48 protein-coding genes, 1 tRNA gene and 1 pseudogene (2 of these 50 only partly in view) are annotated in these 57,671 nt (G+C 40.5%); 34 read left to right on the top strand and 16 right to left on the bottom strand.

Features of this window, described 5'->3' with window-relative positions; genetic code table 11:
- The 3 genes from rsfS to BQ8014_RS08255 all read left to right on the top strand — a co-directional run.
- On the top strand, positions 1 to 311 hold the 3' portion of the coding sequence (gene rsfS / locus BQ8014_RS08265; protein ID WP_080903959.1) for a ribosome silencing factor. It extends 49 nt beyond the left edge of the window; 311 of the gene's 360 nt are visible here — the last part of the coding sequence; the start codon falls outside the window, past its left edge; the stop codon is at positions 309 to 311.
- 32 nt (positions 312 to 343) lie between these two features.
- Positions 344 to 2,368 carry an ATP-dependent zinc metalloprotease FtsH gene (gene ftsH / locus BQ8014_RS08260; protein WP_080903958.1) on the top strand — a complete coding sequence of 675 codons (2,025 nt, stop codon included), beginning with the start codon at positions 344 to 346 and terminating at the stop codon, positions 2,366 to 2,368.
- A gap of 133 nt (positions 2,369 to 2,501) precedes the next feature.
- On the top strand, positions 2,502 to 3,314 hold the full coding sequence (locus BQ8014_RS08255) for a phosphatidate cytidylyltransferase (protein WP_234998014.1): 813 nt from the start codon (positions 2,502 to 2,504) through the stop codon (positions 3,312 to 3,314).
- Here BQ8014_RS08255 and BQ8014_RS08250 read toward each other — a convergent pair.
- Complete coding sequence (locus BQ8014_RS08250; protein WP_080905890.1) at positions 3,301 to 4,011, bottom strand: type IX secretion/gliding motility protein PorT/SprT; 711 nt, start codon at positions 4,009 to 4,011, stop codon at positions 3,301 to 3,303. The genes BQ8014_RS08255 and BQ8014_RS08250 overlap by 14 nt on opposite strands.
- Positions 4,012 to 4,158: 147 nt before the next feature.
- On the opposite strand from BQ8014_RS08250, the gene BQ8014_RS08245 reads away from it, so the two are divergent.
- Entirely contained in the window at positions 4,159 to 4,329 is a 171-nt protein-coding gene (locus BQ8014_RS08245) for a DUF362 domain-containing protein (protein WP_080903956.1), read from the top strand.
- A 195-nt stretch (positions 4,330 to 4,524) separates the two neighbouring features.
- A complete protein-coding gene (thiC, locus tag BQ8014_RS08240) occupies positions 4,525 to 6,114 on the top strand; it encodes a phosphomethylpyrimidine synthase ThiC (RefSeq protein WP_080903955.1) in 1,590 nt (529 codons plus the stop codon).
- Positions 6,115 to 6,118: 4 nt separating this feature from the next.
- Here thiC and BQ8014_RS08235 read toward each other — a convergent pair whose 3' ends face one another.
- The 5 genes from BQ8014_RS08235 to BQ8014_RS08215 all read right to left on the bottom strand — a co-directional run bounded on the left by BQ8014_RS08235 (position 6,119) and on the right by BQ8014_RS08215 (position 12,161).
- A complete protein-coding gene (locus BQ8014_RS08235) occupies positions 6,119 to 7,150 on the bottom strand; it encodes an NAD-dependent epimerase/dehydratase family protein (protein WP_080903954.1) in 1,032 nt (343 codons plus the stop codon).
- Positions 7,147 to 7,767 (bottom strand): lipid-A-disaccharide synthase N-terminal domain-containing protein, encoded by a 621-nt coding sequence (locus tag BQ8014_RS08230; protein WP_080903953.1) that lies wholly within the window; start codon positions 7,765 to 7,767, stop codon positions 7,147 to 7,149. Before BQ8014_RS08230 ends, BQ8014_RS08235 begins: the two co-directional genes overlap by 4 nt.
- Position 7,768: 1 nt before the next feature.
- A complete protein-coding gene (locus tag BQ8014_RS08225) occupies positions 7,769 to 8,509 on the bottom strand; it encodes a glycosyltransferase (protein ID WP_080903952.1) in 741 nt (246 codons plus the stop codon).
- An 11-nt stretch (positions 8,510 to 8,520) separates the two neighbouring features.
- Positions 8,521 to 10,173 carry an ArnT family glycosyltransferase gene (locus BQ8014_RS08220; RefSeq protein ID WP_234998013.1) on the bottom strand — a complete coding sequence of 551 codons (1,653 nt, stop codon included), beginning with the start codon at positions 10,171 to 10,173 and terminating at the stop codon, positions 8,521 to 8,523.
- Between the two features lie 335 nt (positions 10,174 to 10,508).
- A complete protein-coding gene (locus BQ8014_RS08215) occupies positions 10,509 to 12,161 on the bottom strand; it encodes an ArnT family glycosyltransferase (RefSeq protein ID WP_234998013.1) in 1,653 nt (550 codons plus the stop codon).
- A 384-nt stretch (positions 12,162 to 12,545) separates the two neighbouring features.
- On the opposite strand from BQ8014_RS08215, the gene BQ8014_RS08210 reads away from it, so the two are divergent.
- On the top strand, positions 12,546 to 13,265 hold the full coding sequence (locus BQ8014_RS08210) for a DUF6261 family protein (protein WP_139785103.1): 720 nt from the start codon (positions 12,546 to 12,548) through the stop codon (positions 13,263 to 13,265).
- A gap of 85 nt (positions 13,266 to 13,350) precedes the next feature.
- A complete protein-coding gene (gene gpmA, locus BQ8014_RS08205; protein ID WP_080903949.1) occupies positions 13,351 to 14,097 on the top strand; it encodes a 2,3-diphosphoglycerate-dependent phosphoglycerate mutase in 747 nt (248 codons plus the stop codon).
- Here gpmA and BQ8014_RS08200 read toward each other — a convergent pair whose 3' ends face one another.
- Both BQ8014_RS08200 and BQ8014_RS08195 read right to left on the bottom strand, forming a co-directional pair.
- Positions 14,098 to 14,997: a ThuA domain-containing protein gene (locus BQ8014_RS08200; protein ID WP_080903948.1), complete on the bottom strand. Its 900-nt coding sequence runs from the start codon at positions 14,995 to 14,997 to the stop codon at positions 14,098 to 14,100.
- Between the two features lie 69 nt (positions 14,998 to 15,066).
- The gene (locus BQ8014_RS08195; RefSeq protein WP_080903947.1) at positions 15,067 to 15,741 is read right to left on the bottom strand and encodes a carbonic anhydrase family protein; all 675 of its coding nucleotides are present in this window, start codon (positions 15,739 to 15,741) and stop codon (positions 15,067 to 15,069) included.
- A 296-nt stretch (positions 15,742 to 16,037) separates the two neighbouring features.
- Here BQ8014_RS08195 and BQ8014_RS08190 point away from each other — a divergent pair, with 296 nt between their 5' ends.
- Positions 16,038 to 16,904 (top strand): hypothetical protein, encoded by an 867-nt coding sequence (locus BQ8014_RS08190; protein ID WP_080903946.1) that lies wholly within the window; start codon positions 16,038 to 16,040, stop codon positions 16,902 to 16,904.
- Between the two features lie 4 nt (positions 16,905 to 16,908).
- On the opposite strand, the gene BQ8014_RS08185 is transcribed toward BQ8014_RS08190, so the two are convergent.
- Positions 16,909 to 18,351: an ATP-binding cassette domain-containing protein gene (locus BQ8014_RS08185; protein ID WP_080903945.1), complete on the bottom strand. Its 1,443-nt coding sequence runs from the start codon at positions 18,349 to 18,351 to the stop codon at positions 16,909 to 16,911.
- A gap of 10 nt (positions 18,352 to 18,361) precedes the next feature.
- Complete coding sequence (gene argB, locus BQ8014_RS08180) at positions 18,362 to 19,129, bottom strand: acetylglutamate kinase (RefSeq protein ID WP_080905889.1); 768 nt, start codon at positions 19,127 to 19,129, stop codon at positions 18,362 to 18,364.
- A gap of 78 nt (positions 19,130 to 19,207) precedes the next feature.
- On the opposite strand from argB, the gene BQ8014_RS08175 reads away from it, so the two are divergent.
- A tRNA-Gly gene (locus BQ8014_RS08175) sits at positions 19,208 to 19,280 on the top strand.
- A gap of 230 nt (positions 19,281 to 19,510) precedes the next feature.
- Here BQ8014_RS08175 and BQ8014_RS08170 read toward each other — a convergent pair.
- The gene (locus BQ8014_RS08170) at positions 19,511 to 20,530 is read right to left on the bottom strand and encodes an Acg family FMN-binding oxidoreductase (RefSeq protein ID WP_080903944.1); all 1,020 of its coding nucleotides are present in this window, start codon (positions 20,528 to 20,530) and stop codon (positions 19,511 to 19,513) included.
- Positions 20,531 to 20,542: 12 nt separating this feature from the next.
- Entirely contained in the window at positions 20,543 to 21,142 is a 600-nt protein-coding gene (locus BQ8014_RS08165; RefSeq protein ID WP_080905888.1) for a TetR/AcrR family transcriptional regulator, read from the bottom strand.
- 502 nt (positions 21,143 to 21,644) lie between these two features.
- Between BQ8014_RS08165 and BQ8014_RS19180 the strand changes: the two genes are divergently transcribed.
- The 8 genes from BQ8014_RS19180 (at position 21,645) to BQ8014_RS08130 (ending at position 29,213) form a co-directional block, all read left to right on the top strand.
- Positions 21,645 to 21,860 (top strand): hypothetical protein, encoded by a 216-nt coding sequence (locus BQ8014_RS19180; RefSeq protein WP_139785102.1) that lies wholly within the window; start codon positions 21,645 to 21,647, stop codon positions 21,858 to 21,860.
- A gap of 11 nt (positions 21,861 to 21,871) precedes the next feature.
- Positions 21,872 to 22,837 carry a hypothetical protein gene (locus BQ8014_RS08160; RefSeq protein ID WP_080903943.1) on the top strand — a complete coding sequence of 322 codons (966 nt, stop codon included), beginning with the start codon at positions 21,872 to 21,874 and terminating at the stop codon, positions 22,835 to 22,837.
- A gap of 63 nt (positions 22,838 to 22,900) precedes the next feature.
- Positions 22,901 to 24,202, top strand: a complete 1,302-nt coding sequence (locus tag BQ8014_RS08155; RefSeq protein ID WP_080903942.1) for a TolC family protein — start codon at positions 22,901 to 22,903, stop codon at positions 24,200 to 24,202.
- Positions 24,203 to 24,258: 56 nt separating this feature from the next.
- On the top strand, positions 24,259 to 25,401 hold the full coding sequence (locus tag BQ8014_RS08150) for an efflux RND transporter periplasmic adaptor subunit (RefSeq protein ID WP_080903941.1): 1,143 nt from the start codon (positions 24,259 to 24,261) through the stop codon (positions 25,399 to 25,401).
- Positions 25,402 to 25,403: 2 nt separating this feature from the next.
- Positions 25,404 to 26,144 carry an ABC transporter ATP-binding protein gene (locus BQ8014_RS08145; RefSeq protein ID WP_080903940.1) on the top strand — a complete coding sequence of 247 codons (741 nt, stop codon included), beginning with the start codon at positions 25,404 to 25,406 and terminating at the stop codon, positions 26,142 to 26,144.
- Positions 26,145 to 26,156: 12 nt separating this feature from the next.
- A complete protein-coding gene (locus tag BQ8014_RS08140) occupies positions 26,157 to 27,377 on the top strand; it encodes an ABC transporter permease (RefSeq protein WP_080903939.1) in 1,221 nt (406 codons plus the stop codon).
- Positions 27,370 to 28,452 (top strand): sensor histidine kinase, encoded by a 1,083-nt coding sequence (locus BQ8014_RS08135; protein WP_080903938.1) that lies wholly within the window; start codon positions 27,370 to 27,372, stop codon positions 28,450 to 28,452. The genes BQ8014_RS08140 and BQ8014_RS08135 overlap by 8 nt, the downstream gene beginning before the upstream one ends.
- On the top strand, positions 28,452 to 29,213 hold the full coding sequence (locus BQ8014_RS08130) for a LytR/AlgR family response regulator transcription factor (RefSeq protein ID WP_080903937.1): 762 nt from the start codon (positions 28,452 to 28,454) through the stop codon (positions 29,211 to 29,213). The genes BQ8014_RS08135 and BQ8014_RS08130 overlap by 1 nt, the downstream gene beginning before the upstream one ends.
- 367 nt (positions 29,214 to 29,580) lie before the next feature.
- On the opposite strand, the gene BQ8014_RS08125 is transcribed toward BQ8014_RS08130, so the two are convergent.
- A complete protein-coding gene (locus BQ8014_RS08125; protein WP_200814374.1) occupies positions 29,581 to 30,840 on the bottom strand; it encodes a hypothetical protein in 1,260 nt (419 codons plus the stop codon).
- A 352-nt stretch (positions 30,841 to 31,192) separates the two neighbouring features.
- Positions 31,193 to 32,299 carry a M20 metallopeptidase family protein gene (locus BQ8014_RS08115; protein ID WP_080903935.1) on the bottom strand — a complete coding sequence of 369 codons (1,107 nt, stop codon included), beginning with the start codon at positions 32,297 to 32,299 and terminating at the stop codon, positions 31,193 to 31,195.
- A gap of 248 nt (positions 32,300 to 32,547) precedes the next feature.
- Here BQ8014_RS08115 and BQ8014_RS08110 point away from each other — a divergent pair, with 248 nt between their 5' ends.
- The 7 genes from BQ8014_RS08110 (at position 32,548) to BQ8014_RS08080 (ending at position 46,131) form a co-directional block, all read left to right on the top strand.
- Entirely contained in the window at positions 32,548 to 35,628 is a 3,081-nt protein-coding gene (locus BQ8014_RS08110; protein WP_080903934.1) for a SusC/RagA family TonB-linked outer membrane protein, read from the top strand.
- 10 nt (positions 35,629 to 35,638) lie between these two features.
- Positions 35,639 to 37,357: a RagB/SusD family nutrient uptake outer membrane protein gene (locus BQ8014_RS08105; protein ID WP_080903933.1), complete on the top strand. Its 1,719-nt coding sequence runs from the start codon at positions 35,639 to 35,641 to the stop codon at positions 37,355 to 37,357.
- 123 nt (positions 37,358 to 37,480) lie between these two features.
- Positions 37,481 to 39,562 carry a DUF6259 domain-containing protein gene (locus BQ8014_RS08100; protein ID WP_139785101.1) on the top strand — a complete coding sequence of 694 codons (2,082 nt, stop codon included), beginning with the start codon at positions 37,481 to 37,483 and terminating at the stop codon, positions 39,560 to 39,562.
- 7 nt (positions 39,563 to 39,569) lie between these two features.
- The gene (locus BQ8014_RS08095) at positions 39,570 to 40,490 is read left to right on the top strand and encodes a hypothetical protein (protein WP_080903931.1); all 921 of its coding nucleotides are present in this window, start codon (positions 39,570 to 39,572) and stop codon (positions 40,488 to 40,490) included.
- Positions 40,491 to 40,499: 9 nt separating this feature from the next.
- Positions 40,500 to 41,756 (top strand): MFS transporter, encoded by a 1,257-nt coding sequence (locus tag BQ8014_RS08090; RefSeq protein WP_080903930.1) that lies wholly within the window; start codon positions 40,500 to 40,502, stop codon positions 41,754 to 41,756.
- Entirely contained in the window at positions 41,743 to 43,191 is a 1,449-nt protein-coding gene (locus BQ8014_RS08085) for a hypothetical protein (protein WP_080903929.1), read from the top strand. The genes BQ8014_RS08090 and BQ8014_RS08085 overlap by 14 nt, the downstream gene beginning before the upstream one ends.
- 132 nt (positions 43,192 to 43,323) lie before the next feature.
- Positions 43,324 to 46,131 (top strand): sugar-binding domain-containing protein, encoded by a 2,808-nt coding sequence (locus tag BQ8014_RS08080; RefSeq protein ID WP_080903928.1) that lies wholly within the window; start codon positions 43,324 to 43,326, stop codon positions 46,129 to 46,131.
- Between the two features lie 86 nt (positions 46,132 to 46,217).
- On the opposite strand, the gene BQ8014_RS08075 is transcribed toward BQ8014_RS08080, so the two are convergent.
- Positions 46,218 to 47,252, bottom strand: coding sequence for a GntR family transcriptional regulator (locus BQ8014_RS08075; RefSeq protein ID WP_080903927.1), 1,035 nt, complete (start codon positions 47,250 to 47,252; stop codon positions 46,218 to 46,220).
- A 329-nt stretch (positions 47,253 to 47,581) separates the two neighbouring features.
- Here BQ8014_RS08075 and BQ8014_RS08070 point away from each other — a divergent pair, with 329 nt between their 5' ends.
- From BQ8014_RS08070 to BQ8014_RS08060, 3 genes are all read left to right on the top strand, one after another.
- Positions 47,582 to 49,444, top strand: a complete 1,863-nt coding sequence (locus BQ8014_RS08070) for a class I mannose-6-phosphate isomerase (protein ID WP_234998012.1) — start codon at positions 47,582 to 47,584, stop codon at positions 49,442 to 49,444.
- Positions 49,437 to 50,348 (top strand): ROK family protein, encoded by a 912-nt coding sequence (locus BQ8014_RS08065; RefSeq protein WP_080903926.1) that lies wholly within the window; start codon positions 49,437 to 49,439, stop codon positions 50,346 to 50,348. Before BQ8014_RS08070 ends, BQ8014_RS08065 begins: the two co-directional genes overlap by 8 nt.
- 62 nt (positions 50,349 to 50,410) lie before the next feature.
- Positions 50,411 to 52,018 (top strand): glycoside hydrolase family protein, encoded by a 1,608-nt coding sequence (locus BQ8014_RS08060; protein ID WP_080903925.1) that lies wholly within the window; start codon positions 50,411 to 50,413, stop codon positions 52,016 to 52,018.
- A 151-nt stretch (positions 52,019 to 52,169) separates the two neighbouring features.
- Here BQ8014_RS08060 and BQ8014_RS08055 read toward each other — a convergent pair whose 3' ends face one another.
- The gene (locus BQ8014_RS08055; protein WP_080903924.1) at positions 52,170 to 53,027 is read right to left on the bottom strand and encodes an IS4 family transposase; all 858 of its coding nucleotides are present in this window, start codon (positions 53,025 to 53,027) and stop codon (positions 52,170 to 52,172) included.
- Positions 53,028 to 53,402: 375 nt separating this feature from the next.
- Between BQ8014_RS08055 and BQ8014_RS08050 the strand changes: the two genes are divergently transcribed.
- The 7 genes and pseudogenes from BQ8014_RS08050 to BQ8014_RS08020 form a co-directional block, all read left to right on the top strand.
- Positions 53,403 to 53,771: a hypothetical protein gene (locus tag BQ8014_RS08050; RefSeq protein ID WP_200814373.1), complete on the top strand. Its 369-nt coding sequence runs from the start codon at positions 53,403 to 53,405 to the stop codon at positions 53,769 to 53,771.
- A 147-nt stretch (positions 53,772 to 53,918) separates the two neighbouring features.
- A pseudogene (locus BQ8014_RS20025) lies at positions 53,919 to 54,816 on the top strand (cation:proton antiporter); the annotation flags it as partial.
- Between the two features lie 93 nt (positions 54,817 to 54,909).
- Positions 54,910 to 55,302, top strand: a complete 393-nt coding sequence (locus BQ8014_RS20020) for a cation:proton antiporter domain-containing protein (protein WP_369808825.1) — start codon at positions 54,910 to 54,912, stop codon at positions 55,300 to 55,302.
- 109 nt (positions 55,303 to 55,411) lie between these two features.
- Positions 55,412 to 55,627 (top strand): 4Fe-4S binding protein, encoded by a 216-nt coding sequence (locus tag BQ8014_RS20015; protein WP_080903922.1) that lies wholly within the window; start codon positions 55,412 to 55,414, stop codon positions 55,625 to 55,627.
- A 13-nt stretch (positions 55,628 to 55,640) separates the two neighbouring features.
- Positions 55,641 to 56,009: a hypothetical protein gene (locus tag BQ8014_RS18975; protein WP_080905885.1), complete on the top strand. Its 369-nt coding sequence runs from the start codon at positions 55,641 to 55,643 to the stop codon at positions 56,007 to 56,009.
- Complete coding sequence (locus BQ8014_RS08025) at positions 56,002 to 56,577, top strand: RNA polymerase sigma factor (protein WP_080905884.1); 576 nt, start codon at positions 56,002 to 56,004, stop codon at positions 56,575 to 56,577. Before BQ8014_RS18975 ends, BQ8014_RS08025 begins: the two co-directional genes overlap by 8 nt.
- A 181-nt stretch (positions 56,578 to 56,758) precedes the next feature.
- Positions 56,759 to 57,671: the 5' portion of a TolC family protein gene (locus BQ8014_RS08020; RefSeq protein WP_080903921.1), read on the top strand. 92 nt of this gene lie beyond the right edge of the window; only the first 913 of its 1,005 coding nucleotides appear in the window; it begins with the start codon at positions 56,759 to 56,761; its stop codon lies beyond the right edge, outside the window.

Below are 57,671 nucleotides of genomic sequence, written 5' to 3'. Positions count from 1 at the left end.
ATAAAAAAGGTAAAAAGATTGTCACGGTAGATTTAAACCGGATCTCCGGGGCTATATGTCAATATATGGTTATTTGTGAAGGAAATACGACGACCCAAGTATCAGCCTTGTCTGACTCGGTCTGGGATACGGTGCATAGTGATACACATGAAAAACCATTATCTATTGACGGAATGAGAAATGCGCAATGGATTGGTATGGACTATGGCACGGTTCTTGTTCACATTTTCCTTCCGGAACAACGCGTATTCTATAATTTGGAAACTCTTTGGGGGGATTCCAGTATTTCGAAGATTCCGGATATAGAATGATGCTTTGATTTTATAATTATTGACAAATATCTATGGAAAATAAAAATAGCAAGATTCCTAAAAACAACAAACCCAAGATGTTCCGTTTTAACCTCTATTGGATGTATGGGCTTATCTTCATCATGTTGATCGCCTTGTATATGACCAACGATTCTTCTGCAAAAAGAGAATTGGGGTGGACGGAATTTCAACAGTTGACAAAGGAAAATTCATTTGATAATATCGTCGTATTCAATAAAAAAAACCTGTTGGAAGCGACGGTAAAAAAGGAGAAGTATGGACAGATCTTTCAGGAAGACAGTTCCCGCGTGGGTTCTTCCCCCAAGGTTTTTGTAAAGATACCTTCCTCCGATCGTTTTTCGGACTTTTTTGATGCGGCGGCCAAGGAGAACAACTTGACGACACAAGTCAGTTTCGAAGAAGGAGACGACGTCTTCTGGAGCTTCCTTATTTCATTCGGCCCCTTTATCCTTCTGATTGCCGTCTGGATCTTCCTGATGCGAAGGATGTCCGGAGGGGGCGGAGGCGGAGGCGGCAACGTCTTTAACGTAGGAAAAGCCAAAGCGCAACTCTTTGATAAGGATGGAGATATCAAAGTGACCTTCAAGGATGTAGCCGGCCTGTCGGAAGCCAAGCAAGAGGTAGAGGAAATCGTTTCTTTCTTGAAAAATCCGGGAAAATATACCGAACTGGGAGGTAAAATCCCTAAAGGCGCTTTGCTTGTAGGCCCTCCGGGAACGGGAAAAACCTTATTAGCCAAGGCTGTTGCCGGCGAAGCCAATGTACCGTTCTTCTCTTTATCAGGTTCAGACTTCGTTGAAATGTTCGTTGGTGTGGGCGCCTCTCGTGTCCGCGACCTGTTCCGCCAAGCAAAAGAAAAAGCTCCCTGTATTGTCTTTATCGATGAAATTGATGCAGTCGGACGTGCGCGGGGCAGAAATGCCAATATGAACAGCAACGACGAACGTGAGAACACACTGAATCAATTGCTTACAGAGATGGACGGCTTCGGTTCGAACAGTGGAGTCATTATTCTGGCCGCAACAAACCGGGCTGACGTATTGGACAAGGCATTGCTTCGTGCCGGTCGTTTTGACAGGCAAATCTATGTAGAGTTACCGGATCTGAACGAACGGAAGGAAATTTTCAGTGTTCACCTGCGCCCTATTAAGATAGATAGCTCAGTAGATACCGAACTGATGGCCCGCCAGACGCCAGGATTCTCCGGCGCTGATATAGCCAACGTATGTAATGAAGCGGCGCTGATTGCCGCCAGAAGCGGAAAGAAATTCGTTCAGAAAATAGATTTCATGAACGCAATCGACCGGATTGTAGGCGGCCTGGAGAAGCGTACCAAAATCACGACGGCGGATGAGCGCAAAAGCATAGCCATCCATGAAGCCGGGCATGCCTCCTTAAGCTGGTTGCTGGAACATGCGAACCCATTGATAAAAGTAACCATCGTACCTCGCGGGAAAGCGTTGGGCGCCGCCTGGTATTTACCGGAAGAGCGCCAGATCACGACAAAGGAACAACTTTTGGATGAAATGTGCGCCCTATTGGGTGGCCGCGCAGCAGAAGAACTATTCCTGGGACGCATTTCCACCGGTGCATCAAACGATTTGGAAAGGGTTACAAAGCAAGCCTACGCAATGGTTGTTTATTTTGGGATGAGCGACTCGCTTCCGAATTTGAATTATTATGACTCGACAGGACAAGATTGGGGATTCACGAAACCATATAGTGATGAAACAGCCCGGTTAATCGACTTTGAAGTACAGAAAATAGTAAACGAGCAATATGAGCGCGCCAAAAGGATCTTGTCCGATAACGCGGAGAAACACAATCAATTGGCAGAATTATTATTGGTAAATGAAGTGATTTACACGGAGGATGTCGAGCATATTTTCGGAAAAAGGATGTGGGTTTCACGCTCACAGGAGATTTTAGAGCAACAGGAAAAGTTGAATAACGATAAAAAAGAGAACGCCCCTTCCGGGGAAAAGGTGCCTTCGGAGAAAAATCCGGAAAAGGAAAGCTCTGTAAGTAATACCTGACGAGGGCTTTGAGACCGAAAGCAAGGAAGGAGAATAGAGAAACTTCACGGCTCTTTGAATTTGTGAAATCCTTACATTATATAATTGATAGATAGAGAACCATCAAAAAACACAATTTATTTTGAACAATTTTATGATAAGAGCACTTACCGGTGCTGCATTTGTAGTGACTTTGACAGCGGCGATTTGTTTTAATCCCTACGCGTTTCTCCTCTTTTTTTGTCTGGTCATTATCCTTGGTATGAACGAGTTCTACAACCTGGCTCGAATAAAAAGCAAGGGAGATAAGTGGATCGGTATTTTGGGAGGAGTATACCTCTTTACCGCCACTTTCCTCTATGCAGGGCCGCTTGAAGAAGAACTCATCTTCCTGCCCTATATCCTTTTCCTGATGTACCTCCTTATCTCGGAACTCTACAAGAAAGAAGCAGACCCGATTAGAAATTGCGGTTTCCATATTTTAGGGCAGATCTATTGTGCCGGTTCACTTTCACTGCTGAATTTTATAGCCTTCCTGCCCGATGAATTCGGGGAAGTAAACTATTCCTGGGTTTTTCTGATGGCTATTTTTATCTTTGTCTGGTTGAATGATACAGGGGCTTACCTGATCGGGACGGCTTTCGGCAAGCACCGGCTGTTCGAACGGATTTCTCCGCTCAAATCATGGGAAGGTTTTTTCGGAGGTTGGCTGGTCGTCTTGATATTCTCTCTGTTCTGCGCCTGGTATACAGGGATCGAATGGTATATATGGGTAGGCTTCGCCAGTACAGTCGTCATCTTCGGTACGTTGGGAGATTTGAGCGAGTCGCTTTTAAAACGAACTTTCGGGGCGAAGGATTCGGGCAAATTCTTTCCGGGACACGGCGGTATACTGGATCGCTTCGACAGTGTTATCCTGGCCACTCCTGCCGCTTATATCTTTATTGAATTGTTTATTCGAAATTGAAGCTAAGGGTGATCATCCGGGTCGTCGCCTTTGAGAGGGCATTGGTATACTTCTGCATATCCGGGTCGGAAAGATCGCTGCGGTCCTTCTCCAGGACATCGGCCAGGCCAAAGCTAAACCTCAACTCGGGACAAAGCTTAAAATAAGGAAGATAGATATCACAACCGAATCCTATTTCCACACCGTAATCCATACCTTTGAGCATCAGTTCGGTACCTTTTTTACGCCCCAGATCCATTGCGGCATAGACTCCTCCCGTAATGTAAGGCCGGTAATTATTCAAACGAAGAGCGGCGTATTTTATCTGGAGAGGCAGGCTCATATAATTGGAACGCAGGCTCACAGACACATCCTCCGCCTCATTCTCACTATGCTGTTTCCTGAAAATTACTTTCCGGTCACCGAAATTCAAAGTCGGTAAGACCCGGAGGCTAAAATAAGGATTCAGATACATATCACCGATCACTCCCACACTAAAGCCGGGAGTGTAAGTCGGTATTTCGGCAAACCACACTTGCCCGTCTGATGTCACTCCCGAATTAGTCAGCAGCAAATCCTGTGTATGCAGTCCTACGTGAAAACCTAAATGATATAACTTCAAATCAGCATAAGGCTGATTCTTCACCCTCTGCTTCTGCCCCCAAGCAATTGAAGCTGAAATCAAAAGAAGCAATACGACAAGCGATATACGTTTCAATCCACCATTCATACCTACATTAACGAAGGATAAAAAAAAATATTGTCCTTAAAGTGCGGATAAAAAAAAGAAGGCAGAAGTTTTTTTAATGTAAAGAAAACTATATTTTTGTAGGACTAATAGTTATCAATTAAAAATCTTACAACAATGGCTTATTTAATTAGTGATGATTGCATTGCATGCGGTACTTGCATTGACGAATGCCCGGTAGGGGCGATTTCCGAGGGTGATATATATCACATTGATCCTGAAATGTGTACAGATTGTGGGACTTGCGCAGACGCATGTCCGACAGAGGCAATTCACCCGGCTGAATAAAAGAAAGTAATTCGATTTTTTAGAGTCTAAAATCAGGCGAGCCATTCCCTTAAGCGGGGCGGCTCGCTCTTTTTATCTATATGAAGCTCCGTTAAATCTGTTTATTTCAGAGAAAATCCCCTAAAAATACTTTCATTTGATTACTTTTGCGGAATTATTAGGACAAATGATAAAGACGTATTACCATCCCGCAGAATGAAATCTAAAAGAAACTGTTTTGTAACCTATCCATCTTCGGAAAAAATCTATGTTTCGGGAGAAATCAATAAAATCCGTGTTCCGATGCGGCGGATCAATCTTTCCGACACGATTATCCATCCCGAAGAGAACCAGACCGTCCGAAAAAAAAACAGCCCCGTTATTGTTTATGATACCAGCGGCCCTTATTCCGACCCGGATTGCACCATTATCCTCGAAGAAGGACTACCGAGAATGCGTGAAGACTGGTACGTCCGCCGGAAAGACATTGTCCGCCTGCCCGCGGGAACGACTTACGCATCGTTGAAGCATCCGCCTTACCGGGCGAAGGAGGACAAGACCATCACACAACTTTTTTATGCTAAAAAGCGAGTGATCACTCCCGAAATGGAGTTTGTCGCCATCAGGGAGAATCAGCAGGTGGAGGCGTTGGGACTGAAGTCCTATATCACGCCTGAATTCGTACGCAAGGAAATAGCTTCGGGACGCGCCGTAATCCCGGCAAATATCAACCATCCGGAACTGGAGCCTATGATCCTCGGCAAACGCTTTCTGGTAAAGATAAACACGAACACCGCGACTTCCGGCCTTCCGATCCGTGACGAATTGGAAAAAGCAATCTGGGGATATAAATGGGGGACGGATGCGCTGATGGACTTGTCGGCCGATACGGATTCCTATGCCTATCGCGATTATCTGATCCGCACCTGCCCCGTTCCATTAGGAACAGTCCCTGTCTACGAAGCGCTGACCAACGCCGGAGGAGAAGCGCAGCACCTGACTTGGGATATCTTCCGTGAAACCTTGATCGCCCAGGCGGAACAAGGAGTCGATTTCGTAACCATCCATGCGGGGATGCGGCTGGAGGATTTAAAATTGACGGAATCCCGCCTGACGGGTTTTATCTCCCAAGGCGGCTTCATCCTCAAGCAATGGATGCAAACACATCAGCAAGAAAACTTTCTTTATACGCATTTTGATGAGATCTGCGAAATCCTGCGGGCATATGACATCACCCTTTCGCTCGGTAGCGGTTTCCGTTCGGGTTCTATCTACGACGCCAATGACAGCGCCCAGTTTACGGAACTCCGCCGCATGAGGGAACTGACGGAAACAGCCTGGAAGCATTTTGTACAAGTGATTGTCGAAGGTCCCGGCCATGTACCGATGAATAAAATCCAGGAGAACATGAAAGAGCATCAATATTGCTGCAAAGGCGTTCCACTCTTTACTCCCGGCATGATCACTACCGATATCGCCCCCGGATATGACCATATCACGGCCGCAATCGGAGGAGCGCAGGTTGCCTGGCACGGCGCCTCACTTATTGGCGGAGCGACTCCAAAAGAGTATCTGGATCATCCGGATACGGAAGATATATGCGCCGGAGTCGTTGCCCACAAAATAGCCGCCCATGCAGCCGACTTGGGAAAAGGTCATCCGGGCGCCCAAATTCGTGACAACGCCCTCAGCAAAGCGCGTTGCGAAGCAAGGTGGCAAGATCAACAAGCCTTGGCGCTCAATCCGGACCGGGTATGCCAGTTCTATAACGAACGGGGTGTCTCCAAACGCCAATGGAAGAAATAAAGGATCAAGCCTTATTTGTCTTATAGTAGCTCTTATACCAATCGATGAACAAAGGTATCCCTTTCTCAATAGGCGTAGATGGTTTGTAATGGACGCAAGCCTCCAGACGGGAAGTATCCGCGCAGGTGACCGTCACGTCTCCGGGTGGGATGGGTAACAATTCCAGCACAGCCTTGCGCCCCAGGGCTTCTTCCAGCAGATGAATAAAGTCGAGCAACCTGACCGGCTGCGAATTGCCTATATTAAACAGTTGGCAATAGGGCAGTTCGGCATCCTCGCCGGGCGCTTTTCCAAGGAGGCGGATAATGCCCGTCACCGTATCGTCCACATACGTGAAATCACGCAGCATCTCCCCATAATTGAATACACGGATCGTCCGCCCCTCCAGTATAGAGCGGGTAAACAGCATCGGCGCCATATCCGGCCGTCCCCAGGGGCCATAAACGGTAAAAAGGCGGACACCGGTAACCGGCAACCGGAATAAATGGCTGTAGGTATATGCCATCAGTTCATTGCTCCTTTTGGTTGCTGCATAAAAGCTGACAGGATAATCTGCCGAATCGCTTTCAGAGAAAGGGATCTTGTTTTTTATCCCGTAAACGGAGGAACTGGAGGCATAGATCAGGTGCTTCACCTGATGATACCGGCAACATTCCAGCAGATTGGTAAAGCCTACGATGTTCGACTCGACATAGCTCTGCGGATGCTCGATTGAATAACGGACGCCGGCCTGGGCGGCAAGATTGACGACAACATCAAATGCATTTTCCCGGAAAAGGACATTCAGTTTCTCTGAATCAGTCAGATCAAGTTGTACGAAATGATAATTGGAATGCAGCGAACTATCGGTAACCATTCCCGTCCGAATCCGGCTCTCTTCTATTCCGCTTTGGGATAAACGGTCGTATTTGAGCTGCACATTGTAATACGCATTGATCGTGTCAATGCCCGTTATCTCAACATCTTCCCGCCCGGCCAACTGCTCCACGAGATGATAGCCGATGAATCCGGCCGCTCCTGTTATTAATATTTTCATTTCAAATATTTTCTATCCAACCATAAATTACGTGTGTAAGTAATGAAACCGGCGCCCTGCCCAAGTAGCAAAACCGGGTCTTTCCGTATAATCCCGTAGACAAGTATCAAAAGGGAACCGATCAGGCTTAGGGTCCAAAATCCCGATGGGAGCAATGATTCTCCCCGGGAACGGGAATACAGCCATTGGTATACAAACCGGAAAGTGAAAATAAGTTGCCCGATCGAACCGAAGACCAACAATCCAAAGGACACTTCCTTGAACAAGTGATCGAAATTGGCCGTACTATCATACAAGACACAACCAAGCGCAATCACCGGGAGAAGCAGGATAGACCAACGAATGACCGCCGGAATTCTCTCCCATGACTTTTTATTATTCAGGTTCCAAATATAGATATAATAGGAAAAGATTTGTCCCAGTATAATAGCGAAATCACTGCGTAACCAACCGTATATGGAGAAAAGCAAGGAACCTAATAAACTCAATTTCCAATAGATTGTCGGGGATACGACCTTCTTGGCTTTTTCCGACAGGATCCATTGGATGAACATCCTTGCGGAAAACAATCCCTGAGCCAGGAATCCGATGACAAAGTACCAACTGCTATGCTCCACGTTACTCCTGTTCTTTTAGATTATCCGCACTGATCGTATAGTTAATGTATCTTTTCCGCATCCATCGATATGCAAAGCAATCCAGAAAGGGACTGACCAGACGATTCCACAAATGAAATTTGGAAATGCCTTTCAGGCGTTCGAAATGGCGAACCGGAACCTGCTTCACCTTCTCGTTTTGCAATTGGATCAAAGCAGGCAAAAAGCGGTGCATTCCGGTAAAAAAAGGAATCCGCTTCGCCGCATCCGTTCTTATTACCTTCAGCGGGCAGCCGGTATCCTCTACCCCATCATGAGTCATCATCCGACGGAAATAGTTAGCAATCAGAGAAGAGAACCTTTTGCCGAAACTATCTTTCCTCCCGGTACGGATTCCCATCACCAAGGCATAATCCCGGCGAAAGGGAAGAAGCCGCTCGAAATCCTCCGGCAAAGTCTGCAAGTCTGCATCTATATAGCCGGTGTAAGGGGATTCCGCCATATCGATTCCGGCTTTAAGGGCAGCGCTCAAGCCATTATTATGCGTAAAGGTAATATAATAGAAATCCGGATTCTTGCGGCAGATCTCAATGATTCCCTGCAAACTGTTGTCCTTTGAACCGTCATCCACAAAAAGAATGCACGCCTTCACGGAAGCCGCCTCCAGATAACGTCCCAGTTCCTCTTCCAACCGGCTGATATTTTCTTCTTCGTTATAGATCGGTACGATTATACAAAATTCGTACACACTTGTTTTATTCATCTTTATGTCTCTTACTTGATAAGAACTACCTCGCGCACTAACTCTTTATTATATCTTTTGTCTTTTGTCTTTCTCCAATTATTATCGAAAGTATCAATAGGTTTTACCGTTACCCCTTTTCCGGCAAACACGGAATCAGCCGGTTGTTTGCTAAGAAAGACAAAGGGACGACTCACCCGTATCAGGGAATCATTCTTCACATCCAGGGGACGAATCACCCGGTTGGATTCATAAACCCATTCCATCCGAAGCTCCTCTTCCTTATTATAATAGAAAGGAATCCCTTCCAGTTCCTTATGCTCCCTCAGCATCCGGATATTATGCCGTTCCGGATTAATGAACATCTTTCCGATCGGAATCAGGCAAACACTCTCAATCATCATCATACTGAGCACAATCGCACTGAATACGGCCATCACTTTGATGTTCCTTGTTGGCAGGATCGAGCGGAAAATCCATAATCCCAGTCCCCAGCCGAATAAGGCAGTCAGAGTGAGAATCCAGATAGAAAGCTCTCCTTCGCGATAGAAGATAAAGTAAAGGGTGACTGGTAAAGCCATAAGAATGAAGGCAATAATTCCGCTATTGATTCGGAACACCCTCCTTTCTCCGGCCGACCGGAACCCGCGCCAACAATGATAGAAGTAGAAAGCAATCGTCATAGCTCCCGGAATCAGAATCGGCAACAGATAACGGGTCTTTTTTTCCGGTATGACAGATAACAAGATCAAAGAGGAAAGCAACCACACGATCGAAAAAGTATGATCTTTGCGGTATTTCTCTTTCCGACAGGCGAAATAACCCACTAGGGCCGTTACCCAGAACAAAGCCCAGATTCCGGCTTCAGCCGGGAATTGCCAATAATAATACCACGGCCGTACATTATGATTGAGCCAGGAAGATGATTCCTTAGCCGCCACTTGAAGCGCCATATCCCGGTGAAAGAAATAGAGATAAGCCATCCACCAGAAGGCGATTACGGCAAAGAGCAGAACCATCACCACCAAAGGAGCCGCCTTCCCTTTCATGCGGGGACGGTAGGACAAGCCGTAAGCAATCAGAAACGGAAGCAAAAGGGCATAAAAGGAAACAGGCCCTTTCCCAAGAAAAGAAAGTCCGAGGAATATACCCGAAAGCGCAAAAGCTCCCCATTGCCGGCCTTTTCCCTCCAAAGCCGTCACCAGAAAATAAATGGCTCCCAACATAAAACTATGGCAATAGATATCCCATGTAGCCGTACGGCCCATCATCACGGCATTGAAAGATGTCGCCAAAACCAAGGCGGCAAGCAACCCGATCATTCGGTCACGGGTCAGCCGAATAACCAAGAGATACAGAAAAAAAATCATCATGGTAGCGACCAGTCCCGCCACACACCGTTGGGCGACCAGACTTCCGGGAAACAGAAACTCCACACCGGCTGCTATCCAGGTGGGCAAAGGCGGCTTCTCCAAACGCAACTCCCCGTTCAACGTCGGGATCAGGTAGGAACCGTCTTTTACCATCTCCTGTGCCGTCGCTAAATTACGAGCCTCCATCAAATCCGCGGGAACGACCTGATTATTAATAAAAAAAGCGAAGGAACAGACTACAATAATCAGCAGAGAATGAAGAGGGTGAAAAGAGATATGTTCTGTATTTATTCGATTTGTCAGGCTCATCATTTTTCGGATTTTGACGAGCAAAACTAATCAGAAAAAAACAGATTTCCTAACATTTATGCAAGACATGGAAGGTAAATCCGTAAAAACAAAATAGCAACATGATTATTCATGAAAACAATTTATCCTCACTTCACTTGCTTATCTATAAAACTTTACGTACTTTGCGCTACTATAAATCTAAAACACACATAGATATGGAACAGCCGCTTTTGCTCCAAAGGATTTTTATTAAGTCGCAAGCAAGATAAGGCTTAATATCCTGCANTCTTCTTCGTTATAGATCGGTACGATTATACAAAATTCGTACACACTTGTTTTATTCATCTTTATGTCTCTTACTTGATAAGAACTACCTCGCGCACTAACTCTTTATTATATCTTTTGTCTTTTGTCTTTCTCCAATTATTATCGAAAGTATCAATAGGTTTTACCGTTACCCCTTTTCCGGCAAACACGGAATCAGCCGGTTGTTTGCTAAGAAAGACAAAGGGACGACTCACCCGTATCAGGGAATCATTCTTCACATCCAGGGGACGAATCACCCGGTTGGATTCATAAACCCATTCCATCCGAAGCTCCTCTTCCTTATTATAATAGAAAGGAATCCCTTCCAGTTCCTTATGCTCCCTCAGCATCCGGATATTATGCCGTTCCGGATTAATGAACATCTTTCCGATCGGAATCAGGCAAACACTCTCAATCATCATCATACTGAGCACAATCGCACTGAATACGGCCATCACTTTGATGTTCCTTGTTGGCAGGATCGAGCGGAAAATCCATAATCCCAGTCCCCAGCCGAATAAGGCAGTCAGAGTGAGAATCCAGATAGAAAGCTCTCCTTCGCGATAGAAGATAAAGTAAAGGGTGACTGGTAAAGCCATAAGAATGAAGGCAATAATTCCGCTATTGATTCGGAACACCCTCCTTTCTCCGGCCGACCGGAACCCGCGCCAACAATGATAGAAGTAGAAAGCAATCGTCATAGCTCCCGGAATCAGAATCGGCAACAGATAACGGGTCTTTTTTTCCGGTATGACAGATAACAAGATCAAAGAGGAAAGCAACCACACGATCGAAAAAGTATGATCTTTGCGGTATTTCTCTTTCCGACAGGCGAAATAACCCACTAGGGCCGTTACCCAGAACAAAGCCCAGATTCCGGCTTCAGCCGGGAATTGCCAATAATAATACCACGGCCGTACATTATGATTGAGCCAGGAAGATGATTCCTTAGCCGCCACTTGAAGCGCCATATCCCGGTGAAAGAAATAGAGATAAGCCATCCACCAGAAGGCGATTACGGCAAAGAGCAGAACCATCACCACCAAAGGAGCCGCCTTCCCTTTCATGCGGGGACGGTAGGACAAGCCGTAAGCAATCAGAAACGGAAGCAAAAGGGCATAAAAGGAAACAGGCCCTTTCCCAAGAAAAGAAAGTCCGAGGAATATACCCGAAAGCGCAAAAGCTCCCCATTGCCGGCCTTTTCCCTCCAAAGCCGTCACCAGAAAATAAATGGCTCCCAACATAAAACTATGGCAATAGATATCCCATGTAGCCGTACGGCCCATCATCACGGCATTGAAAGATGTCGCCAAAACCAAGGCGGCAAGCAACCCGATCATTCGGTCACGGGTCAGCCGAATAACCAAGAGATACAGAAAAAAAATCATCATGGTAGCGACCAGTCCCGCCACACACCGTTGGGCGACCAGACTTCCGGGAAACAGAAACTCCACACCGGCTGCTATCCAGGTGGGCAAAGGCGGCTTCTCCAAACGCAACTCCCCGTTCAACGTCGGGATCAGGTAGGAACCGTCTTTTACCATCTCCTGTGCCGTCGCTAAATTACGAGCCTCCATCAAATCCGCGGGAACGACCTGATTATTAATAAAAAAAGCGAAGGAACAGACTACAATAATCAGCAGAGAATGAAGAGGGTGAAAAGAGATATGTTCTGTATTTATTCGATTTGTCAGGCTCATCATTTTTCGGATTTTGACGAGCAAAACTAATCAGAAAAAAACAGATTTCCTAACATTTATGCAAGACATGGAAGGTAAATCCGTAAAAACAAAATAGCAACATGATTATTCATGAAAACAATTTATCCTCACTTCACTTGCTTATCTATAAAACTTTACGTACTTTGCGCTACTATAAATCTAAAACACACATAGATATGGAACAGCCGCTTTTGCTCCAAAGGATTTTTATTAAGTCGCAAGCAAGATAAGGCTTAATATCCTGCACCTTCGGTTTTTACCGACTTCTTGATTAGGAAAGAAGCTTTTATACAAGGCTTTTTCCTTCTAAAAACGGATTGATTGTTAACCATTTGCTCTCCACTAAAGAGCATGAATTCTTATCACATGAAAGAAGTAAAAAATATGGATCTTCGAAAATTAGGAATGAAAGAAGACCTTGATTTTCACCGAAAAGTGTATTCGATCGTTGAACAGGCAAACGATCTGGAGTTTCGCCAGCATGTATTTGCCTACCGAGAGAAAATCACAGCGTTCAAAGAAGCGCTGAAGCAAAGGGAAAAGAGCCTGATAACCAAAGAAGTCAGCAGTTTGGAGAAACGCCGCGACCGCGCCTATCGCGCCATAACCTCCCTCGTATCTGTCGGCATTGCTCATTTTAATGCGCAAACGGCCGAAGCAGCGCGGCAGATACAACACATCATCCGCACGTACGGCAATCCGACGAGGCTTTCCCATCAAGAGAAAAGTGACGTGCTTCGCCAACTGACGGAGATATTCGCCGGCGAGGAATATGCCACCGCCCTGGACGCCATCCATGCAACGGAATGGATAGAGGAACTTATCGCGGCGAATGACGCTTTCGACAAAACCTACCTGCAGCGGAGGGAAAAACAAACCTCCTTTGTCACCAGTTCCACTTCGGCAGCGCGCCGGGAGGCCGACCAGGTTTATCACTCATTAGTCAAAGTGATGAATGTGCTGATGAACTTGTCACCGGACAAGGAAAAAGAGCAATTCATTGAAAAACTGAACCAAGTGATCGACCAGACCGCATACAGGCAGGTTACCCGGAAGAAGCGTTCCGTAGCGAAAAAGAGCGATTGACAAATATACTGAAAGCCGAAAACAACATTTCACCGGAAATTCTGTTATTAATACATGAACTAACTAAATTTTAATTTACTTGAATATGAAAACAATCGTATTAATCCGCCACGGAGAAAGTGCATGGAACAAGGAAAACCGGTTTACCGGATGGACCGACGTAGATTTGACGGAAAAAGGAATTGCTGAAGCTACCAAAGCCGGTCATTTATTAAAAGAAAAAGGTTATGTATTTGACAAGGCTTATACTTCCTATCTGAAACGGGCGGTAAAAACCTTGAACACAGTGCTCGACGTGATGGACTTGGATTGGATTCCGGTGGAAAAAAGCTGGCGGTTGAACGAAAAGCATTATGGCAATCTGCAGGGATTAAACAAAGCGGAAACCGCTGCGAAATACGGTGACGAACAGGTGTTGATCTGGCGACGGAGCTATGACATAGCGCCGAATCCGCTACCGGAAGACGATCCGCGGAATCCCAAATACGATGTTCGTTACAAAGGAGTGCCGGACAATGAACTGCCGCGCACCGAAGCACTGAAAGATACGGTCGAACGCATCCTTCCTTATTGGAAAGAGGTGATCTTCCCTTCGCTGAAGTCTACCAACGAACTATTGGTCGCCGCCCACGGAAACAGCCTGCGGGGTATCATCAAATACCTAAAGCATATTCCGGATGATGAAATCGTTCACCTGAATCTGCCGACAGCCGTACCGTATGTTTTCGAATTCAATGACGACTATCAACTGGTAAACGATTATTTTCTGGGTGACCCGGAAGAAATCAAGAAATTGATGGAAGCCGTAGCCAATCAAGGGAAAAAGAAATAATTAACGATAATTATCCCTTAAGGAGACATGAGTCCCGGTCGGAAAAACGGCCGGGACTTTTTGTTTGACTTCTCCCATCGCCGCCCACTCGGCTCCCCTTAAAAGAAGAACCTGAAAACCTAAGCATTGCATGGCGGGATTCTCCTCCAGGCTACTCCCGGCATGGCCCAGCATCGTATGGAAGATACGTCCTTTGCCATACCTGACCGTAAAAACAAGAGGCTCTTCCCTGCCCGATCCTCCGGTTGCCGGATCGGAATAAGCCGTATAAAGCAGCGAATCGAGAACACCTGGTCCACGCATCCGGTCATAAAGTTCGTCCTTGGCATGCAGCCACTGCTCCGGCAATCCTTTCACTATCGGATGATCGGAACGCTTATGTAGTATGTATTCATGCTGTTGCCCGTGCGATCCCCCCGACCCGGCGGATGAATCCCGGACGATTTTCCCGTCTTTCCAATAGACGTAAGGGCCATCTTTCTCATTCCGCCCTTCCCAACCGCCTAAAGCGCAAATCTCATTATAAGCCTTCCAGTTGGGAAAAGCATTGTCGGCCGCATGATAAACGACTACTCCCCCACCGTTTTTCACATACGTCTCAAACCGCCGGTTGGTTTCTTCCGGCCAGGAATCCCCATTATAATCCAGTACAATTAATGGATAAGCTGAAAAATCCGGGTGGAATCCGGACATGTCTTCCCCTTTCGCGGGTGAAACGGCCAGATCGACTGTAAACAAACCGGAGTTTTCAAGTATCTGCTTGATTGCCAAATGACTTACTTCCCAATGATGGTTATTCTGCCCGGTAACCAATAAGACTTTAACAGGCTTTTCCGCACAACCGTTCAGAAAGAAAGACGAAAGAAGAAGGAAGAAACTCCCCAACAAAAACCGTTTCATAATATTTTCGATTTAAAAGAGTTACGCAAATGTAACAGAATTCCGGAAAAACCGTTCATACTCCGCCCATTAATTCACAATAAAATTCGTGGAAAAATGAACCAAGCCGGTTTTCATATCATAAATTCCTCCGACAATGAGAATCTGATGGGCCTTCTCCATCTCTCTTAAAATAGGGCTGCGTTGGCGGATATGTTCAATCGAGTAAGCGACATTGTGACGGCAAACACGTTCCACAAATGCCGGATTAGCCGAAGTTTTCTCTCCGGTAAATCCGACAGAAGCTACTTCCACGACAGGGCGTATTTTGGCTAATAAAGCAGTAATATTTCCCAATTTAACATTATCTATTGCCGATTGGATCGCACCGCAATATTCATGCCCCATGACGACAATCACTTTCGCCCCGGATATTTTACAGGCATATTCCAAACTCCCCAGAATATCTTCATTAACAATATTTCCGGCCACTCTGGCCACAAAGATATCGCCGATCCCCCGATGGAAAATATCCTCTACGGGAACACGAGAATCCAGGCAGGAAAGAACGACCGCTATCGGATATTGCCCGATAGCAGCATCACGTACGCGTTGGGAATTATTGCGAACCGTCAGATGATCCTCTGCAAAATCTTTATTTCCTTCTTTTAATAATTCCAAAACCTCTCCGGGCGAGAGTGCAGCTTGCTGTTCGGCTGTTAAAACCGATGAGCCCAGCAATTTTTTTAAGATATTCCGTTTCATACCGAATGAAAAATATTCGATTTATTTTAATTTGTTCCAGAGCAATAGGCAAATCGATTACAATGATATGTTCCATATCGTTACATCGTCCTGTAACCGGCTTTACTTAAATAAACAAAGTTTGAACAGAAAAGATTAAGGAAAATAGTGCCGGAATAAACCCATTCAAACAAAATCCAAACAGACGGTGCAACGTTGGACAAACGACTCCTGGGCTTCGAAGCCGAAAATTCAATAGCGTAACTTTGTGCCTCACATAAATCTGCATTATCTTTGCGCCCAAAGATTTGTAAAATATGCATAACCTTTATAAAGTTTTTCTCCCTGTTCTTTTCGGTATTTTTGTCATCTCCGGTAGTATTTATTGTCAAGATGATTGGCGCGCTAATATGGATAAGCTCAACTACTCTGCCCGGTATTTCGGGCCGAACGCTTTTCCCTATCCGGAAGTCCAGTCCGGTCTGAACCGGAACCGGTGGGAAATAGAGGCCAGAGGAGAATATCACCATTATAAAGGAGATCAGACGAAAGATTTTTTTGCCCGTTTGTATATTCCGATTGCGGATGGAAAGGTCGCTTTCGAAATCAGCGGAGTAATTGTGGAAGATTACAAGATGACCCCCGAAACGAGAGACGAGCGCATGGCCTATGCCCTTGAATCCCCTATCTCCTGTCATGGGGATGCGATTATAAGTACTTATTTCCAATTGCTACGAAGTAAAAAATGGGTGGATATCCTGGCCAGCGTCAACTTAAAAACGGCCAGCGGAAACCGCCTTGTCGACGCACGTTATACGGATGCCGTCAGCTATTGGTTCGACGCTCATATAGGAAGAAATCTATATCAAAGCACAGACCAGACCTTCTCCCTGCGGGCGCAAATCATGGGAGGATTTTATTGTTGGATGACTAATAACCTGGTACATCGCCAAAACGATGCGCTGGTTTTTGGCGGCGGCTTAACCGGAAAAGTCAGGGCTTTTTCTCTGAACACCGATCTGATCGGCATATATGGATATAAGGGTAACGGAGACCGTCCTCTTTCGCTACGTACCAAACTGGAATATGAATTAAAGAAGAACATCCTCTCCATCCGCTACCGCCACGGGATAAAGGACAATCTGTATGACAGCTATTCCATTGCCTATATCCGTTGCTTCTGAAAGATCAGGTATGCTTCGTCAACTCGAACTGCTTATCTACGCACGGGGGGAGTTCGTGCAGATAATGGGTGACGAAGATCAGTGTCTTTCCCGGACGCGAGCAGAACTGCTCGATGATTTGGATTGCTTCCGCCTTGGCGCTCACGTCCAGCCCATGCAAAGGCTCATCCAGGATAATCAGATCCGGATCCTTCACAAAGGCACGCGCCAATAGCGCCAAACGCTGCTCCCCGGAAGAAAGCGTCAGGAAAAGCCGGTCTTTCAACGTTTCAATGCCGAAAAGCCGCATCCACTCCAAAGTAGCCTGCTGTTGTTCTTCATTACATTTACGATATAAGCCCACCGAATCGAAAAAGCCGGAACCGACGACCTGAAGGGCCGGCACATTCTCGCGATAAAACAAATGCATCTCGGGAGAAACATACCCGATCCGCTTCTTTATATCCCAGATGCTCTCCCCGGAACCGCGTTTCCGGTCGAAAAGATAGAGCGTATTCGCATAAGATTGCGGATTATCCGCGTAAATCAGGCTGAGCAGGGTGGATTTGCCAGCGCCGTTCGGGCCGGATAGCGCCCATTTCTCTCCGTTCTTCACTTCCCAATCCACCTCTTTCAGTATCGTCCGGTTTCCGTAACGAATGGAGACATGCTCCATGCGGAAGGTCAGGTGATGGGAAGAGGCCGGCCTATGGCCTGCCGGTAATTGCGGCGCCTCCTTCCGGGGGAAAAGCTGCCGCTGCAATGCAGGATCGGCCAGAAATGCTTCACGGGTTTCCGATGGATATACACGGCGGTCCTGCATGGGCAGTACATGCGTAATGCTCTCAGGAATATCCGCCGGGTCGGCAAGAAGCAGTAGTATCTGTGTTTTCTTAAGATGGACAGACATAGTGAGCATCTCAACCAGCATATTCCGCGAGGCGGCATCCAACCCGATAAACGGATTATCCAGGATCAATATGCGGGGAGCCGTCAATAGCACCCGGGCGATCAGGAACTTGCGCAGTTCACCACTGGAAAGATAGATCAACCGTTTCGAAAGAAGATTTTCCATGCCGAAAAGGGAAAGCAGCATCCACTGCTGCTCTGTTTCCAGCAACCCGTCCAGCGTCTCCTCGACAGTCTTGATTTCATCCGACTCCGTGGAGTGCCAACGCTGCTGATAATAGGTGTTGCGCCCATCGGTCAACGAATAGATATCTTTAAAAGAGATGCTTTTGACTTGTTGAGAAACCGGCCCTTCAAAACCATAAGTTATTTCACCGCTCTTCAAGGCCAGCTTTTTCTGCAAGAGGTCGGCAAACAGGCTTTTGCCGGAACCGTTGGGAGCAATTATAGCCCATTGTTGTCCGTCCAGGAGCTCCCAATTCAAGGGCTGCTGGAATTGCAACTCCGGCAGACGAAGGACAACATTCGTCAACCGGATCATACTCTTATTTTCTTTCATGATCTTCTTCTTAGCGTACGACCGTACCTCCGCCGGTATGGATAGCGCCGGCTTCCGTAATAACGACCTGCTGAACACCGGCCTCGATCGCTTGAAAGGCATTTTCCAATTTGGGAATCATTCCTCCCTGTATGATTCCTTTTTCCGTATATTCCCGGAAGGCGGCGCGGTCAATCAGCGGAATCACGCTCTCATCGTCATTCTCGTCCCGCAGCACTCCTTTTTTTTCGAAACAGAACATCAGCGTCACATCAAAATAATGCGCAAGCGCCTTGGCCGCTTCACACGCAATCGTATCGGCATTGGTATTCAACAGATGTCCCTTTTTGTCATGAGTCAAGGGAGCCAGCACGGGCACGATATTTTGCTGCAGGAGCAAGACCAATGCGCCGGCATTCACCTCTTTCACATCCCCTGCATATCCATAATCGATCTCTCTTACCGGACGCTTCTCCGAACGCATCCAGTTCATATCCGCTCCGGTCAGTCCGACGGCATTCACGCCGTTCGCCTGCAGGCCGGCGACAATAGTCTTATTCACCAGGCCGCCGTAAACCATCGTGACGACCTTTAAGGTTTCGGCATCCGTAATTCGCCTCCCATTCACCAGATGGCTCTCGATGCCCAGCCGCTCGGCCAACCGGGTAGCCAACCGTCCGCCGCCGTGCACCAACACTTTATATCCCTCTATTGCAGAAAAATCACGTAAAAGATTCCGGAGCGTTTCTTCCTCCTCCACAATCTTCCCTCCTACCTTAACTAAGGTCAGTTTTTCCATTTTCATCCGAACATGTAATTATTTTGGAGTCAAAAGTACGAAAAAAACGAAAGAATGATTACATTTGCACCATTCAATGCGGAAGTAGCTCAGTTGGTAGAGCATCAGCTTCCCAAGCTGAGGGTCGCGGGTTCGAGTCCCGTTTTCCGCTCGAATGATAGATCAGAGGTCAAGCAATTAGGCCTCTGATTTTTTACACCACAATTGTCATATCCTCTGCCTTTTTGTAAGTTTGAAACGACAAAGGAAATCGGCAAGAAAATCAATGGATAAAAGAGGAAATTTATTGCGGAAAAGTAGATGAATACAGTTCTTATTATTGATGACGAAGCAAATATCCGAATGAATGCGTAAATTTGCTGCTATCACACTTCGCTTTTTTTAATCTATCAGTACACTATTAAGCGGTTTCCTTTTCGAATAAGCCTGTTTTTCCCCATACCCTATTCGTAATAGGATTTGTGGTTTTCCCGGTTCTATATCGAGTATCTTAGCCATTTCTTCAGCTAAACCTTTCACTTCACAAGGCTGGTTGCAGTAAGCTGAGGATATCCCTGACGCAGTGGTTTTTAAAAGAAAACGCTGTAATTCCCGTCCCAAATTGATCCAAACATCTATGGCATTTGTTTCTGAGGCAAATAAAACAAAATGAGACGACGATTTTATCTTTTTTTCATCCGACTTATTTTGTGTTTTGGCATTCAACATACTGCCCATTACCGGTTTGGAAATAAAAACAGGTAGATTAGGTGCACCGAACACCGCATAGCTCAAACCATCGTTCGTATCATCCTGTTCCTTTTTATTGTATCTCATCCACGATTTAAGTTCTGACACAAAAGCTTTGTCCTGCATCTGAACAATATTCGCTTTCAAAATACACTTGGTAATGTCGTCATATTCCTTACTTCCGTTTTGCCAGCAATAAAGTTTAATCTTATTCTTGTCTCCTTCTTGTTTAAAAAGTTGCATTATAACCGAATCAGGTATTATCTTTCCATTATAAACACTCCGGTTTGTTTGACGAACAGGTATTTGTCCAAATAACGCGTCTTTCTCGGTTTCGCCTTTCGAAAGGTGGATAATAACAGTAGAATCAACGATTTCCACATTGGTGTTGTATCCTGTTTCTAAGGCGGAAATACAGATATTTTCAGTGGCACACCCCAGGCTTATAAACATTTCACGGTCATCGGAATCGACAACAGCTAATTTCTTTGAATTATTTGCATGGATTTCTATGCAGGTATCCTTTATTTTGAATAACCAAGGCTGTGTGTTATGACCCGATGGGGCTTTAATGGCTTGTTCAACCATAAACAGGAAGTCTTGGTTTTGCGAAAGTAATATTGATGAATTTAATGTAAGCATAATAAGCAATAATATAAAGTTTCGTTTCATGATTTATCTAATTTATTTAATCCAATCATCTATCAGTTTATTGATTACATTTGCAATTTGTTCCCATCCTTTGTCTGTTTGGATGGGAATGGTACAATAGATCGGGCAAACTTCTTCCAACATGGTCAGATAGCTTATGGAAGAGCTTATCAGCAAAGCAAAAACCGCAGTTTCTCCCTTTGTACTTTTGTTTAATTCACTTGCCAATTCTATGAGCTTTACTGCATTTTTTTCTCTTTTTTCGCGCAGAGCTTCTACAATTGAATTATTACTTGAAAGTTCCCACCGATAAAGCCGCTTCAAAAGTTTATCCTGTCTTGACATAAAAATCTGTTCCCTGAAAATCTTTTTCAGGAATGAACCTAAGTCCGCGAGTTCCATATCTGTAGAAATATTTATCCAATAATCTTTTTTAAGGATATATTGTGCTATTAATTCTTCGATAGAACCGAAATAACGATAAATAAGTATCTTGGATACATTCGCTTTTTTAGCAATAGCATTGATACCTATATTTTCAAATCCTTGTTCTTCGATGATTTCCCCTACAGCATCCAACAAGCGATTTTCGGTTGTTGCTCTGTCTTTCAAAATGACGTTATTATTTTCCATAAAAACAATGTTACTATTCGGGAACAAATATATGTAACCATTCGGGAACATCAAAATAATATTGAATTATTTTAGAGAAAATCGATAATCTGGAACAGAATGAATGCCTTGCTGTGTGGAGAGTCTAAATCTTATTGACATTTAAATTACAGCTATTTTTTCAGGTAGCAGTTAATTGTTTTTTTCATATTCTTTGTCTGTGAGCTGCAAAAAAACATATTGGAAAGGCAACGATTTCGCGATGATTCCTATGGCATCATCAATGGTCGGGTAAGCTGCTATTTTTCCGAAACTTTATCCTTCTTTTTTCCATTTTAGTCCTCTTTTCTCCCGTCTCGCTCAGATTTTTAAATTAAAGATGGACATTGCATTGTATGTTTGTATAGCAAAATCATTTAATTATGTAAATCAATAATTATGATAATTTACTGATAGTAAGAGTAATTAAATCTATATTTTGTATTTCCCGGAATAAATAATCAATCACAAAATTTAGTTTGATATGAAAAGAATATCTATTGGAACTATAGTCCTCTGCATAGTTTTGTTACTATCAAATTGCGGAACAAGTAAAACACAACGAAAAAATAACAGAAAAAAAGAAAAGACAGAAAAAAGAGACAAAAATAAATCGGATAGAAAAGACAGGAACAAAGAAGATTTCTATCAAAACAACGGAAAAACAACGAAAAAAAGTACTGCATGTTTGTCCTGTTAAAACGATAAATTATGATAAATATAAATTTCTGTAAACATATTTTGCTTGTCATTTTGTTATTCCTGTTTTTTTCTGGCGCATATGCACAAAGCCGACTTGATACTACTTATATCAAAACAAATAAAAAAACAAGGTTGACTCTGGATTTGCAGGTAGAGACGGCTTCCAATTCAGATTATAAGTTGAAATATGATGATCAGACTTATGAGAAAGGAAAAATGACCGACTTTGCAAAAACGAAAATACGTCTTGGCGTTCCTATCTTGCGAAGTAAACAATTTACCTTTTCCGCCAATGCAAATTACAGTTTTTATCACTTGAATTTCAATCAGAAGGAAGTCCTGAAAGAAGATTTAGGTTTAAATTTTAATGGCGAACATCACGTTTGGGGATTCTCTCCCAATGCGACTTTTCACACAAAGATATTTTCAAAGCCGATAATAACCAATGCCAATATCTCATTTGATTTCTCTGAACAGGGATATGAAAGGATGAAAGGAATTTTTGCTGCTGTAATGCAGGTTAAACAAACTAAATCAACCTCTATCGGTGTGGGAATAATCGGCCTTGTAAATACAACATCCCCTCTTCCTTTTATCCCTGTATTTACTTACCACCACCAGTTTAATCCTCAATGGACAATAGACTTAATGTTGCCGCAAGCTTATTTGAGATATTCTTTTCGGGAAAAGAAAAGGTTGTCGGTTGGTATGTCGGTAGACAATGACTATTTTTTTGTACGACAGCAAAACCCTTTATTACCAGAAAAGTGTATATATAGCAGAAGCCGTTTGACACCTGAAATTATTTACGAACAACCTATTGCAAAACATTTCTACATGACAATACGGGGCGGGGGTAATATTTTCCTTTCAAATCGGTTACACAGTAAAAAGAATTATAAAGATTATATAGAATTTTCACAGCCGATGAATTCATTTCTGAACATCGGATTTTCTTATAACCTAAGCAGATAAATAATATATATGGTGTAGGTTACTGTAAAAGATATCAATAACTTATAAAGAAACTCAGTTGAGATGAAAAAAATTATTCTAAGTTTTATTATTTGTACAACAACAATCGTAGCAACAGCTCAAGATACAACAGCGCTACTTTACCGTTTTACACTGGAAAATTGTCTGGAATATGCATCCAGTTTTAATTACAACCGTCAATCCCAGAAACTGACTGAAAAAGCAAAAGAGGATGCTTACTCTCAATCAAAAATGGAACGGTTACCCAATCTGAGTGCATCATTGAATGAAAGTTTTAATAGCAGCAAGAATAGTGCATCATCTTGGAATGGCTCTTATGGAATAAATACTAACATAACTTTATACAATGGAGGAAGTATCGGCAACACGATTGAACAAAACAGGTTGATGACAGAACAGGCTTCGGCTCAAACTTATATGCTTGATAAGGATTTAACAATAAGTATATTGCAGGCATTTTTGACAGCTCTGGGAAATGAAGAATTACTCAATTACCAAAAATCGGTCGTAAAAACCAGCGAAGAACAGTTAAAACAGGGTGTAGAACAATTTCGTCTTGGCAAAATTTTGGAAAGTGATTACCTGTTGCTTGAATCCCAATACACCACAGACAAAAACAATATTGTCGAAACACAGATAGCCATAGATAAAAGTTTACTTAACCTGAAAAACCTGTTATCAATGTCTCCGACAGATAACCTTCAAATAGTTTCTCCGGATACAGGGATTATTACAGGTATGAGCATGTTACCACCCATAGATTACGTTTTGGAACAGGCATCTGTAACCTTACCAGACTTGGAAATCAGTAAATACAATGTAGAAATAGCTAAAATAGGAGTTAAATTATCTAAGGCAAACTACGCACCGGCAATTAGTCTTTACGGAAATGCAGGTACGGGGCATTCAAGCACTTATTCCCGTTTTGGTAAACAATTGTCAGACCGGTTAAACGGAGAGATAGGCATTTCAGTCAGTATCCCGATTTTTGATAATAACCGTACCCGTTCAAAAGTAAATCAAAGCCGTATAGCCCTGCAACAAGCCGAATTAGAGCAAAAACAAACAGAACTGGATATGATGCAGGTTGTAGCAACAGAATACCAGGATGTTGTTTCAGCCTATAATAAGTATCAAACTTTCAATGTAAAGCAACAAGCCTACTTTAAGAGCTTTGAAGTTTATCTGGCTCTGTTTAACACAGGCTCAATTACTGCCGTTGATATGTTGCAACAACAGAATAATTACATCAGTGCTTTAAACGATTTTATTCAAAGTAAATACGAATTTATATTAAAAAGAAAGATATTGGATGTATACATTGGAAATTCAATCTTAATGTAAAATCAACAATATAGCTTCATGAAACTTAATAAGCAAAATTTTTAATCAAAATAGAAATGAAAAGAAAATCTATCATTATTGGCGTTATCGCTGCCCTCATGCTCATAGTCGTTATCATTTTTATAAAATCAGGGAAGAAAGAAATTCAGATAGATACAATAGTTGTCGAAAATGATACCATCCAGACTGTCATAACAGCCACCGGATATGTCCAACCGGTAGACAAGATAGATGTTGGGACACAGGTTTCCGGTGTTATTGAGAAAATCTATGCTGATTTTAATTCTCAGGTAAAAAAAGGACAATTATTAGCAGAACTGGATAAATCTACTTTAAGAGAAAAAGTGATTCAGGCTAATGCCAGCGTAATAAGTGCGCAAAGCGACCTGACCTTTTCGCAGCAAAACTACAACCGGATAAAACAATTATATGAAGTAAAAGCTGCGACAGAAACATCATACGAAGAAGCGATAAACAAATTGGCACAAGCCAAAACGAGCTTGGATAACGCCAAAGCGAGTTTACATCAGGCACAGGTTAATCTGTCCTATGCAGAGATATATTCGCCTATTGACGGTGTTGTCCTAAATCGTGCAGTGGAACAAGGGCAAACGGTTGCAGCTTCATTTAATACCCCGACTTTATTTACAATTGCCAACAACCTGAAAAAAATGCAGGTAGAAGCAGATATCGATGAAGCAGATATAGGAGACGTAAAACTCGGGCAGGCAGCTACTTTTACGGTCGATGCATTTAGCGATGATATTTTTTCCGGAACAGTATACCAAATCAGGCTTCAACCTACCGTAAAAAATAATGTTGTTACTTATACTGTTATAATCGAAGCACCCAATCCGGAAGAAAAACTATTTCCGGGCATGACAGCCAGCGTTTCTATTGTAACCCATTCAGAAACAGGCTTAGTTATTCCCGTTGAAGCTTTATCTACAACATTTAGCCCTAATATTATGAAAGAGTTAAATATTCAAAATACTGTATCGGCCAAAGGTGTTTGGGTAAAAACATCGGAAGGAATCATACATAAAGAGTTAAAAACAGGTGTTAATAACGGAACTCATATCATTGTCGAAGAAGGCTTGAAGGCCGGGGACAGCATTATCCTTTCGACGTCTTATGAAAAAGAATTAAATACGACATCATCCAATCCTCTAATACCATCCAAACCTCAGAAAAAATAACTATGGGTGAAATAATTAAAATCAAAGAATTACGCCGGACCTTTCAAATGGGTAATGAAGAAATACATGCCCTTAAAGGTATTTCTTTTGGTATAAGTGAAGGCGAGTTTGTAAGCATTATGGGTTCCAGCGGGGGCGGGAAATCTACTCTGCTGAATATTTTAGGTTGCCTCGATCGTCCTACATCCGGCGAATACTATATAGACGGAATTTCTATAAGTAAGAGGACAAGAGCCGAATTAGCCACTTTGCGCAACCGTAAGATAGGATTCATTTTTCAGTCATATAACTTATTAGCACGGACAACAGCGTTGGAAAATGTTGAACTTCCATTGCTCTACAACAATACGCTTTCAAGCAAAGAAAGGAAGGAAAGGGCTATGCATGCTTTGAGTCAGGTAGGCTTACAAGACCGAATGGAACATATGCCGAACCAGCTTTCAGGAGGGCAACAACAAAGGGTAGCGATTGCCCGGGCTTTAGTTAATGACCCTGTTATTCTGTTGGCCGATGAAGCAACCGGTAATCTCGATACCCGGACTTCTTATGAGATTATGAGTTTATTCCAAAAACTGAACTTGAAAGGGAAAACGATTGCCTTTGTAACCCACGAACCGGATATTGCGACTTTTACCAACCGGATAATACAATTACGTGACGGGCATATAATAAAAGACACAGAAGTAGAGCCTAAATTGGCATCCGAAATGTTGGTTGGATTGCCACAAAATGAAGATTATTAAAAAAAGGAAATCATGGATATTTTTAATTTAGTCAAAATAGCATACAAAGCTCTTTTAAGAAATAAAACAAGGGCAATGTTGACCATGTTAGGTATTATTATTGGCATAACGTCAGTAATAGTTATGGTTAACCTAGGGCAAAGTTCAACCCACAGTATCAATGACCAAATATCATCTATGGGGACAAACCTGATAACAATTTCCCGCGTCAGCCAACGGCAGGGGGGAGTAAATATTGGTTCTGGAGATGCACAGACTCTGGTAAATAAAGATGTAGATGCAATTTTAAGTAAGGTGAAATATGTTTCTGAAGCCACACCTGTTGTTAGTGCGAGCGGGCAATTAGTCAACGGTGCCCATAATTGGCCGGGGATTATACAGGGTGGAAACATTGATCTGCTGAAAATAAGAAAACTAGGATTAGCCAGAGGCAGCAACTTTACGAAACAGGATATAAAGAGTGCCGCAAAGGTTTGTATAGTAGGTAAGACGGTCGTGGATAATTTATTTCCGGACGATAAAAACCCTATTGGTAAAAATATCCGTATAGACAGGATCCCATTAAAAATAATCGGAATACTTGAAAGTAAAGGGCAAAATCAAATGGGCCAGGATCAGGATGATATTGTTATTGCCCCCTACTCTACCGTACAAAAAAGGTTTCTGGGTATCAATTATATACATACAATTATGGCTTCGGCAAATTCCGAAAATGTAGCGATTTTAGCTGCAGAAGAAATCGAATCAATCTTACGAAAAGAGCATAAATTAAAAACAGAGCAAGAAAATGATTTTCAGGTGCGTACACAGCAGGAAATTTTGGAAATGACTTCTTCGATAACAGGTTTACTCACCATATTACTGGTAGCTATTGCCTCTATTTCGCTGGTAGTTGGAGGAATTGGTATTATGAATATTATGTATGTGACTGTAACCGAACGTACAAAGGAAATAGGATTGCGTATGTCTATCGGGGCGCAAAACAAAGATATTCTATTCCAGTTTTTATATGAAAGTATAATTCTTTGCCTTATAGGTGGCATAATCGGTATAATATTGGGTTTAGCTTTATCACATATAATTGCCGGAGCACTAAGTTGGCCGTTTATAGTCAGCCTGCCCGCAGTGGGAATATCTTTTTTGGTTTGTACTGTTACAGGAATCTTTTTTGGCTGGTACCCAGCTAAAAAAGCTGCATCTTTAGATCCTATTACGGCTCTGAGATATGAATAGATATGTTTATATTTGCACAAAAGATATTATGCCGAAGTCATTGCCCGATTATAAAACAGCTTTTTTCTTTGCATTAGGGTTTATTCTATTGAATGTCCTTCTCCTGACTATGTATCTTTTCGGGAGAGACTTCTTTCTGCTCTCGGAAGACCAGGCACTCCAATCCGGCAGATTTGGAGTACATATTGTGCTGATTCATCTCGGTTTTATTTTCCTGAATACATATTTGCTTTATTTGCTTAATTTTAAGTTACTAAGGACAGATTTTTCTTCATTAAAGAAATTGGTCTTTATTATTTTATTTACTTTTTCATTAGCGACTGTTTTAAGCTACGCTTGTTCCTGGATACAAATACATATTCAGGAGCCGTCTCACTCCTATAAAATCATACGTGGGGGATTAGTCCGTGATTATGGCATAGCTATTATTGTTATATTTTCTTCGCAAATTCTATATTTGTCGAGAAAACAACAACAAATAGTCTTGGAAAACACCATTTTACAGGCCGAGAATATCAAAACCCGTTTTATTGCTTTAAAGAATCAGGTTGACCCGCACTTTCTGTTCAATGCATTAAATACCCTGAACTCTTTGATTAAAACGGATCCGGATAAAGCGCAGGAATACGTCCAACAACTATCTTCTGTGTTTCGCTATATTTTGCAAAACAAACAGGTTATTACATTGGAAGAAGAATTAAAATTTTGTGATGCCTATTGCCATTTAATGCAAATCCGGTATGGAGATTGTTTGCAGATAGAACAGAATATAGATAAAAGTTATCTGAACTACTATATTATACCGTTGAGTTTGCAAATACTGGTAGAAAATGCGATAAAACACAATGTAATAAGTTTAAAGCAGCCTCTGAAAATTACAATATCCACCCATGAAAACGAAACAATTAGAGTCGGAAATTCTATTCAGATGAAGAAAAAAGCCGAAGTAGGAGAAGGCATCGGACTCGCTAATCTGTCGGAACATTATCTTTTGATGTGGAAAGAAAAGATTACTATTAGTAATAAAGACGGTCTATTCGTAGTAGAAGTACCATTGAAACAATATATAAACTAATGAGAGCTTTAATCATTGAAGATGAATTGATTGCGTCGGATGCATTGCAATCTCTTATTCACGAAATTTATACGGATATAAAAATTGTTGCCATACTCCAGTCTATTGACGAATGTATAGAATGGTTTCAGATGAATGCTATGCCGGATTTGGTTTTTATGGATATTCATTTAGCTGACGGTTCATCTTTTGATATATTTGACAATGTTTCTATTACCTGTCCCGTTATTTTTACGACAGCTTATGATGAATATGCCCTCAAGGCCTTTGAAGTCAATAGTATTGATTATCTGTTAAAACCGATAAACAAAAAAGATTTGGAACGAGCTATCCGTAAATATGAAAATCTGACAGATAGATCCGGTGATAACTCCAAACTGTTTAATAAACTATTGGCTTCTATTAAAGAAAATGAATCTTCTTTTAAATCCTACTTTTTAGTTCCAGAGAAAGATAAACTTATTCCTTTGCCGGTCAATGATATTGCTTGCATTTATATCGATTTGAAGATGATAAAAATTATGACATATAGTAGTAAAATATATTACCTGGATAAAACACTGGATGAATTAATACAACATCTTGACCCTAAACTTTTTTTTCGTGCTAACCGACAATATATTATAGCCCGTGGTGCCATTGTTGACATTTCAATTTGGTTTGCAAGCAAACTGTCGGTAAACCTTAAAGTGAATATTCCGAATAAGATTCTGATCAGTAAAGGACGTGCTCATGAATTTAAAACTTGGGTTTCAAAATAAAAAAGCAAAATGCATACGCTTTTAGAATTTATATTCTTTACTTCATCATTCCTAAATAGTTCCTTGCCTGACACGCAATACTTATACTTGTTAGCAGCCGTTTTCCAATTTATGTTTGACCATGGTTCGAAGATCTTCGACCGGTCAGAGAAAGATCTTCGAACCGCCGGCAAAAGATCTTCGGCCGGCCGGAGAAAATTTACCGGACACTATAAAAAACTAAGTATTAACAGGAAACGGAACTCATTCCAATCTTATTTTTATGAACATCGTCCGGCATAGGAATATTGCCTGTGTTGCATTAATAACTCGACGATAAGAAATTATTGATATGCAAGAACAATAAATTTATTAAATACCCATATAATTATTTCTTTGTTTGTTCAAAAAGCCACTCTCTGATTCCCTCAATATTATACGCAACCTGCCAGGTTCCACGGTGTTCGCTTCCTCCTCTCGTCTGGCTTCGTAATGCTTCGGGAATAGTCGTACCCAGTTTGAATGCTACATATTTGACATTACTGTCTTCGGCAAGCATTTGATTGACTTCCCGTTCAAACTCTTGGGGAGTGGATTGTCCGTCCCAAACGGCGCGGCTCACTCTGGCTCCTGCTTTTTCTAATGCAGTGGTTATGGCATTCATTCCCGGGAAGGCTTTCGTATCCCCTTCCGAAACGGTAATCCAAAGGTTATCATTTGCCATCGGAGCAACCAGACTGGCATCCCATTGCCCTGCCACAAGGTAGGAAGCGGCAAAGAAATCAGGATATTTTATGTCCATTGCAATTGACATCATGCACCCTCCCGACTGGCCTGTAGTATATAGGCGATTTCCGTCAATACTATATTCTTTCATCAAATCTTTGATAAGATCAATAGTCATGTCCAAATGCACTGTTGCCTCCGAGTTATCGTTCACAATTTGCACTTCATATTGCGGCGCCAATACAAAACACGGATGCTTAGCCTGTTCGCCAGGAGTAGCCCATACGATAGCGCCATTACCCTGAATAAGGGTAGTGAGCACGTTAGAACTTGTAGCCCCGGCATCGTGCATGAACAATACCAAAGGATAAGATATTGCAGGGTCATAATCTTTTGGTATAAATAAGTTATATTGCAACGTATCCCCCGTAGGATTATAAGTATAGGTACGTTGGACGAAATCATCTACAACCAGATTGATTTGTCGGGTACTTTCTATATACTCTACCGTGAGAGGAGCGGACATACCGTCCACTGATTTAATAGCTGAAAGTTGCTTGATATTTACTCTGGCGTCCCGGCGAGTCGTTTTACCGGCATCCTGATAAAATGTAGGAGCCAGTTCATCGTCGGGAGAAAGCTCTATAATCACATATTTTCCATCCTTGCCGGCAGAAGATTTTTCCACAGAATCACTGGCATAAACTTTAGTAATGGTTCTGCCCTCTACGGAGAAATCATTTGCAGACAAGCCTGAATTCTTTATCGCTTTATCATATTCTACTATGGCAGCGGTAACTTTCTGTCCATTGCCGAAAACTTCCGTCAAAGCCGTTACTTTTGAAATTTTATTTTGTGCTTTGCAGCAGGTAGCAAATAGAGCAAAAACAAGTATTGCCATAAAAAAAATCTTCTCTTTCATCTTCTTTCTTATAAATTGATTAACAATACAAAAATAATAATTCAGTGTAATATGCCATATGTGTGGAGTTTTATTAGTACCAGGAGCAATCTATTTTATTTTCATAACTACCCCGTACTTCGATAAGAAAAATCTAAGATAATTCTTATTTGTCGACATTCTCACAAACATATAAGTTAGAGACGGTTTTTGAAGATAAAAACGACGAAATCTTTGGTCCATTCAAATTGAACAAGAGTAGATAGAAGGCAAAGAACTGGCATCTTCTCTAAATATTCCGCTTCGCCGGTTAGAGTCCTTTCGTGAAAACGGTAAATAAAAATTGGGCAATACCATGTTAGCTGACGTTTTTTCATTTTTCATTTAGTCTTTTGAGAATTAAAGATAAAAAACTTTTGCCCCCTGTTCTTATGCATTCTTCATCGACTTCAAAACCTGGTGCGTGATTTAGAGCTACAATTCCTTTTTCTAAATTGGAGCCACCCAATAAAAAATAAACACCAGGTATCTTTTGTTGAAAATATGCAAAATCATCATTGAAAAAAGGACACTGGCCATAATCTTTAATAAGCCCCCCTTTTCCATAAATATTTTCAAGCGTTTTTACTGCAAAGTCCGTCAATTCGGGGTCATTTATAACTGTCGGGTTTTCCATTATAAATGAAACCGAGAGCAGTTGTTCTCTATAGCCGCCTACTTCTATTACTTGTTTAATTTGAGGAATGATCTTTCTCAGATTAGCGGCATCCGTTTCATATAAATTTGCTTCCAGAAAGAGCGTGTCATTTCCTGAATAACTGCTGAAATCTTCATCTATTATAAGGTAATCTTTAAAGATTGTGTTAGGGCTTGCAAGTCCAATTTTAGGGTCACCAATATATTGAATTTCCCAGGGTTTGCTTCCGATTTGCGCACGGGATAATGAACTATGGATTTTATTTGTCAGTTCTTTTATTTCTTCATTGGACAAATCATTTTTCAGCTCTATTCTTATTCTTTTTTGGTACGCAAATATTTCATTCTTTTTTACCAGTATTTGTCCAACTGGTAATGCGGTTACGTGTAGCCCATAAATTTCGTCGGGATTTATCTTGGAAAGTAGCCCATTCTCTATCATTTTTTTTGCGCCTACAAATGTTTCTTCTTCAGGCTGAAAAATAAAATATACCGTTCCATGCAAAGATTTTTTATTTTTTGCCAGAACCTCAGCTATTCCTAGTGCAATTGCCATATGTATATCATGACCGCAACCATGCTGAACACCTTTTACTTTAGATTTGAAATCAACTTTATCAGGAAAGTCATTTGGTAGTGCATCCATATCAGCTCTCCAAGCAATTTTCTTGCCTTTTTTATCTCCGTTTAAAATGCCCACAACTCCATAACCATAAATGTCAGTTTTAACTTGAAGCCCCAAGTTTGATAAATATTGTTTTATGATCTCTTGAATATGTTTCATCTCTGGTATCCATAAGTTCTGTTTATAAAAAACAGAGGACAAATAACACTACAGATAAAATACTTTTAATCAAATACATACAAGCTTTATTAAAAGCAACTCTTAATATAAATATTTATTTTTGCAAAAAAATAAACAATTTATGTTGCAATATTAATTTTATACTTATATATTTGCACCACACTACACCACACCATTCATAAATAAGGTAGTGTAAAAGATATGAAAAACTAATTAATTTATTAAGTATGAAAAACTTTAAACTGAAGAATCTGTACTCACAGGCAGAAAGACGCCCTGTTTTATTTGTCTTATTATTTTTTTGTTTTATGTCAACGCTCTCTGTTATAGCCCAAAACAAGACGATTAATGGAAAAGTGGAAGACACAAAAGGAGAAGCCCTTCCCGGTGTATCTGTTTCAATTAAAGGAACAAGCAAAGGAACAATAACAGACCTCGGAGGAAACTACACAATTCAGGACATCCCAACGCCGGCGACACTCGTCTTCTCATTTATTGGAATGGAAACTAAAGAGATAAATGTCGGAAATCAAAGCGTTATCAATATAACGTTGAGTGAAGAGACAAAAGTATTGGATGAAGTAGTGGTAATCGGGTATGGAACCGTACGGAAAAAAGATTTAACCGGGGCTGTTGCTTCTGTACAAGGAAGTGCGTTAAAAGAAAAAGCGACTACTAGACTTTCTGAAGCATTACAAGGAACAATGCCTGGAGTCATGGTTACAAGAACAGGTAGTGCATCAGATGTTTCTGCAACAATAAGAATTAGGGGTATTACAACAATAGGAGACAGTGAGCCATTAATCATTATCGATGGAGTCCCGGGTTCACTTGATTGGGTAAACCCTAATGATGTTGAGAGTATTTCTGTGTTGAAAGATGCCGCTTCAGCTTCTATCTATGGTTCCAGAGCTGCTTCAGGTGTTATTCTTGTAACAACTAAAAGAGCAAAATCGGGTCAACTTAGTATTACATATAATTACGAATATATGATAGATAAGCCAACACGAATCGCAGAATATGTAGATGCTCAAACATACATGAGTTTATACAATGAAATGAAATGGAATGACAATGGTAATAATGCAGGGGGTGAATATCCTGTATATACAAAAGACGTAATTGACAATTATCCATCTCTTCATGCTGAAAATCCAAATCAATATCCAGATAAGGATTGGCTTACTTCAATGCTTAAAAAGTCTGCACACCGACAGAGTCACAAAGTAAGTATTACAGGAGGTACTGAAAAAGTAAAAACAAATATATCACTTGCATATGATCAGACAGAGGGATTATATAAAAATAAGGGATATGATAGGTTTACTGTTAGGGCTAACAACGATATTAATATTAATAAGTACTTGTCTCTGGAAGCCGATATTAGTGCTATCTATTCTGAAAATAAAAATCCACTTTATCCTATTGACCCTAGTGCCGGATGTGCCCCGATTTATCCAATGGAATGGTCAGATGGTCGTGTTGCATCTGGAAAATCCGGCTCTAATATTTATGCCCAACTGAACTATGGAGGATTTTCTGATGGCAAAGCTAATGTGACAAGGGGGAAGCTAGCCCTCAACCTTACACCAATTAAAGGTTTAAAAATATCTGGCGTTTTCTCTCCAGAATATTATACAGCTAAAGGTAAAGCATTTTACAAAAGAGTTCCTTACACAGATTGGGAAAATCCTAATATGACAGTAGGCTATATTGGAATCAGAACTACTAATTATTTATCTGAATCAAGAACTGAAAACATAAAGACTACCACACAATTTCTGATAAATTATGATAAACAGATAGGTAATCATAGTATAAACACGATGCTGGGATATGAAAATTATTATTTCAAGAGTGAGGCTCTAGCTGCAGCAAGGGATCAATATATATTAACGGAATTTCCTTATCTGGATTTGGGGGATAAAAATTATCAGACTAATGGAGGAAATGCTTATGAAAATGCATATCGTTCATATTTCGGTAGAGTTATGTATAATTATAAGAATAAATATTATCTCCAAGCAAATGCGAGGTATGATGGTTCGTCAAGGTTTCATAGGGACCATCGATGGGGTTTATTCCCGTCTTTTTCGACAGGATGGGTTCTTACAGAAGAATCGTTTATGAAAAACATCAAACCTCTTTCTTTTTTGAAATTAAGGTTTTCTTGGGGTACCCTAGGTAATGAAAAGATAGGCAATTACCCCTATCAATCAACCGTTCAATTTGGTAACTCAATCTTATATTATGGGAATAATGCAACAGCTGTTCAAACTGCTGCAATCGGGAATTATACAATAGAAAATATTTCTTGGGAAACAACAGAAACATATGACATTGGGATAGATGCTAATTTCTTTAATAATAGATTGATCTTTAGTGGCGATTATTACAAAAAGAAAACCAAAGACATGCTACTGGCCTTGGCTATACCGGATTATATGGGAGTTAGTGATCCGGAACAGAATACTGGGAAAATGCACACAAAAGGTTGGGAATTTTCAGTTCGATGGAGCGATCAGATAGGAGATTTAGGCTATTCCGTATCCGCCAATCTTTCTGATTCTAAATCTATAATGGGGAATTTAGGCGGTACACAGTTTCTTGGATCACAAGTTAAATATGAAGGGAGTGAATTTAATGAATGGTATGGTTATGTATCAGAAGGCATCTATCAGACCCAGGAAGAAGTTGATAATTCGGCAACATTGAATGCACGTGTGAAACCCGGAGACATCAAATATAAAGATATTAGTGGCCCTGATGGAATACCTGATGGAATAATATCCGCAGAATATGACCGGGTACTATTAGGAGGTTCATTGCCAAGATATCAATATGGTGGAGATATAAGACTTGATTATAAAGGAATTGATTTTTCAATGGTTTTTCAAGGAATTGGGAAAAAAAATTCGCTATTATCTGTTTCAATGATTCAGCCATTTAGGGATCAATTTATGGAAGTTCCTGAATTGTTAACTGGAAATTACTGGAGTTTATATAATACTGTTGAACAAAATGAAAATGTAAAATATCCCAGATTATCTGAAGTTGGAACAACAAACAACTATTCTTTTTCTGATTTTTGGCTATTTAACGGAGCCTATTTCAGACTAAAAAATATCACGTTGGGATATACTATTCCTAAAAATATTGCGGAAAAATGTAGGCTCCAAAATCTACGGGTTTATCTCAGTGCGAACGACTTATTCTCGATAGACAATTATCCGGAAGGATGGGATCCAGAAACATCAAGCTATTGGATAACAAAATCATTTATTTTAGGAGTATCTGTAAAATTTTAAACTTCAAATCATGAAACATTTATTATTTATATTAATCACATGCACGCTATTGAGTTCATGTAGTAATCTGGATTTAAACCCTTTATCTGAAGGATCTAGTGAAAATTGGTATTCAACAAAAGAAGAATTGGACATGTCTGTGGCATATTTGTACCATATTGATTTTTGGCCATCAGATTTATCGTTAGGTAATGTAAGTAATACATATCTTTGGACAGATTATTTTACAGATGATTGGACTGCAAGAGCAACTTTAAGTGACGTAACGGCTGGTACAATAAACAGTCAAACAACTGTTGTCGGAACTATGTGGACATACAGATGCATTGCTGCGGCAAACAGAATGTTACAAAGCATGGATAGGGCTGCGTCATCTGTATCGCAAGATAAATTAAAAATTTACGAGGCTCAAGCAAGGTTCGCGCGTGCAGGACAATATGCCAGAAAGATATTCCTTTATGGAGACGTTCCATATTATACTGGAGTTCTATCAATAGAGGAAGCATTAACTCTTTCACGAACAGACAAATCGATAATCTTGCAAGCAATATACGATGATTATAATTTCGCTGCTGAATATTTACCATTAAGCTATAATAATAATGAATTTAAATACCCCACTAAAGGTGCTGCATTAGGAATGAAAGCTCGAATAGCTTTGCAGATGGGAGATTGGGCCACTGCCCGTGATGCGGCCAAAGCATGTATGGATTTGGGAATATATCAGCTATACCCTGATTTTTATACTTTATTTTTGAATAGTAACAAAAATTCAATCGAAACGGTTTTTGGCACACCAAGATCTATAGAATTGGGTACGCCTCTACCACCTTATCGTATGATGGAGCCTATGCTGCGGTTAGTCGGAGGGGTAAATAATGGTGGTCCTTCATGGGATTTATTTTGTGCTTTTTTATGCGATGATGGCCTTCCTATTGACGAATCACCTCGTTTTAATCCTCAAGAACCATTTAAGAACAGAGATCCTAGATGTACGAAAACAATTGTTGAATTCGGTACGAAGTGGTTGGGATTTCAATATCAACCTCATCCAGACTCTTTACAGGTGCTAAATTACAACACTGGAAAAATGCAAGCCAATAAAGATTCTCGTGCAGTTGATCAATACTGCTCCTATAACGGTTTAGTAAGGAAAAAACATATCGATGACAGCTGGATTGGTTTAAGAGCAGATCCGGATAATGTAATTCTTCGTTACGCAGATGTTCTATTAATGTATGCGGAAGCCAAGATCGAATTAAATGAAATTGATCAATCAGTGTTAGATGTTATGAATAAAGTGAGAGCACGGGCTTATAAAGTCGATTATACACAAACCTCATTATATCCAGCAATCTCTACTACAGATCAAACCAAATTGAGACAAATCTTACGAATAGAAAGACGTATGGAATTTGCGTTCGAAGGCCTTAGATATTTTGACTTAATTCGATGGCGTTTAGCAGAGAAAGCGTTAACAAAACCAATATATGGAATGTTGGAAGTCGCCGAGTTACGGGAAAAGGTCGTAAAACCCGGTCTATGGTTTTTCCCAAGCACTCCTCCTATTGATGAGGATGGTATTGCCGATTTCTCGGAAATGTATAATGCTGGACTGATTCAGAAATTAGCAGAAAGAAAATTTGATAAAAATAGGCAGTATTTATGGCCTATTCCGGCTAATGAGATCATAATCAATAAAAATCTGAAACAAAATCCCGGATATTAATATAAACAGAGAAATTGTTAGGGTGCAATTATTTAACAATAACTTGATGTTTTCTCTACAGCCCGAATAGTTTAACTGATGGTAAAGGGAACATCAAGCTATTGATGAAAAAAATATATAAATATGAAATTCAAATTATTATTATTATTTTTTATGTGCTTTCATTTAACAAAAGCACATTCGACATTTGAGCCTGAAAATAAGATTAACCCCAAGGGGGTTGATGCAACTTTAAACATTGATATGAATGGTTCTGTCATCATAAAAAATATCGAGTGGAACGTACAAAATCACGCTATGTCAGACGGATTTTGTAGAATAAATTTAAGTAGTAGAAAAACAAACAGGGAATACGAGCTGATTCAACATAAAGTTTCTGTAAAAGAATCAGATATGGATTACAGAATTGAATGCAATGACTTCTATATTGAAAATAAAGCACTGCCTATTAAAGTAATATTAGATGTAAAAAAAATAGATAACGCCTTCTCTTTCTCTGGTGAGATACAAAATGAATCAGATGATTGGGTCATTAATAGTATCGATTATAAATTAGCCATCACTGGAGAATCTCCCCAATTATATTGGCCTTATGGGCTTGGGGAATACATAAAAGACCTGAATACTTTAGGTGCAAGACTTCTTCAATATCCAAGTGGACACAACGCTTCTCTGCCTTGGTTTACATTAAACAACGGGAAAACTGGACTTTATATCGGTTGCCATGATCCCGCTCAACAACCAATAAATTTTAGATTAAATCATGATAATAATAAAAATGAGCTTATTGCAGACATCAGCATCTCTCTGCATAAGAGCAATGGCGCAATTCCCAAGATGATCATATATCCGTATGCTGGCAAATGGCACCAGGCTGCTAGATATTATCGCCAATGGTATGATCAGTTTTTTTCGATCGCATCACCTCCCCAATGGGTTATCAATGATACAGGGTGGTTATTGGCTATTTTAAAGCAACAGGATGGTGAGATCATGTGGAAATACAATGATTTGGATAAATTATGCGATATTGCAGAACGGCACAATCTGACAACTATAGGGCTATTTGGTTGGGCGCATGGCGGGCATGACCATCTTTACCCTGATTATGTTCCGGACCACTTAATGGGTGGCAGAGCTGCACTTAAAGAAGCAATAAAGCGGGTGCAAAAGAGAGGACTTAGAGTCATTCTCTACGCAAACGGGAAAATTATGGATACCTCTACGGATTATTACCATGATCTGGGAATAGAGACCATGTTGGTACAAAAAAATCTGAGACCGGACATTCAATTCTATATCAAACAGAGAAATGTGACTCCTGTCATTTTTGCACAAGCGTGTGTTGGGTCGGAAATATGGAGAAAAACGATGGTAGACTTGGCTTTCCAGGCCTTGTCCTTAGGTGCGAACGGCATACTCTACGATCAAATCGGTGTGTTAGAACCTTTACCTTGTTATTCCGATCGACATGACCATATGCTCGGTGAATCGGACATAAAATCACGTGTGGAATTAATAAAGGAAATCAATGAAAAGACGAAGGCCGTTAAATCGGATTTTATTGTGATGACGGAAGGCGTAAATGATGTAATAAGTAAAGATATTGATTACACCCACGGCTTGGGGAAAGCATCCTCTCCCGCACCTAATGGTTTTCCGGAATTGTTCAGGTATACTTTTCCTGAATTTATCTTAACGCAACGGAATCCCAATCCTGCCATAACTCGTACTAATATGAATTATGCTACTGTATATGGGCTAAAGCATGAAATTGAGAGCCGCTATAATGGTGATGTTAAGTATCTGATGACAGGGGTACTTGACATTGACGAATATAGCAATGTGGTTAGTCCTCCGGATTTTGCCAGTATACAACTTGCCATAAACGAGAAAGCGGTAGAATATGTTCATTCGGTTATAGCGTTTGAAAAAAAGAATGCTGATTTATTGATGCATGGACGATTTGTGGATGAAGAAGGAGTCATCATTGATAGCAAGGATGATATTATAGCGAAAGCCTTTCTCAAAGGGAATAAAATGGGAGTTATTGTTTGGAATAGGAATTTAGAGAAAAAAGGGAATTTTAAAATTTCAGCACCTGGTTTTCTGTTAAAATGTGCTTCTGATCCTCGGAGTGATAAAACAGAGGCTTTCTCTCCTATTGACCCCAATAGTATAAGATTATTGATTTTCGAACAATAAGTTTGCTATGCAACAGGTCATTAACAGTCAGAAAAGCTTTCCTGAAAAAACAATATTCAATAATAATATCAATGTAAAACTGTATCTGCCGGATATTAATAGGGGCTATTACAAAGGCACTCGTTTTGATTGGTCGGGTATCATATACAAGATGGAATATAAAAACCATCAGTATTTTAGTGAATGGTTTGAGAAGTATGACCCTAAGGCTCATGATGCCATTTGTGGACCTGTGGATGAGTTCTCTCCAATTGGATATAATGAAGCACATGTAGACGGTGAGTTCCTAAAAATAGGGGTGGGCACATTACGTAAACCTAAAGAAACTAACTATAATAGGTTTAGCCTATATGAAATCATGAATGCAGGAATATGGAATATATCACATGAAGATGCTTCAATTACATTCAGGCATGTTTTGCAAGGTAACCTATTTTCTTATGTCTATACAAAAGTCATTAAACTGCTGAATGATGAATTTCTGTTGGAATATACTTTGGAAAATACAGGAACTCAATTTCTATCGACAGATGTATACAACCATCATTTTTTTACAATAGATCGACATCCTACTGGTCCTGATATCGTTATCAATCTCTCTTTTAATCCGAAAGGGAAATGGCGAGATGCTGACGGCCCTGCTATCATCAGAAATGAAAGGATTGAATATAACAGATGTCTTTATAGAGGGGAATCTGTTTTTATGGATAATGTATACGGGTTTGATCCTGAAAAAGACACCTATTCTTTTAAAATAGAAAATAGATGCTCGCGAGCCGGAGTAAGAATGACAGGAAATCAGAAATTATTGAAAATGGTGTTTTGGGCTTCATCAACAACATCTTGTCTCGAACCATATATTGGCATTAATGTAGCCCCCGGGGAAAAAATTAATTGGATCAACAAATATGAACTTTATGAGTTTTGAGAATTTATTATGAATAAATTGATTAAATCAAATTATAAATGGGAGGTTTTAGCCCTCTTATGGATCGCCTATCTTTTGAATCAGGCGGACCGGCAGGTTTTCAATGTGGTTTTACCATTGATAAAGGCCGACCTGGACTTATCTGATGTCCAGATCGGGTCAATTGCTACTATTTTTAATCTTGCTTATGCTTTGCTGGTTCCTCTTGCCGGATATGTCGGTGATATTTTCAGTAGGAAGTGGATTGTGACAATCAGCATTATATTTTGGAGCATTGCAACCATGTTTACAGGATTAAGCAACGGGGTTCTCTTATTAATCCTGACACGTAGCATTGCAACTGGAGGTGGTGAGGCCTTTTTCGGACCAGCAAACTATTCTTTGTTGGCCCAATATCATGATAAAACACGAGCATTTGCTATGTCGATCCATCAAACAGCTTACTATCTGGGTATTATTCTAAGCGGATATATTGCTGGTTATATTGGGGAAATTTGGGGGTGGAGAAGTGCTTTTTATCTCTTTGGAGCCATTGGCGTTATACATGGAATTGTTTTAGGTTTTCGCTTGAAGGATAAAAAAGAAACGGTTATGGATAAAAAAGAAATAGTAAAGGAAAAAGTTCGTTTTGCAGAAGGATTCGGGATTGTATTTCGAACACCAACAGCACTCGTGTTAACTCTATGTTTCAGCGGATTGATATTTGTACTAACTGGTTATCTAACATGGATGCCCACTTATCTGTATGAAAATTTCCAAATGAGTTTATCTGCTGCTGGTTTTCACTCTATGTTTTACACTCACTTATTCGCTTTTGTAGGGATTCTGCTCGCTGGAAGATTGTCTGATTTTTTTGCTAAAAAGAACCCTTCTTTCCGAATGATAATGCAAGGTATTGGATTATTGATCGCGGTTCCATTCATTTTACTAATGGGTAAGTCTGTTACTTTATTAGTTATTTACATCGGTTTTGCCGGATTTGGTTTTGCTCGTGCTTTTTTTGATGCAAATACATATACGGTACTCTATGATGTGATTCCTTCCAAGTATCATTCTTCTGCTTCAGGGGTAATGATCATGATCGGTTTTGCTGTCGGGTCTTTCGCCCCGATCATCCTGGGATACATAAAATCCGTATTGGGTTTATCATTCGGTATATCGTCATTAGCGATTATCTGGCTTATTTGTGGAATAGGTATGATGATCGCAGGGAAATATTTCTATTTAAAAGACCATAATAAAAAGATACAGTATGAGCAACAATAAACACCGAAAACCCAAAGCCGGCCTCCTGCTTTTGGCTTCACCCCGGTTTAAGAATCTCGGAATAGGACTTTCACGCGGTACTTACGGAGAAAGAAAAACAAAAGAAGTTGAGTCGGTCATCAATTCAGACTCGCTACGATCTTTTCTTGACGTAGTGTATACCGATATCGTATATGAGCGGGAAGACCTCGACAAAGCAATGATTTCTTTTTTCTCGGAAAAGGTTGATTTCGTCATTGCAGAATTTCTCTCATGGTCGGAAGATTTTGTATGGATACGCTTCTTAAGGGATATGCCGGACATTCCTGTCTTGTTTGTCAATCCTGTGAAAGAGAGAATGTCTTTTGAAAATACGCTGGATGAAGATGATTTTATTGATTATCTATGTTCCGGTACGCTGGTAGGTTCTCTGGAGGCCTCCGGCTCTGTTGCACGTATTGAGAGAAAACAACTGAAAGTAATTATCGGCACAAGAGATGAACTCACAAAACAGATACGCCAATTTGCAGTGGCAGCGCGCGTAAAGAAAATTCTATCTCAATCAACAATCGGGCTACTCGCTAATTACAATGAGGCGATGTGGTCAACCTATATGGATCCGTACAACCTTTTTACCCGTGTCGGTCCTGAGATCCGCTTTATTTCCTACTCGACTTATGCCGATGCCATCACTGCAATAAGCAATAAAGAATTTGCTGATTATAAAGGGGAATTACTCACCAAATACAAAATAATGGATGATGTGGAGATGGAAAAATTTGAAGCCTCTGTAAAAGCGTCTATCGGTTTGGCAAAGCTGGCTTCTCAATATAATGTCGATGTAATGGTCTTTAATGATATTGATACGGCGATGTTTAAACTGATCGGATTGAGAGCAGGATTTTATCATCCTTACTTTAATGAAAATCATTCGGTCCTTGTTCCAGAAGCTGATATTGGTGCAGGATTAATCACTTATGTGCTTAAACTGCTTAGCGGAAAGCATGTAAACTTTATTGAACCGTTCCATATTGAATCAGATTTTGGAACTTTCGCCGGAGGACATGCCGGCCCAAATGATCATAATGATCCGGCATATACGCAAAATGTATTGATTGCAAGAGATGTCAGGTTCGCCAAAACCAGTTATAAATATGCCGGAGCTCCGTTTGCCTGGTATCGGATATCCCCGGGAAGAAAAACGATGGCACAATTAGCGGAAGAAAACGGTAAATATAAATTAATCTGCACCCTGGTGGATTCTTTGGAAGGAGAACATCTGCTGGCGACCTATTCACACAGTATTTTCCGTCCGGTTGTTCCGGTAAAGGAATTGTTTGAACGTATCCTGAAGATTGGCACTACACAACACTTTGCCTTGGTGGATGGCGACTTCCGTATCGAACTTTCTATGTTTGCCGAAATCATGGGATTCGAATTTTATGAAATAAAATAGCAATTATCAAAAACATAGAATATGAAAAAGTTACTCAATATAATATTTGATGTTTTAGATTGTAAGGCGTTAATAAATAAATATTTAATTTTCATCTTATTTTGCTAATATATAAAAACTAAATAAAAAGATATGGGGAAAAGGATAATATTACTTATATTTTTTGCAGGTTATTTTATTTCGGGCTTTGCCGGTAATTATAGGCAATCATTAGCCGGATTGTGGGGAATTAAACTAGATCCTAATGATATCGGCCTACAGGAAAAATGGTTTAATAAAACATTTTCCGAATCGTTACAACTACCCGGTTCATGTGAACAAAGAGGGTTTGGAGTCAAAACATCAAACCCGGCAATCGGGCGCTTAACACGAACGGTGAGATATATAGGTAAAGCGTGGTACCGGAAAGAAGTCGATATACCTCAGGAGTGGTTCGGAAAAAGGATTGAATTGTTCCTGGAACGTTGTCATTGGGAAACAAACGTATGGATTGACGGACAGCCGGTGGGAATGCGTAATAGTTTGTCAGTACCTCATTTGTACGATTTTGGGATACTGACACCCGGAAAACATATGATAACCATTTGCGTGGATAATACCTACAAAATTCCTATCGGCACATGGAATCACGGAATTACGGAAGACACTCAGGGAAACTGGAACGGGATAATCGGACGGATAGAACTTCGTGCTACTGATCCAGTCTGGATCAGGAATGTACAGGTTTATCGGGATCATTTACGAGTAAAAGTCGGTAATGCGACAGGGAAGGGTATAAAAGCGACGATACAAAAGACACCTTTTTTTATTCCCAGTGAAGGAGGAGAATTTAAAATTCCGTTCGATATTGCCGGACAAGAATGGAACGAATTTAATCCTGTTATGCAGCAGGTTGAGGTTTTTCTTAAGGTCGGAAAATATTCCGACTCAAAACGGGTAACGTATGCAAATTCCAAATTGGGAATTAAAGACAAACAGTTTACCAATAACGGAGTTCCGTTTTTGCTTCGTGGGCCTGTGGATGAGTGTGTATATCCTCTGACCGGCTATCCGCCGATGGATAAATCCGACTGGCTGCGTATCCTGTCTATCTGTAAGGCTCACGGATTCAATTACCTGCGTTTTCATTCATGGTGTCCACCCGAAGCGGCTTTTCAGGCAGGCGATGAACTTGGTTTCTACTTCCAGGTAGAACTTCCGCTGTGGACAATGGATGCTCCTCATTTTGGTAAACATGCAGAGCGGGATCAGTACATTACCGAAGAGCTCCTTCACATTTTGGAGACATATGGCAACCATCCGTCTTTTGCATTGATGGGAATGGGAAATGAATCGGCCGGAGAGCTTGATCGCTTGGTAAGCCTCGCCCGTAATGTGGACAACCGACGCCTTTACAGGTGTGAAAACGGTGATACGTACCAAAATGGTGATTTCTTCGAAACCGGACAAAGAGGGATTGCGGGTCCGCGGACAGACTGGGATCGTTGGAATTCCTCGCGTGGATGGCTTGCCGGTATAGGAGGCAGTGGCGTCGATAAATCGACAACAGGTTCAGAGGTACCCACCTTATCTCATGAAATCGGGCAATGGGCTATGTATCCGGATTTTTCAGAAATAAAGAAATACACCGGAACATTGCGAGCGTACAATTACGAGGAATATAAAAAGTCACTTATTACCGGCGGAATGTTTGATCAGGCGGATGATTTCTTTGAAGCCAGCGGTAAGTTTAGTGTACTTTTATATAAAGAAGAGATAGAAGCCAATTTGCGTACATTTCCTCATGGTGGGTTTCAATTACTGGAAGCCCGTGATTATCCGGGACAGGGTACAGCCATTGTTGGTTGGCTTGATGCATTCTGGGATTCGAAAGGATTAATTACACCACAGGAATTCAGACATTTTTGTGATTCGAAAGTTGCCTTACTAAGGATGCCTAAGAGAATCTATACGAATCAGGAAGATTTTGTTGCATATTCCGAATTGTCTGATTATACCAACGAATCTGATACGAGAGTAGAACCGGCCTGGTCAATCGTCGATGATGCCGGTCATTCTATTGCAAAAGGATCTTTACCGGTTATTAATATTAAATCCGGAGGTGTTTCGTCTTTGGGTAAGATCGTTGCGTCACTGAAAGGCATTGATAAGGCGACGCGTCTAAAAGTTTCCGTCATTGTCGGGGATGTATCCAACAGTTGGCATATTTGGGTATATCCTGCCGAGCAACCGGCGCCCCCTGATAATGTAAGGGTTGTATATGCTTATGATGAAGCAACCAAAGAAGCTTTGCGGAGAGGGAAAAATGTTGTGTTGTTCTCCGATCCCAATAAAGGTATATATCCGACTAACCCTAAGATGCTTCAACCTGATTCCGTCAGATTGTTTAAAATAAAAAAAGGACAAAGTGCTTTGAAAGGTACATTTTTACCTGCATTTTGGAATTTAAGACTGTTCAATCAACCGGGAACATTAGGTTTGCTTTGCGATGCGTCTCATCCGGCATTGGCTCAATTCCCAACAGAAAAGTACAGCGACTGGCAATGGGCTGATTTGATTGGCCGGTATACGGCTGCCGATTCATTTCGTGCGGCAAACGCTCCCGAGTCGTATTGTCAAGAGTTGGAGAATGTGTGGGGCGACGTTAATGGCCGGTCTAAAGCGATTGTCCTAAACGGTTCGCCAAAGGGTTTCCGCCCTATCGTTCAGCCTATAGATAATTATGAGCGAAACTATAAGTTGGGTGTAATTTTCGAAACAAGAGTAGGAATAGGTAAACTCTTGGTATGCGCTATGGATTTAGATACGAATGCAGAAAACCGTCCGGCGGCACGTCAACTAAAGACCAGTTTGCTACAGTATGCTGCCGGCGATTCGTTTATTCCTGAGTATGAGCTATCCGCAGAGCTATTGGAAACCATTTTGACATATGATGATTAAGGAGATATTCTTTCTTTAGGACGTACCGAATATCCCGTTACTCGTGGGCGCTGTCAAATTAAAAAATCATTCTCGTCATTTTCCGACTAGAAGGAATTTCTTCTTGTCATACGGAATTCGCATCTAACTTTTCTAAGCGCTTTCTCGTTGATCATTTGAGCTGCCAGTTTACCCATCTGATTGAAATCGGTAGAAATAGTTGTTAGCCCGTTTAGTATAATCTCGTTTATTGGAGATTCATTATAGGATATAATGCCTATATCTTTCCCTATTTTATAATTCATCTGTTTGGCGTATCTGACAAGTTCGATCAACTCTATGTCCAACTGACCATTCAAGATCAGATATATTTCTTTCTTCCGAATTATTTCAGGAGTTATACTATGATGAAATTCTACATTAATTTTATTCACAGAGCAAAACTCTTCGACTCCTTTTATAATCAAAGAACCATATAAACTGGTCGGCATTGTTATTACGTTTAATTTAGAAGATCTTTTAAGTTTATCAATTCCCTGCATTAAACCGATATGCACATCTTTTTTAAAATCCTGATAAACAGCGCCAAAATTACCTGGTAGTTTTTCAATATTTACATCTAACAATAATAGCTTCCTGTTTGGAATTCTCTTTAAGGTTTTGAGTAATCTTTTTTGTATATCTTGCATTAATGGAAAGTGAGGGGTAATGACGTAGTAATCAAATAAGTCAAGATTTTCATCAACAAATTGTTCAAAGAGATCAATATCCTGATTATGCAAACGAATAGTTATTTCAACATTACTATCAATATGAGACTCGAAAGAAGAAAAAAGGACCTGCTTATAGGTACTTAATTTGTCAAACAACAATAAAATATTTATCTTTTTATTATCATCAACTTTGGAAATATAGAATCCTTTTCCTTGTGTCGCATGAATAACACCTCTCTCTCGAAGTATAGAATATGCCTTTTTTATTGTTTCCTTAGAAATGCCAAGTTCAACAGATAATTCGTTCATAGAGGGTAAAAGATCATTTTCTTTAAAATACCTCGCATTGACCAAATCTATAATAGATTCTATAATCTGTTTATATACAGGCGTTTTTGAATTTTCATTTATGCAGATTTCAGTCTTCATAATTATCAATATAAATCTTTTTTTCGCTAAAAAGAGCAATTACTATTGCAATATATATTTTATATCTCTATATTTGCACCACACCACACCACACTATATTGTTTACTGTAGTGTGGTGCAAATATATAAAGAACTAATTAATTATTTAGTGCATCAAAAACTTTAAATTGAATAATGAAAGAAAATAACGAAGACTATCGGAATATATTATCAAAAATTGAGACATACACCATCGAATCAAAATAAGTATCAGATTATGAGAAAATTATCGATACATGCTAAATTTATAAAATTTGAATATCAAACAATAATCTAAAAATAACAGACGTATGAGTTTCATGTACAACCCCTACCCTTTTGACGATTTATCTGTAGTCAACAAGCCGGTAATAGAAGAAAACGTAATTAATTCCGTTATATCCGGAACAAATCAGACAGCAGAATATCTTAGTAATATTTTCAGTAAAAAAATCAAGGAAACGCCGGGTAAGAACATAATAGCGGCATTTGACGGCTATATAAGTGCCCAATGGTGTCAAGTAATTAATCTTATTACACAGAGCCTTAAATTGAAGTCTGTTCCTTTGGAAATAATAGACTTTTCAACTGTTCATAAAACCAGTGACGTTTTAGATAAGGAACTGGGTAGCTATCTTGATGTTGATAAGAAAAAAGATCCGGTTTCATTATTTGGTAAAATATTTAAAGGGGGGTATGAGGGTATTATCAACAGAGAAAATCTAAATGTGCTCGAAACAAAACTTAGTGCATCGAAAAGTGAAAAAACAGAACAAGGGAAAATAATTATTGTTTTTGGATATGGATGTACCATTAAACTGCTCAGATCTCTATATGACTTTATCTGCTATTTTGATGTGACGCCGAAGGAAAGTATTTTACGAATCAAACGTGGCTCTTATATCAATATAGGAGATAGAACAGCCCGTCCTGTAAAAGAAACAATACGCCGGTGTTATTATGTAGACTTTGAACAAGCCATCCATCTGAGAGGAGAACTCTTGCAAGAGAAAGTTATAGACTACTATCTGGCATCTGATAAGCCCAATGAGATCCAATTAATACCGAAAGAAGGATTATATGCAATCTTTTCTTCTTTGGTAACATACCCCTTGCGTTGTAAACCTGTTTATTTGGAGGGTGTTTGGGGTGGAACGTATGTAAAGAAATTACGAAATCTTCCTGATACAATGCGCAACTGCGCTTGGGTATTTGACCTAATACCCATGGAAGTCAGTGTGGTGATAGAGGTCGGTGACAAAAAAATAGAATTTCCTTTCTTTACATTCGTACAAACGGAAGGGATCAATCTGATGGGAAAAGATTGTGTTAATAAATTTGGAGGATATTTCCCTATCCGCTTCAATTATGATGATAGCTTCCATAGTAGTGGCAATATGTCTATTCAGGTACACTCCGGACATGATTATAATATCGAAAATTATAATGAATTAGGCAGACAAGACGAAAGCTACTATGTAGTAGCAACAGGTCATAATGCAAAAACATATGTGGGCTTCAAAGAAAATATTGATCCACAAGAGTTCATAGACAAAGTAAAAATCTCCGAAAAAGATTTCACTCCTGTCGATTACGAAAAGTATATACATGCCGAAGCATCCAATCCTGGTTTACAAGTATTATTGCCGGCAGGAACTATTCATTCATCAGGAAGAAATCAGGTGGTACTCGAAATTGGAAGTCTAACAATAGGTTCATACACCTACAAACTTTATGACTATCTGAGGGCTGATTTTGATGGAAAACCTCGACCTATTCACACATGGCATGGTGAGCGCGTTGTTTCTCAAGAAAGAAAAGAGTCTTGGGTGAAGAAGCACTTAGTACAAGCTCCCAAAGAAATAAGAAAAGGAGAAGAATGGGCAGAGTATCTTATCGGAGAACACGATCTTTTGTATTTCAGTTTGAGACGATTGGAGTTTATGAAGACGATTAAAGATAACACTAACGGGGTATTTCATGTTTTGTCATTGGTTGATGGAGAGAAAGTTAGGATACAGTCTGTTAGTAATCCGGAACATTACTATATCCAGAATTTTATGGACATAGTTATTATTCCTGCAAGTATGGGCGAATATGTTATCCAAAACCTAGGCAATCATCCCGTTTGTGTACATAAAACAATGCTAAAAGAAGGATTTTCCAATGATTGAAGAAAACGAAGCATATCTTGTTCTTGATATTGGAGGTACTTTTATAAAATCAGTAGTGCTAAATAAACGCGGAGACATATTGAAAGGTTCTGCTTTCAGAGTTTTATCTCATTCAAGTAAGTCTAAAGAATTAATCTTTCAATCAATTAGCGAATGCATCTCAAATGGTCTGCTTCTGATTGATTCCGTAAAAAAGACGCTTAAAGGGATTGGTATTGCAATCCCTGGTCCTTTTGATTATAAAACAGGTACATTCTTAATGGAACATAAGTTTCAATCTGTTTATGGTGAGAACCTGAAACAATTGATTTATAATATCCCCAACATAGATAAACATATACCTATTTGTTGTGTGCACGATGCAAATGCTGTTTTACTTGGTGAACAATGGAAAGGCAGAGCACAGCCGTATAAGAATTCAGCAGTTGTTACATTAGGTACGGGAATTGGCTTTGCATTTTCTCAGAACACAATTGTTCAGTGTACTCCATTATGTTTACCATCTATAACAATTTATGAAACACCTTATAAAAATGGGATTTTGGAAGATTATGTTTCACAACGGGGAATTTTAGAGATATACAAAGAGTTCTGTAAAAAAAATGTATTAGAAAACATAACTGTATTTGATATAGGAAAACAAGCGGATAATGAAGATAATGCGAGTATCAAAACATTCGGAAGAGCAGCAGAAATTCTATCTGAATCAATTGTTGGTATTCTGCAACAAAAGGAGATAGAATGTTTATTGCTTGGAGGGCAAATCTCCCGTTCATACAGGCATATGGAAGAGATATTAAAAGAGAGATTATCTGGATTAAAAACACTTAAACAAATATCCCCTGTTGATAGTATTGATCATGCTGCTTTTTATGGAATATTATGGAAGTTGCTAAAACAATAATAATACTTCCTTGATCTTTTGAACCGATTTCTATAGGCTTATACACTTTAAGTTAATTATTTATGAAAAACATTTTATTATCAATTCTATTCTTTGGGAGTTTTCTTAATCCTCTTGCCAAGTCAGAAGGATTGAAAGCAAGTTCAGATCAATCAGAATTTGCAGAGACAGATAAAAAAACGATTTATGTCAAAGACTATGGAGCAAAGGGTGACGGTATCACCGATGATACAGATGCCATTCTTAATGCGATATCGAAAATGACCGAAATAGGCAATGGTGCTACATTAATGTTTGAAAAGAACAGAACCTATTATGTTAGAAACAACTCGGAGAATATCAAAGCGATCTTTACCATTGAAGGTGGAAAAGATATGACTATCAAAGGAAGCAATACTACACTTTTGATTGATGGTAAATATAGTTACGCACAAGTCAATTATACTTATAATTTTACGCTAGAAGGTTTCAATTTTGACTATAAAATAAAACCTGCGTTTCGAGCAATAGCCATACCAGGAGGTGTAAACGTTGAAAACTCTACTGCAATTATGATTGCCGACCGAGATATTGGGATGGTAACTGGCGAAGAATATACCCCTTCTGTCACATGGTTCGGAGTTCTTGATAAACCCTTAAGCCGTTATCACATGTATATAACAAAATATAAAATGCTTGATAAGGCCTTTAATAAATTTGAAATTACATTTAACCCCAATGATTCCAAAACACGAGATTGGGTTTCCATGTTAGATTCAACAGCATTGACTGCTCCCACTCCTAAAATAGGACATATGATTGAACGTGCTTTTTCCTTCGTTGGAAATACAAATCTAACAATGAAGAATTGTAATATTTATGCAGTATCACGCTTTGGGTTTGGTATTTTTCGAAATGAAGAAAAATTACTTTTTTCTAACGTGAACTTCAAGCGTGCCCCCAATGCACTAGATCAAAATTTAAATTTCACATCCTGGCGTGACGGGTTTCACTGTAAGGAAAATCGATGTAGGATTATTTGGGACAATTGCAATGCCGAAGCCTTATATGATGATATTATAAATATATCCGCATCAACCCTTTATGTGAAAGATGTGAATGCTAATAAAGACGAAATAGATCTCTTTTGGCCAGAAACCAAAGGAACATATATCCCTCTCAAAACTGGTGATAAACTCACCATTATTAATACTGCTACTGGAATGTTGGTTGGAACAGCAAATGTTGAACGAGTGATTTGTCAAAGAGGGTCTATCAATAAGATCAAATTAGATAGGATCCTTCCTAAACTTACTTCAGGAACAAATATATACATATTTTTTGATAGTATGGTAGCTCCTGAATCAGAAATAAAAAATTGTGATTTTGATGGCACTTTCCGCTTTCGCGGTCCACTTATTGCCACAAACAGTCATTTTTATAATCGTCGTATGTGGATAGACACGTATGAAGCACTTGAAGGTCCGATCCCGAAGAATATTCTTTTTAAGAACTGCATATTCGAAACAGACAATACAACAGAGAAGTTTTTCCACATAACAAGCTATAACGACAAGACTTCTATAGGTAGTTATCATGTAGAGAATGTTTTGTTTGATGGATGCACAATCAATACAAATACGGTTGAAGTCGGCACGGGCGATGATGTCAGATTTATAAACATCAAATAGAATGGGCATGACTCTTCATATGGGGTGGAATAGCTGGAATAAATTTGGATATAACATCAACGAGGAAATAGTTAAGCGTACGGCAGATGCAATGGTTGAAACAGAACTATCTAAACTCGATTAGAAGTGTCCTATTAAAATTGAAACGTTATTAAAAATTGAATAAACTTGGTCCATTGAGATCACATCGTTCTTTGTCATTTTTAAAATTAGTTTTGTTAAAGAGGTTCCTCAAGCAGGTTTTATCTGTAAGTGATATGCTTAAAATTTGTAGAATCTCATATGTCGTTCTATCAAGTTTCAAATCATGCCATATGATTGCTACCAGACAATACTCTATGATTGCAGAGTATATTTGTATTCTTACAGCATTTTCCGTATCACCCCAGAACTTTTTAATTTTAAGATGCTGCTTGAGCCATTTGAAAAACGACTCAATCTGCCATCTGTTTTTATATAGCTCGGCAACTTGCAGCGGAGAGAGTTCTATAGCATTGGCCAGGAACGTAAACTTTCGTTTCTGTTCTTCGTTCCAATAACAGACTTTACGTATCTGCGCTGGATAGTCTTTGGAACTTTTATAAACGGTCAGTTCACCGATGGCATCGAATAATACATTTTTAGGCAATCGACGGTTCCATTTTTTTGCTTTAAACTGCAAATTTGACTTTGCTCTGACGACAAAATAGGAACCGATTGTTTCTTTCCTAAATAAGCTTTTGAAACAATTGTAAGCCCTGTCGAAGATGTAATAAGCACCTATTTCGTAAGGAATCTCATTCATAGCTTTGCTGTCATGTACTGAAGCAGTGGTTATGTGGAAGAATGCAGGTATCTGTGTTTCTATATCATACAATGTATGTACCTTAATGCCGCCTTTTTTCTTACGAAACTTCGCCCACCAAAAGACAAACAGACAAAGATCTATGGTTGTAGAGTCAAATGCATAGACATTTCCACCAAGATTAAAAATCGCTGTCCTACGTTTAGTTCGTGCTTGTTCAACCATGTAATAAGCAGTCCGTTGACTCAGAAAACATCTGTAACAAACTAACTTTCAAATATTTAAAAGAGATTTCACGAGTCTTTAGTGGACACTAATTAAACATTTTATATAGTATAAACATGGAGTAAGAGCTTATTGTCCTTGGGAATAGTATTGGGGCTTTTTAATAAATTGTTCGCATAAAGTGGTCTTCCATACTTTGAAGAAGTAAAATAAAAAAACAGGGAAAAGATTATTCTCTACATAGACGCTTCGATTATAAGAAGAATTGAAAATCCCCCCTTTCCCAAAAATATTTCTCCCTCTTGTTTGTCAGCATGAGTAGAGAGCAATCTCGAAAATGAAACTCAAAAATAATAACTCAAAAATTGAAATGTTATGACAGCAAGAGATTTTGGAATGGGATTCTTTGGAAGAATACCCTTCGGAGCAGATGCAAGAAAAGATTTTTTCGCAAAATGGACGAAAATGACGGATGCGGAAAAGGTCGAATTTATGGACAAACGCATAGAAGCTATACACAACGGTCATTGCGGCAGGAGAGAATTTAGCGTTGCCGCTATCGACCAACGTTGCGAAGAATGGATGAAGAAAACGTCGGAAGAAAAAGAAGCGTTCGTTAAGGAACAGCAGGAAATGATAGCTGCCTTTCATGAACATGCCGGATTCTTCGGACACGGAAGAGGTTTCGACTTTGGATTCAGTTGCGGCGAAGAAAGTACAGAAAAAGACGCGAAAACAAAATAACCAAAGTACAATTGTTTAAACTTCCGAAGGCACAAGGAAAATCATTCCCTTCTGCCTTCATTTCTTGCATGATGCCCAAGGGAAAAACGACAAAAACATTTATAACTTTGGGCAATAATTGAAATACGGATTTACCGGAAGAAAATTATGGAATTATACAGCGTCATCATCATTTTATTGGCCATCGCCATCGGATTATCGCCGGTCGCAACCAAAATCAGGTTGCCTTATCCCGTTTTACTCTTGGCGACGGGTATCGTCGTCGGATTCATCCCCGGCCTCAACGGATTGACGATTAATCCAAATGTCGTATTCCTCATATTCCTCCCCCCGATGCTGTATGATGCTGCATTTCATATCTCATTCAAAGACTTCAAAGCCAACGTACAAACCATATCGGCTTTGGCCATAGCGTTGATTTTTATGACGACCATAGCCATTGCCGTGATCGCGTATTACTGTATTCCCGGAATGACATGGCCTTTGGCCTTCGTACTCGGAGCAATCCTCTCACCCCCTGATGCCATTGCCGCGTCCGGCGTTATCAAAGGCTTACACTTACCGCACCGTCACCATACTCGAAGGCGAAAGTCTGGTCAACGACGCTTCGGCATTGGTCGCCTTCCGTTTTGCCGTCGCCGCCGTAGCAGGCAGTTCGTTTGTTCTATGGAAAGCAGGCATCATGTTCCTGATTTCCCTTGCCGGTGGATTTGTGGTTGGCGTGGTTTTGTGGATGATTTTTGCAGTCATCGTACGAAAACAAAGACAGAACAGCGATGTCATCGTGGGATTGACCATCCTACTTCCCTTTGTGGCCTATCTGCTGGCCGAAGAGATCCACATATCTGGTGTAATTGCCGTTGTCACCGCAGGGCTGATTATCTCAGGCAATAAAGATAAATTTTCCCGGCAGGCGCGCGTACAGTCCAAGTCCGTTTGGGATACCGTTATTTTTATTCTTGGCGGATTGATCTTCATCATGATTGGGTTGGAATTCCCCCTCGTATTGAAAGACATCCCCAGCAATCATATATTATCCCTGATCGGCAGCTCCTTCCTGATATTTTTGACCGCACTCGCTCTCCGTATTTTATTCGTGTTTTGGAATAAGAAAAGTATTGACAACCGCATCAAATCCATGCAAAGACGCGAAGCGGCCATAACGGATCGAATTCGTAATAATATGCAAATGAATGCTCTGCAACAGGGAAATACAGCAACCGTACGGCGGAGATTCGCAGCCATGCGGCGGAATCGCGGAAAAATGTTAAAACGGATCAACTACCTGAAAGAATACAAGCCGTTAAGCCTTAAAGAATGTCTTATTATCGGATGGTCGGGGATGCGGGGGATCGTTTCGTTGGCCGCCGCACTCTCTTTGCCTTTGCTGATGGCAGACGGTACGGAATTCCCCCAACGGAGTATTATCATTTTTCTGACGGTTGTTACCGTCATATTCATGCTGGTGATTCAAGGGGTGGGCTTACCTTTGCTGATCAGGTGGTTGAAAATAGGCGATAATAATGATTGAAAAACTTTTTTGCTTTCCATAAAATATTTTTTCCTCTTGTTTGTCTGCATAAGTAGAGGGTAATCTCTCGCTTATAGTTAAACGTTATTTTGTAAATTGAAGATCTGAAATGTTTTGGAAAAAGAAAGATAGAGGTGTGGCGTTCGTTCATGCCGACAAATGCGTAGGATGCGGAAAATGTGTGAAAATTTGCAGACATCACGTGCTGGAGATGGTGGCGGCAGAAAACGGGAAACGGGCAATTGCCAATAATACGGGCCGCTGTACCGGATGTGGGAAATGTGTTGCAATCTGTCCGCAAAGAACGATTGGAATAAATTTTTAAAAATCAAATGGATATGAAGAAGCATGTATTTACACACGTAATGATGGGGTTGGCCGCGATAGCGGCATTCAGCGCAGTTGCCATGTTGTTGTGGAATTGGCTGATGCCGGTTATTTTCGGATTGGCAGCCATTAGTTTTTGGCAGGCATTAGGCTTACTTGCCCTTGCCCGAATACTGTTCGGTGGATTTGGCCATCGGGGAATGATGGGTGGATGTATGGGAGGTATGCACAGCGGGAATCCTATTCATGACAAATGGATGAAAATGACGGATGAGCAGCGCAAAGAATTTATCAAGCGGAGAAGAGAGCACATGTTTAGGGGTCATTTTTTCGGAGGCGGTTTTGATTTCGATGATGATTCCGCAAAGGATAATGAATAAGAAACCGGAAAAACAAGACGTAGGAAGACTGATTGTAGAATATCAGCCGCGCCTGAAAGCTTTTATCCGCAAAAATGTTGCGAATAAGGAGGATGCGGACGATATTCTACAGGATGTTTTTTACCAATTGGTGAAAACCGTGGACAATACGATGAACCCGATTGAGCAAGTCGCTGCTTGGCTATACAGGGTCGCGAGGAACACAATTATCAACAAAGGAATTAAAAAACACGAAGAAGAACTGCCCGTTTACCGAAATGACGGATCGGACGATGAAATGTTGAATGATTTTTCGAAACTTATGTTCGACAACAACGAAACATCACCTTCGCCCGAAACAGAATACCTTCGGTCGTTGGTTTGGGTTGAATTAGAAAATGCCCTTTCCGAATTGCCTCCCGAACAACGCGAGGTTTTTGAACTGACTGAATTAGACGGGTTATCTGTAAAAGAAATTTCACAAACCACCGGTGTGCCGGTCAATACGTTACTGTCGCGAAAACATTATGCCGTAAAACATCTGCGAAAACGGCTATCCGGATTATATGCCGATATTCTATATTCCTGAAAGACTCAGGTTGTCAGAGCGGAAACGTGTAAATCATGAAAGGGTTTACACGTTTTTTCATTTCACCCCCATCTCCTGAAAATATTTTTGCCGCTCGTTTGTCTCCAAGAATTAGAGGACGACAGTAACATAGAAAAACGTCTTTGAGAATTCAATAAATAATCAATAAAACATCCAAGAAATGAAACACATTTTTTTAATCCTGTTTCTATGCGGAACAGTTCATATCGCGGCAGGACAGGAAAAATCCGGTTCTCCTTTGCGAATGACCTTGGAACAGTGTATCGACTTCGCGTTAAGCAATAGCTATTCCCGTCAATCCGTGAAGTTGCATGAAGAAGCGGCACAAGACCGGTATAATCAATCTAACATGGAACGTCTGCCCGACCTGTCCGCCACAGTCGATGAAAACCTGAACCACTCCAAAAGCAATGCCACAGCATGGAATGGCAGTTACGGGCTTAATTCGTCTCTTATTCTTTATCAGGGAGGCAATATCAGCGGGAATATCAAAAAAAGCAAATTGTCGGCTGAACAGGCCGAATATCTGACCAAACAGTATGACAATGAATTGATTATTAGAATTTTGCAAACCTTTCTTTCGATATTGGGGAACGAAGAGTTGTTGAAATACCAACAATCACTATTGAAATCAAGTGAGGAGCAGGTCACGCTTGGAGGTGAGCGCTTACATTCTGGAGAAATCCTTGAGAGTGATTATCTGCTGCTGCAATCGCAGTACGCCACCGATAAAAACAATATGGCCGAAACAACTATTCAACGCGAAAATAGTTTGCTGGCGCTGAAAAGTTTACTCTCCATCGAACCATTGCAAGCGCTGGAAATTATCTATCCTGACGCAGAGGAAATTGCATGGATGGCTCTGTTGCCCGACGAAAAAATCGTGTTGGAACGCGCTTTGGCAAACCTTCCCGACCTTCATATCAGCCGGTACGATGTGGAAATTGCCGGCACAGCTGTAAAAATAGCAAAATCAGGTCGTTATCCGACCGTCAGTCTGACCGGTAGTGTAGGAGACGGACATTTGGATGGAGTTTCCCGTTTCACTACACAACTTTCCGATCGGTTTACCA

Source organism: Parabacteroides sp. Marseille-P3160, from assembly GCF_900162725.1.
Taxonomy (GTDB): domain Bacteria; phylum Bacteroidota; class Bacteroidia; order Bacteroidales; family Tannerellaceae; genus Marseille-P3160.
Note: the sequence above shows the minus strand (reverse complement) of the source record. Positions and strands in the feature narration are given on the sequence as shown.

What these genes read in the sequence shown, in the direction of transcription:
- gpmA (WP_080903949.1), top strand. Translation starts at nt 13,351, where the DNA reads ATGAAAACAATCGTATTAATCCGCCACGGAGAAAGTGCATGGAACAAG.
- BQ8014_RS08075 (WP_080903927.1), bottom strand. Translation starts at nt 47,252, where the DNA reads ATGAAGACTGAAATCTGCATAAATGAAAATTCAAAAACGCCTGTATAT.
- BQ8014_RS08115 (WP_080903935.1), bottom strand. Translation starts at nt 32,299, where the DNA reads ATGAAACATATTCAAGAGATCATAAAACAATATTTATCAAACTTGGGG.
- BQ8014_RS08255 (WP_234998014.1), top strand. Translation starts at nt 2,502, where the DNA reads ATGATAAGAGCACTTACCGGTGCTGCATTTGTAGTGACTTTGACAGCG.
- BQ8014_RS08025 (WP_080905884.1), top strand. Translation starts at nt 56,002, where the DNA reads ATGAATAAGAAACCGGAAAAACAAGACGTAGGAAGACTGATTGTAGAA.
- BQ8014_RS20015 (WP_080903922.1), top strand. Translation starts at nt 55,412, where the DNA reads ATGTTTTGGAAAAAGAAAGATAGAGGTGTGGCGTTCGTTCATGCCGAC.
- BQ8014_RS08195 (WP_080903947.1), bottom strand. Translation starts at nt 15,741, where the DNA reads ATGAAACGGAATATCTTAAAAAAATTGCTGGGCTCATCGGTTTTAACA.
- BQ8014_RS08110 (WP_080903934.1), top strand. Translation starts at nt 32,548, where the DNA reads ATGAAAAACTTTAAACTGAAGAATCTGTACTCACAGGCAGAAAGACGC.
- BQ8014_RS08200 (WP_080903948.1), bottom strand. Translation starts at nt 14,997, where the DNA reads ATGAAACGGTTTTTGTTGGGGAGTTTCTTCCTTCTTCTTTCGTCTTTC.
- BQ8014_RS08150 (WP_080903941.1), top strand. Translation starts at nt 24,259, where the DNA reads ATGAAAAGAAAATCTATCATTATTGGCGTTATCGCTGCCCTCATGCTC.
- BQ8014_RS08105 (WP_080903933.1), top strand. Translation starts at nt 35,639, where the DNA reads ATGAAACATTTATTATTTATATTAATCACATGCACGCTATTGAGTTCA.
- BQ8014_RS08190 (WP_080903946.1), top strand. Translation starts at nt 16,038, where the DNA reads ATGCATAACCTTTATAAAGTTTTTCTCCCTGTTCTTTTCGGTATTTTT.
- ftsH (WP_080903958.1), top strand. Translation starts at nt 344, where the DNA reads ATGGAAAATAAAAATAGCAAGATTCCTAAAAACAACAAACCCAAGATG.
- argB (WP_080905889.1), bottom strand. Translation starts at nt 19,129, where the DNA reads ATGGAAAAACTGACCTTAGTTAAGGTAGGAGGGAAGATTGTGGAGGAG.
- BQ8014_RS08080 (WP_080903928.1), top strand. Translation starts at nt 43,324, where the DNA reads ATGGGGAAAAGGATAATATTACTTATATTTTTTGCAGGTTATTTTATT.
- thiC (WP_080903955.1), top strand. Translation starts at nt 4,525, where the DNA reads ATGAAATCTAAAAGAAACTGTTTTGTAACCTATCCATCTTCGGAAAAA.
- BQ8014_RS08070 (WP_234998012.1), top strand. Translation starts at nt 47,582, where the DNA reads ATGAGTTTCATGTACAACCCCTACCCTTTTGACGATTTATCTGTAGTC.
- BQ8014_RS08165 (WP_080905888.1), bottom strand. Translation starts at nt 21,142, where the DNA reads ATGGAAAATAATAACGTCATTTTGAAAGACAGAGCAACAACCGAAAAT.
- BQ8014_RS08225 (WP_080903952.1), bottom strand. Translation starts at nt 8,509, where the DNA reads ATGAATAAAACAAGTGTGTACGAATTTTGTATAATCGTACCGATCTAT.
- BQ8014_RS08245 (WP_080903956.1), top strand. Translation starts at nt 4,159, where the DNA reads ATGGCTTATTTAATTAGTGATGATTGCATTGCATGCGGTACTTGCATT.
- BQ8014_RS08220 (WP_234998013.1), bottom strand. Translation starts at nt 10,173, where the DNA reads ATGATGAGCCTGACAAATCGAATAAATACAGAACATATCTCTTTTCAC.
- BQ8014_RS08065 (WP_080903926.1), top strand. Translation starts at nt 49,437, where the DNA reads ATGATTGAAGAAAACGAAGCATATCTTGTTCTTGATATTGGAGGTACT.
- BQ8014_RS08145 (WP_080903940.1), top strand. Translation starts at nt 25,404, where the DNA reads ATGGGTGAAATAATTAAAATCAAAGAATTACGCCGGACCTTTCAAATG.
- BQ8014_RS08160 (WP_080903943.1), top strand. Translation starts at nt 21,872, where the DNA reads ATGATAAATATAAATTTCTGTAAACATATTTTGCTTGTCATTTTGTTA.
- BQ8014_RS08090 (WP_080903930.1), top strand. Translation starts at nt 40,500, where the DNA reads ATGAATAAATTGATTAAATCAAATTATAAATGGGAGGTTTTAGCCCTC.
- BQ8014_RS08085 (WP_080903929.1), top strand. Translation starts at nt 41,743, where the DNA reads ATGAGCAACAATAAACACCGAAAACCCAAAGCCGGCCTCCTGCTTTTG.
- BQ8014_RS08135 (WP_080903938.1), top strand. Translation starts at nt 27,370, where the DNA reads ATGAATAGATATGTTTATATTTGCACAAAAGATATTATGCCGAAGTCA.
- BQ8014_RS08100 (WP_139785101.1), top strand. Translation starts at nt 37,481, where the DNA reads ATGAAATTCAAATTATTATTATTATTTTTTATGTGCTTTCATTTAACA.
- BQ8014_RS08215 (WP_234998013.1), bottom strand. Translation starts at nt 12,161, where the DNA reads ATGATGAGCCTGACAAATCGAATAAATACAGAACATATCTCTTTTCAC.
- BQ8014_RS08155 (WP_080903942.1), top strand. Translation starts at nt 22,901, where the DNA reads ATGAAAAAAATTATTCTAAGTTTTATTATTTGTACAACAACAATCGTA.
- BQ8014_RS08095 (WP_080903931.1), top strand. Translation starts at nt 39,570, where the DNA reads ATGCAACAGGTCATTAACAGTCAGAAAAGCTTTCCTGAAAAAACAATA.
- BQ8014_RS08130 (WP_080903937.1), top strand. Translation starts at nt 28,452, where the DNA reads ATGAGAGCTTTAATCATTGAAGATGAATTGATTGCGTCGGATGCATTG.
- BQ8014_RS19180 (WP_139785102.1), top strand. Translation starts at nt 21,645, where the DNA reads ATGAAAAGAATATCTATTGGAACTATAGTCCTCTGCATAGTTTTGTTA.
- BQ8014_RS18975 (WP_080905885.1), top strand. Translation starts at nt 55,641, where the DNA reads ATGAAGAAGCATGTATTTACACACGTAATGATGGGGTTGGCCGCGATA.
- BQ8014_RS08235 (WP_080903954.1), bottom strand. Translation starts at nt 7,150, where the DNA reads ATGAAAATATTAATAACAGGAGCGGCCGGATTCATCGGCTATCATCTC.
- BQ8014_RS08055 (WP_080903924.1), bottom strand. Translation starts at nt 53,027, where the DNA reads ATGGTTGAACAAGCACGAACTAAACGTAGGACAGCGATTTTTAATCTT.
- BQ8014_RS08125 (WP_200814374.1), bottom strand. Translation starts at nt 30,840, where the DNA reads ATGAAAGAGAAGATTTTTTTTATGGCAATACTTGTTTTTGCTCTATTT.
- BQ8014_RS08050 (WP_200814373.1), top strand. Translation starts at nt 53,403, where the DNA reads ATGACAGCAAGAGATTTTGGAATGGGATTCTTTGGAAGAATACCCTTC.
- BQ8014_RS08210 (WP_139785103.1), top strand. Translation starts at nt 12,546, where the DNA reads ATGAAAGAAGTAAAAAATATGGATCTTCGAAAATTAGGAATGAAAGAA.
- BQ8014_RS08185 (WP_080903945.1), bottom strand. Translation starts at nt 18,351, where the DNA reads ATGAAAGAAAATAAGAGTATGATCCGGTTGACGAATGTTGTCCTTCGT.
- BQ8014_RS08140 (WP_080903939.1), top strand. Translation starts at nt 26,157, where the DNA reads ATGGATATTTTTAATTTAGTCAAAATAGCATACAAAGCTCTTTTAAGA.
- BQ8014_RS08060 (WP_080903925.1), top strand. Translation starts at nt 50,411, where the DNA reads ATGAAAAACATTTTATTATCAATTCTATTCTTTGGGAGTTTTCTTAAT.
- BQ8014_RS20020 (WP_369808825.1), top strand. Translation starts at nt 54,910, where the DNA reads ATGCAAAGACGCGAAGCGGCCATAACGGATCGAATTCGTAATAATATG.
- BQ8014_RS08170 (WP_080903944.1), bottom strand. Translation starts at nt 20,530, where the DNA reads ATGAAACGAAACTTTATATTATTGCTTATTATGCTTACATTAAATTCA.